50 protein-coding genes and 3 pseudogenes (1 of these 53 only partly in view) are annotated in these 56,567 nt (G+C 61.0%); 27 read left to right on the forward strand and 26 right to left on the reverse strand.

The features are described 5' to 3' along the window. Positions 1-117 precede the first annotated feature (117 nt). A complete protein-coding gene (gene aztD / locus ACRWQA_RS18165; RefSeq protein WP_263582498.1) occupies positions 118-1,341 on the forward strand; it encodes a zinc metallochaperone AztD in 1,224 nt (407 codons plus the stop codon). A gap of 51 nt (positions 1,342-1,392) precedes the next feature. Here aztD and ACRWQA_RS18170 read toward each other — a convergent pair whose 3' ends face one another. Together ACRWQA_RS18170 and ACRWQA_RS18175 are read right to left on the reverse strand one after the other, a co-directional pair. Then, on the reverse strand, positions 1,393-3,567 hold the full coding sequence (locus ACRWQA_RS18170) for a TonB-dependent siderophore receptor (protein ID WP_434227990.1): 2,175 nt from the start codon (positions 3,565-3,567) through the stop codon (positions 1,393-1,395). Between the two features lie 290 nt (positions 3,568-3,857). Beyond that, a complete protein-coding gene (locus ACRWQA_RS18175) occupies positions 3,858-4,085 on the reverse strand; it encodes a DUF899 family protein (protein WP_446326286.1) in 228 nt (75 codons plus the stop codon). Between the two features lie 288 nt (positions 4,086-4,373). On the opposite strand from ACRWQA_RS18175, the gene ACRWQA_RS18180 reads away from it, so the two are divergent. The 3 genes from ACRWQA_RS18180 (at position 4,374) to ACRWQA_RS18190 (ending at position 6,459) form a co-directional block, all read left to right on the forward strand. Then, entirely contained in the window at positions 4,374-5,399 is a 1,026-nt protein-coding gene (locus ACRWQA_RS18180) for a helix-turn-helix domain-containing protein (protein ID WP_446326210.1), read from the forward strand. 35 nt (positions 5,400-5,434) lie between these two features. Further along, positions 5,435-6,064 (forward strand): Vgb family protein, encoded by a 630-nt coding sequence (locus ACRWQA_RS18185; RefSeq protein WP_263582495.1) that lies wholly within the window; start codon positions 5,435-5,437, stop codon positions 6,062-6,064. A 191-nt stretch (positions 6,065-6,255) separates the two neighbouring features. After that, positions 6,256-6,459, forward strand: a complete 204-nt coding sequence (locus ACRWQA_RS18190) for a cold-shock protein (RefSeq protein ID WP_167112041.1) — start codon at positions 6,256-6,258, stop codon at positions 6,457-6,459. A gap of 127 nt (positions 6,460-6,586) precedes the next feature. Here the strand turns inward: ACRWQA_RS18190 and ACRWQA_RS18195 are convergent, their stop codons facing one another. Further along, positions 6,587-6,709, reverse strand: a complete 123-nt coding sequence (locus ACRWQA_RS18195; protein WP_434227986.1) for a hypothetical protein — start codon at positions 6,707-6,709, stop codon at positions 6,587-6,589. A gap of 497 nt (positions 6,710-7,206) precedes the next feature. Here ACRWQA_RS18195 and ACRWQA_RS18200 point away from each other — a divergent pair, with 497 nt between their 5' ends. Next, entirely contained in the window at positions 7,207-7,410 is a 204-nt protein-coding gene (locus ACRWQA_RS18200) for a cold-shock protein (RefSeq protein WP_167112047.1), read from the forward strand. 96 nt (positions 7,411-7,506) lie between these two features. On the opposite strand, the gene ACRWQA_RS18205 is transcribed toward ACRWQA_RS18200, so the two are convergent. After that, complete coding sequence (locus ACRWQA_RS18205) at positions 7,507-7,893, reverse strand: nuclear transport factor 2 family protein (protein WP_263582492.1); 387 nt, start codon at positions 7,891-7,893, stop codon at positions 7,507-7,509. Positions 7,894-8,112: 219 nt separating this feature from the next. Here ACRWQA_RS18205 and ACRWQA_RS18210 point away from each other — a divergent pair, with 219 nt between their 5' ends. The 3 genes from ACRWQA_RS18210 to ACRWQA_RS18220 all read left to right on the forward strand — a co-directional run bounded on the left by ACRWQA_RS18210 (position 8,113) and on the right by ACRWQA_RS18220 (position 9,975). Then, the gene (locus ACRWQA_RS18210) at positions 8,113-8,679 is read left to right on the forward strand and encodes a tetratricopeptide repeat protein (RefSeq protein WP_434227984.1); all 567 of its coding nucleotides are present in this window, start codon (positions 8,113-8,115) and stop codon (positions 8,677-8,679) included. A gap of 106 nt (positions 8,680-8,785) precedes the next feature. Then, entirely contained in the window at positions 8,786-9,271 is a 486-nt protein-coding gene (locus ACRWQA_RS18215; protein ID WP_434227982.1) for a hypothetical protein, read from the forward strand. 104 nt (positions 9,272-9,375) lie between these two features. Further along, positions 9,376-9,975 (forward strand): TetR/AcrR family transcriptional regulator, encoded by a 600-nt coding sequence (locus tag ACRWQA_RS18220; protein ID WP_434227980.1) that lies wholly within the window; start codon positions 9,376-9,378, stop codon positions 9,973-9,975. A gap of 59 nt (positions 9,976-10,034) precedes the next feature. On the opposite strand, the gene ACRWQA_RS18225 is transcribed toward ACRWQA_RS18220, so the two are convergent. The 4 genes from ACRWQA_RS18225 to ACRWQA_RS18240 form a co-directional block, all read right to left on the reverse strand. Next, positions 10,035-11,333, reverse strand: coding sequence for an ATP-binding protein (locus ACRWQA_RS18225; protein ID WP_434227978.1), 1,299 nt, complete (start codon positions 11,331-11,333; stop codon positions 10,035-10,037). 174 nt (positions 11,334-11,507) lie between these two features. Then, on the reverse strand, positions 11,508-12,662 hold the full coding sequence (locus ACRWQA_RS18230) for an alpha/beta hydrolase (RefSeq protein WP_263582487.1): 1,155 nt from the start codon (positions 12,660-12,662) through the stop codon (positions 11,508-11,510). Between the two features lie 71 nt (positions 12,663-12,733). Then, the gene (locus ACRWQA_RS18235; protein WP_263582486.1) at positions 12,734-13,420 is read right to left on the reverse strand and encodes a response regulator transcription factor; all 687 of its coding nucleotides are present in this window, start codon (positions 13,418-13,420) and stop codon (positions 12,734-12,736) included. After that, positions 13,420-14,268, reverse strand: coding sequence for a MipA/OmpV family protein (locus ACRWQA_RS18240; RefSeq protein ID WP_434227976.1), 849 nt, complete (start codon positions 14,266-14,268; stop codon positions 13,420-13,422). The genes ACRWQA_RS18235 and ACRWQA_RS18240 overlap by 1 nt, the downstream gene beginning before the upstream one ends. Positions 14,269-14,534: 266 nt before the next feature. Between ACRWQA_RS18240 and ACRWQA_RS18245 the strand changes: the two genes are divergently transcribed. From ACRWQA_RS18245 to ACRWQA_RS18255, 3 genes are read left to right on the forward strand one after another with little or no spacing between them, the layout of a single operon-like run. Beyond that, positions 14,535-15,926 carry an efflux transporter outer membrane subunit gene (locus tag ACRWQA_RS18245; RefSeq protein ID WP_446326211.1) on the forward strand — a complete coding sequence of 464 codons (1,392 nt, stop codon included), beginning with the start codon at positions 14,535-14,537 and terminating at the stop codon, positions 15,924-15,926. Further along, positions 15,919-17,061: an efflux RND transporter periplasmic adaptor subunit gene (locus ACRWQA_RS18250; protein WP_434227973.1), complete on the forward strand. Its 1,143-nt coding sequence runs from the start codon at positions 15,919-15,921 to the stop codon at positions 17,059-17,061. The genes ACRWQA_RS18245 and ACRWQA_RS18250 overlap by 8 nt, the downstream gene beginning before the upstream one ends. After that, on the forward strand, positions 17,058-20,144 hold the full coding sequence (locus ACRWQA_RS18255; RefSeq protein WP_434227970.1) for an efflux RND transporter permease subunit: 3,087 nt from the start codon (positions 17,058-17,060) through the stop codon (positions 20,142-20,144). Before ACRWQA_RS18250 ends, ACRWQA_RS18255 begins: the two co-directional genes overlap by 4 nt. A gap of 123 nt (positions 20,145-20,267) precedes the next feature. Here the strand turns inward: ACRWQA_RS18255 and ACRWQA_RS18260 are convergent, their stop codons facing one another. Beyond that, on the reverse strand, positions 20,268-22,109 hold the full coding sequence (locus ACRWQA_RS18260; RefSeq protein ID WP_434227968.1) for a DUF3413 domain-containing protein: 1,842 nt from the start codon (positions 22,107-22,109) through the stop codon (positions 20,268-20,270). 309 nt (positions 22,110-22,418) lie between these two features. Next, the gene (locus tag ACRWQA_RS18265; RefSeq protein ID WP_434227967.1) at positions 22,419-23,288 is read right to left on the reverse strand and encodes an SDR family oxidoreductase; all 870 of its coding nucleotides are present in this window, start codon (positions 23,286-23,288) and stop codon (positions 22,419-22,421) included. A 116-nt stretch (positions 23,289-23,404) separates the two neighbouring features. Here ACRWQA_RS18265 and ACRWQA_RS18270 point away from each other — a divergent pair, with 116 nt between their 5' ends. Then, entirely contained in the window at positions 23,405-24,286 is an 882-nt protein-coding gene (locus tag ACRWQA_RS18270; RefSeq protein WP_434227965.1) for a LysR family transcriptional regulator, read from the forward strand. Positions 24,287-24,300: 14 nt separating this feature from the next. Here the strand turns inward: ACRWQA_RS18270 and ACRWQA_RS18275 are convergent, their stop codons facing one another. The 3 genes from ACRWQA_RS18275 to ACRWQA_RS18285 all read right to left on the reverse strand — a co-directional run bounded on the left by ACRWQA_RS18275 (position 24,301) and on the right by ACRWQA_RS18285 (position 28,045). After that, the gene (locus tag ACRWQA_RS18275; RefSeq protein WP_434227963.1) at positions 24,301-25,332 is read right to left on the reverse strand and encodes an XdhC family protein; all 1,032 of its coding nucleotides are present in this window, start codon (positions 25,330-25,332) and stop codon (positions 24,301-24,303) included. 33 nt (positions 25,333-25,365) lie between these two features. Further along, positions 25,366-27,534 carry a xanthine dehydrogenase family protein molybdopterin-binding subunit gene (locus ACRWQA_RS18280; RefSeq protein WP_434227961.1) on the reverse strand — a complete coding sequence of 723 codons (2,169 nt, stop codon included), beginning with the start codon at positions 27,532-27,534 and terminating at the stop codon, positions 25,366-25,368. Between the two features lie 61 nt (positions 27,535-27,595). Further along, positions 27,596-28,045: a (2Fe-2S)-binding protein gene (locus ACRWQA_RS18285; RefSeq protein ID WP_263582476.1), complete on the reverse strand. Its 450-nt coding sequence runs from the start codon at positions 28,043-28,045 to the stop codon at positions 27,596-27,598. Between the two features lie 484 nt (positions 28,046-28,529). On the opposite strand from ACRWQA_RS18285, the gene ACRWQA_RS18290 reads away from it, so the two are divergent. From ACRWQA_RS18290 to ACRWQA_RS18320, 7 genes are all read left to right on the forward strand, one after another. Further along, positions 28,530-29,249, forward strand: coding sequence for a response regulator (locus tag ACRWQA_RS18290; RefSeq protein WP_434227959.1), 720 nt, complete (start codon positions 28,530-28,532; stop codon positions 29,247-29,249). Continuing rightward, entirely contained in the window at positions 29,246-30,754 is a 1,509-nt protein-coding gene (locus tag ACRWQA_RS18295; RefSeq protein ID WP_434227957.1) for an ATP-binding protein, read from the forward strand. Before ACRWQA_RS18290 ends, ACRWQA_RS18295 begins: the two co-directional genes overlap by 4 nt. A gap of 240 nt (positions 30,755-30,994) precedes the next feature. Further along, complete coding sequence (locus ACRWQA_RS18300; RefSeq protein ID WP_434227955.1) at positions 30,995-31,414, forward strand: DoxX family protein; 420 nt, start codon at positions 30,995-30,997, stop codon at positions 31,412-31,414. Between the two features lie 57 nt (positions 31,415-31,471). After that, positions 31,472-32,398: an AraC family transcriptional regulator gene (locus ACRWQA_RS18305; protein ID WP_434227953.1), complete on the forward strand. Its 927-nt coding sequence runs from the start codon at positions 31,472-31,474 to the stop codon at positions 32,396-32,398. 174 nt (positions 32,399-32,572) lie between these two features. After that, on the forward strand, positions 32,573-32,740 hold the full coding sequence (locus ACRWQA_RS18310; RefSeq protein ID WP_263582471.1) for a hypothetical protein: 168 nt from the start codon (positions 32,573-32,575) through the stop codon (positions 32,738-32,740). Positions 32,741-33,009: 269 nt separating this feature from the next. Further along, on the forward strand, positions 33,010-33,375 hold the full coding sequence (locus tag ACRWQA_RS18315; protein WP_434227951.1) for a hypothetical protein: 366 nt from the start codon (positions 33,010-33,012) through the stop codon (positions 33,373-33,375). Further along, the gene (locus ACRWQA_RS18320) at positions 33,376-33,564 is read left to right on the forward strand and encodes a DUF1289 domain-containing protein (RefSeq protein ID WP_434227950.1); all 189 of its coding nucleotides are present in this window, start codon (positions 33,376-33,378) and stop codon (positions 33,562-33,564) included. It begins immediately after the preceding gene. A gap of 102 nt (positions 33,565-33,666) precedes the next feature. Here ACRWQA_RS18320 and ACRWQA_RS18325 read toward each other — a convergent pair whose 3' ends face one another. Next, positions 33,667-34,401, reverse strand: a complete 735-nt coding sequence (locus tag ACRWQA_RS18325) for an SDR family oxidoreductase (RefSeq protein WP_434227947.1) — start codon at positions 34,399-34,401, stop codon at positions 33,667-33,669. A gap of 101 nt (positions 34,402-34,502) precedes the next feature. Between ACRWQA_RS18325 and ACRWQA_RS18330 the strand changes: the two genes are divergently transcribed. Then, positions 34,503-35,396 (forward strand): AraC family transcriptional regulator, encoded by an 894-nt coding sequence (locus ACRWQA_RS18330; RefSeq protein ID WP_434227945.1) that lies wholly within the window; start codon positions 34,503-34,505, stop codon positions 35,394-35,396. Between the two features lie 346 nt (positions 35,397-35,742). Beyond that, positions 35,743-36,984: an NAD(P)/FAD-dependent oxidoreductase gene (locus ACRWQA_RS18335; RefSeq protein ID WP_263582466.1), complete on the forward strand. Its 1,242-nt coding sequence runs from the start codon at positions 35,743-35,745 to the stop codon at positions 36,982-36,984. 101 nt (positions 36,985-37,085) lie between these two features. Here ACRWQA_RS18335 and ACRWQA_RS18340 read toward each other — a convergent pair whose 3' ends face one another. Continuing rightward, entirely contained in the window at positions 37,086-38,096 is a 1,011-nt protein-coding gene (locus ACRWQA_RS18340; protein WP_434227943.1) for a hypothetical protein, read from the reverse strand. Between the two features lie 69 nt (positions 38,097-38,165). Further along, a pseudogene (locus tag ACRWQA_RS18345) lies at positions 38,166-38,377 on the reverse strand (GMP synthase (glutamine-hydrolyzing)); the annotation flags it as partial. Positions 38,378-38,614: 237 nt separating this feature from the next. Here ACRWQA_RS18345 and cml point away from each other — a divergent pair. The 3 genes and pseudogenes from cml to ACRWQA_RS18360 all read left to right on the forward strand — a co-directional run bounded on the left by cml (position 38,615) and on the right by ACRWQA_RS18360 (position 40,902). Continuing rightward, a pseudogene (gene cml, locus ACRWQA_RS18350) lies at positions 38,615-39,867 on the forward strand (CmlA/FloR family chloramphenicol efflux MFS transporter). Between the two features lie 157 nt (positions 39,868-40,024). Continuing rightward, positions 40,025-40,198, forward strand: a pseudogene (locus ACRWQA_RS18355) (NAD(P)/FAD-dependent oxidoreductase); the annotation flags it as partial. A 404-nt stretch (positions 40,199-40,602) separates the two neighbouring features. After that, positions 40,603-40,902 carry a hypothetical protein gene (locus ACRWQA_RS18360; protein WP_434227941.1) on the forward strand — a complete coding sequence of 100 codons (300 nt, stop codon included), beginning with the start codon at positions 40,603-40,605 and terminating at the stop codon, positions 40,900-40,902. 78 nt (positions 40,903-40,980) lie between these two features. On the opposite strand, the gene ACRWQA_RS18365 is transcribed toward ACRWQA_RS18360, so the two are convergent. Further along, positions 40,981-42,936, reverse strand: a complete 1,956-nt coding sequence (locus ACRWQA_RS18365) for an acetyl-CoA hydrolase/transferase C-terminal domain-containing protein (RefSeq protein WP_434227939.1) — start codon at positions 42,934-42,936, stop codon at positions 40,981-40,983. A 143-nt stretch (positions 42,937-43,079) separates the two neighbouring features. On the opposite strand from ACRWQA_RS18365, the gene ACRWQA_RS18370 reads away from it, so the two are divergent. Further along, entirely contained in the window at positions 43,080-43,628 is a 549-nt protein-coding gene (locus tag ACRWQA_RS18370; RefSeq protein ID WP_434227937.1) for an HD domain-containing protein, read from the forward strand. A gap of 682 nt (positions 43,629-44,310) precedes the next feature. Here the strand turns inward: ACRWQA_RS18370 and ACRWQA_RS18375 are convergent. The 9 genes from ACRWQA_RS18375 to ACRWQA_RS18415 all read right to left on the reverse strand — a co-directional run bounded on the left by ACRWQA_RS18375 (position 44,311) and on the right by ACRWQA_RS18415 (position 55,220). Next, positions 44,311-44,928, reverse strand: a complete 618-nt coding sequence (locus ACRWQA_RS18375) for a hypothetical protein (RefSeq protein ID WP_434227935.1) — start codon at positions 44,926-44,928, stop codon at positions 44,311-44,313. Positions 44,929-45,103: 175 nt separating this feature from the next. Beyond that, the gene (locus ACRWQA_RS18380) at positions 45,104-46,297 is read right to left on the reverse strand and encodes an ATP synthase subunit B family protein (protein WP_434227933.1); all 1,194 of its coding nucleotides are present in this window, start codon (positions 46,295-46,297) and stop codon (positions 45,104-45,106) included. Between the two features lie 476 nt (positions 46,298-46,773). Then, positions 46,774-46,995 (reverse strand): hypothetical protein, encoded by a 222-nt coding sequence (locus tag ACRWQA_RS18385; RefSeq protein ID WP_434227932.1) that lies wholly within the window; start codon positions 46,993-46,995, stop codon positions 46,774-46,776. A gap of 58 nt (positions 46,996-47,053) precedes the next feature. Further along, positions 47,054-48,607, reverse strand: a complete 1,554-nt coding sequence (locus tag ACRWQA_RS18390; protein WP_434227930.1) for an anti-phage dCTP deaminase — start codon at positions 48,605-48,607, stop codon at positions 47,054-47,056. A 266-nt stretch (positions 48,608-48,873) separates the two neighbouring features. Further along, a complete protein-coding gene (gene guaA / locus ACRWQA_RS18395; RefSeq protein WP_434227928.1) occupies positions 48,874-50,448 on the reverse strand; it encodes a glutamine-hydrolyzing GMP synthase in 1,575 nt (524 codons plus the stop codon). Between the two features lie 95 nt (positions 50,449-50,543). Continuing rightward, a complete protein-coding gene (gene guaB / locus ACRWQA_RS18400; protein WP_434228066.1) occupies positions 50,544-52,013 on the reverse strand; it encodes an IMP dehydrogenase in 1,470 nt (489 codons plus the stop codon). 104 nt (positions 52,014-52,117) lie between these two features. Then, positions 52,118-53,146: an ABC transporter substrate-binding protein gene (locus ACRWQA_RS18405; protein WP_434227927.1), complete on the reverse strand. Its 1,029-nt coding sequence runs from the start codon at positions 53,144-53,146 to the stop codon at positions 52,118-52,120. Beyond that, entirely contained in the window at positions 53,143-54,555 is a 1,413-nt protein-coding gene (locus ACRWQA_RS18410) for a sensor histidine kinase (RefSeq protein WP_434227925.1), read from the reverse strand. The genes ACRWQA_RS18405 and ACRWQA_RS18410 overlap by 4 nt, the downstream gene beginning before the upstream one ends. After that, the gene (locus ACRWQA_RS18415; protein ID WP_434227923.1) at positions 54,552-55,220 is read right to left on the reverse strand and encodes a response regulator; all 669 of its coding nucleotides are present in this window, start codon (positions 55,218-55,220) and stop codon (positions 54,552-54,554) included. Before ACRWQA_RS18415 ends, ACRWQA_RS18410 begins: the two co-directional genes overlap by 4 nt. 143 nt (positions 55,221-55,363) lie before the next feature. Here ACRWQA_RS18415 and ACRWQA_RS18420 point away from each other — a divergent pair, with 143 nt between their 5' ends. Both ACRWQA_RS18420 and ACRWQA_RS18425 read left to right on the forward strand, forming a co-directional pair. Continuing rightward, positions 55,364-56,350, forward strand: a complete 987-nt coding sequence (locus ACRWQA_RS18420) for a Bug family tripartite tricarboxylate transporter substrate binding protein (protein ID WP_434227921.1) — start codon at positions 55,364-55,366, stop codon at positions 56,348-56,350. Then, positions 56,347-56,567 carry the 5' portion of a tripartite tricarboxylate transporter TctB family protein gene (locus ACRWQA_RS18425; protein WP_434227920.1) on the forward strand. Its footprint extends 229 nt past the window's final position, so the window shows 221 of its 450 coding nt (coding positions 1-221); the start codon lies at positions 56,347-56,349; its stop codon lies beyond the right edge, outside the window. The genes ACRWQA_RS18420 and ACRWQA_RS18425 overlap by 4 nt, the downstream gene beginning before the upstream one ends.

Below are 56,567 nucleotides of genomic sequence, written 5' to 3' on the forward strand. Positions count from 1 at the left end.
GCCTAACCAGGCCAATGAAGGGAATCACATTGTTCACCCAAATAGAATGTTATAACGTAACGATTTTGGCAATAAATGTCACGTCGCCCTTCGATCAGGAAACCACGGAGTTCAGGAATGAAAAGAGCATTCTCTCGGTTTACCCTCTCCCTGCTGGCCGCCGGGCTGGCAGCCAGCAGCGCCCATGCCAAGGAAGCCACGGCCTGGCGGCTGTTTCTCTCCGACCACAGCGAGCCGGTCGTGCATGTCATCGACGCCGTGGAGGGCGAACGGTTGGCATCGTTCGATATTCATGGCGCGGCGACGCTCTATCGCAGCCACAGCGGTGAGACGGTCTATGCGGTGCAGGGCTCATCCGATGTCGTGACGGCCCTGGCTACGGGCATCGCATTTCACGGCCATGGCGACCACGCCGACATCGAGATAGGGGAGCCCCAACTGACCGGAACCGAGATCGAGGGTGGCTATCCGGTGCACTTCGTCGAGCACCAGGGCCACTGGGCCGCGTTCTTCGACAACGAAGGCGTTGCCCGGATCTTCCGCGAGCGCGATGTGCTGTCCGGAAGCGTCGAGCTTCGCGAAGTGGACTCGGGCGCCCCCCACCACGGCGTCATCATCCCCTATGGCGACTACGACCTGGTTTCCGAGCCACACCCCGAGGACCCTACCAACCTGCCCATCGGCATTCGGGTGCAGGATCGCGACGGCACCCGGGTGGGCGAGCTGGCCGAGTGCCCCGACCTGCATGGTGAGGCGGCAACGGGCAATCTGATGGCTTTTGCCTGTGCAACGGGCCTGCTGATCGTCCGCTCCGGGGATGGCGCGCCGGCCATCGAGCACCTGCCCTATCCCGACGCTCTCCGCGGTGGCAAGACGACCACCCTGGTCGGCGGCCGCGGGCTGCAATACTTCCTGGGCAACTATTACGATAGCCCCGACCGGAGCGCCGTGGTGCTGATCGATCCGAGCGAAGAGGAAGCCTTCCGCCTGGTCGAGCTGCCCACTCGCCGCGTGCACTTCGCCGTCGACCCGATCCGGGCCCGCTATGCCTACGTGTTCACCGAGGATGGCCAGCTTCATCAGCTCGACGTACTCGCCGGCGAGATCCGCCAATCGCTGCGGCTTACCGACCCGTATTCCATGGACGGCCACTGGCGGGATCCTCGCCCACGTGTGGTGGTTGCCGGCGAGCACGTCTTCGTGACCGACCCGCTCGAGGGCAAGCTACACCAGGTGGAAGCCACGAGCTTCGAGAAAATCGGCGAGATGGAAGTCGAAGGTGTGCCCTTCAGCATCGTGGCCGTAGGCGGCACCGGCGCCACGCACGACCACGGCCACTGAGGACCGCGCGGAGCGAGCCGGCGATCGCCGGCCCGCCCTCCCAGCCCACACTCAGAACGTCATGCCGAAGGTAGCAAACACACTGCGCGGCGCGCCGGCAAAGGTGGGCACGAACGGGCCGCCGGAATCGTAGTAACGCTTGTCCCCCAGGTTCTGCACCATCATCTGCACCCGGTAGCGCTGCCCTTCCCCGAAGCGGTAGATCGCATTGGCATCCCAACGCGTATAGGAAGGCAGCTCGAAGCTGTTGGCGGTGTTGGCCTCGCGCTCACCCACGTAGATGGCGCCGAGGCCCACGCTGAGCCCCGAGGCACGGCCGGCGAAATCGTAGGTGGACCAGAAGCTGGCGGAGCGGCGCGGCGCATTGGCCACCAGGTTGCCGACCAACGCGGGATCGCTGTCCTCGGTGATCTCGGTCTTGAGCTGCGTATAGCTGGCCAGCAAACGCCACTGCGACGTGACGGCATAGGGTACATCTACCTCCCAGCCACGGCTGCGCTGCTCGCCGACCTGGATTACATAGTTGAAGTCGTCCGGGTCCGATACCACGCCGTTACGACGGCGAATGTCGAACAGCGCCAGCGTCGGCTCCAAGCGGCCATCGAGCAGGCTCAGCTTGGTGCCCACCTCGGCTTGCCGCCCTCGCGAGGGCGACGGCAGGTTGCCCTCGCGCAGCATGCCGTTGGAGGGCTCGGTGAGGAAGGATTGCGCCCAGCTGGCATACAGCGAGACCTCCTCGCTGGGCGTCCAGGTTAGGCCGACGCGGGGCGAGAACGCCTCGTCGGTACGCGTCAGGCGCCCCTCCACCGGCAGGTACTCGGCCCTGGCGCCGCTGCGCGAACGGTCGTAGCGGCCCCCCAGCAACAGCCGCCACTGGCTGCCGAGCTGCAGCTCGTCCTGCAGGTACAGCCCGACATTGTGACTGTCGTAATGCGAAGCGTCGTAGGGCTCAAGCGGGCCGCTGGGGGCCCTCCCATGCACCGGATCGTACAGGCTGATCGGCAGGTTGACCGGGAAGCCTCCGGGGCCGAGGAAGGCCTGGGCCTCGAAGTCCCACTCGTCGTAGTGGTAGTCGGCGCCCAGCAGCACGCGGTGCCCCACCGCCCCCGTATCGAAGCGCCGCGACACCTCCGCCATCACCGAGGCGTCGGTCTGCTCGTCAATGCTGCGCTGGCGGCGGCGGTTGACCTGGGGGTCGTTCGTGTCGGCCCCGCTGATCGGCTCGAAGCCGTAGGGGTACCACAGCGCATCGGTGCGCGCCCACGACGCCTGCATCCCGCTGCGCAGCTCCCAGCCACTGTCGAAGGCATGGTCCAGCACCACGGACGCCAGCGCGCTTTCGTTCTCCAGGCGTGCGTCCGGCTCGGCATAGTTGTTGTGAATCGGCACCTCGAGGAACAGTGGGCTGTTGCCGAAGCCGCGGTCGAATGACGAATCGCGCCGCCCGAGTTCCAGCTCGGCGGTGAGCGTGGTCTGCGGCGAAGGCTGCCACCTCACCACCGGCGAGATGAACTGGCTTTCGGCCTCCATGAAGTCACGGAAGCTGCCGCTATCCTGCCACGCCCCGGCGACCCGATAGCTGACGGTATCGCTAAGTGGCCCCGTGGTATCGAAGGTGCCGCGGTAGAAATCGTAGCGCCCGCCGGTCAGGTCGAAACGCGTTTGCGCTTCGTCCAGCGGCTTCTTCGTCACCAGATTGACCACCCCGCCGGGCTCGAAGCGGCCGTACAGCGCCGAGGCCGGCCCCTTGAGCACCTCGATCTGCTCGATGTTCACCAACTCGTCCACCGGCGCGAACACGCTTCGGCGAAAGCCGTTCTTGAGGTTCGCCGTGGTGGCGAAGCCGCGCAAACGGAAGCGGTCGTTGCTGCCACCCCAGCCGACCTGCGGCGTGACACCGGGCACGGTGCGCACGGCCTCGCCGAAGGTAGTGACGCCTCGATCCTCGATCAGCTCGCGGGTCACCGTCTGGATGGAGAAAGGCGTTTCCTTGACCAGGGTGTCGCTCTTGTTGGCCGTGGGCGCCACCACGTCGCGGTAGGCGCGCTCACGCGTGCCCATCACCGTGATCGCCTCCAGCTCGTATTCGGAGCCGCTCGTCAGCTCCTGGGCACCAGCGCCTGCCACCGGCAGGCCGATCAGAAGCACGAACGAGGCACGCAGGCACACGGGGCCGAAGCGCGCGGCAACGGCACCAGGCCGTAAGGAAGGTGTGGTTGAGTTCACCGTCGATCCTTGGAAGGAAGTGAGGTTAAGGCCGTGGCTTCGGATGGTCACGGCCTGCCTTGCCTATAACATGATATGTAATAACATCACAATTTTTGCTGAAATGATCAAGCCTGTTAATTGAAGAGATGCTTTCCAGCCACGTTATTTCACACGGCAGGAACTCGAACTCGACGAGCGCACGCCCACCGTGATCACCTGTTACGACAGCTCCAGCGCTTTCTCCACCATGTTACGCAATGCACTCGGAGCTGCCGTCCGCCTTCGTGGGGGTCGTCCTCCCCACGACCTCAGCGCTTGTCGTACTCGTCATGGCGGCGCCACCATATACCCGTCTCGTTGCGCCCCCCGGGGGCACGATCGAGCCACTGATACATGCCCCACAGGCCGTCAGTGTCCCCTTCGGGTATCGATCGCGAGGGTATCTCGGTGACAGACTGCTCGTTATCGCGTAACTGACTCGCCGGCTCGCGCCGGTAGTTGTACTCGATGTTCTCCTCGCGCTGCTGCTCGGTGATCGAGACATTGAAAGCCGCGCTCCTTCGCGGTCATGAGATACCTTTAGTGCCAGATAACCGGACGGTGGGAGTAACAAGTGTGGCGGGATTCCGATGGACTCACTGATCACGGCCGCAGCCCGTGCGCTTACGGTGGGTGACCCCCTCGGCGCCCTGAACCTGGTCGCCCTGCGTGACGACGCGCCTGCGCTCGCGCTCCGCGGGATCTCGATGGCGCAGCTCGGCGACTTCGCCAGCGCCAAGCGGCTCCTGCGCCGGGCGGCGCGCGCCTTCGGCACGAAGGACGTCATGGCCCGCGCGAGGTGCATCGTCGCCGAAGCCGAGATCGCCCTCGCCGCGCGAGACCTGAGCGGCTCCGCCAGAGCCCTCGGCACGGCACGGGCGACGCTCGAAGCGCACGGCGACCGGGTCAACGCCGCGCATGCACGCCATCTCGAGGCCCGCCGCCTGTTGCTCATGGGGCGCTTCGACGAGGCGGAGCGCACCATTGGCGAACTCGACCCGGCCCCCTTCCCGCCCGCTTTGAGAATTACCCACGAACTCGTAGTGATGGGTATCGCGACGCGCCGCCTGCACACCCAGGCGGCCCGCACGGCACTCGCCCGGGCCGAGCACGCCGCACGGCAGGCCGACATTCCTTCGCTGACGGCGGAAGTCGAGAGCGCTCGCCGGGTGTTGGATACCCCCGCGGCCCGCCTGGTGGCGCATGGCGAAGAACGGCTGCTGCTGCTCGAGGAGGTCGAAGCCCTGCTGGCGTCCAAGTCCCTCGTCGTGGACGCCTGCCGCCACAGCGTGCGTGAGGCAGGCGCGGAGGTTTCGCTGACCGGACGCCCGGTGCTGTTCGCCCTCGCTCGTCTGTTGGGCGAAGCGTGGCCGGGTGACGTGCCGAGGGAGACGCTCATCGCCCAGGCATTCCGCACGGCATATGCCGATGAATCGCATCGCGCGCGGCTGCGCGTCGAAATCGGTCGGCTCCGCTCGGCGCTTGTCTCCCTCGCCGAAGTGCGTGCAACACGGCGAGGCTACGCGCTGACTCCACGCCACGCTCCCGAAGTCGCGGTTCTGGCGCGACCGCTCGAAGAGAAGCACGCCGCGGTGCTCGCGCTGCTGGCGGAAGGCGAGCCATGGTCGAGCTCGGCCCTGGCACTGGCCCTCGATACCAGCCAGCGCACCGTCCAGCGCGCGCTCGATTCGCTGGCGGAAGAAGGCAAGGTGCAGGCATACGGCCAGGGAAGGGCACGCCGCTGGCTGACCCCGCCGCTGCCGGGATTCACGACAACCTTGTTACTCCCTGCTTTCTTGCCGGGCACTTAGGCTGACAACACCTACCGAGTAATGAGGACTACGCAATGAACCGTTCCACCGCTGAAATTCTTCGTGAATATGGCCCGTTCCCCGGCGTCGAAAACGTACACGGCGTCACGTTCGACGGCCGGCACGTCTGGTTCGCCACCGGCGATACGCTGAACGCCCTCGACCCGGCGAGCGGGGAAATCCCACGCAAGCTGGATATCGCCGCACAGGCAGGCACGGCCTTCGATGGCCGACACCTGTTCCAGATCGCCGATGAGCGGATCCAGCGAATCGACCCCGACAGCGGTCGTGTGCTGGCCACGATCCCGGCACCTCCCGGCGGCGGCCATTCCGGGCTCGCCTGGGCCGAAGGCGCGCTGTGGGTGGGTCAGTATCGGGAGAGGAAGATCCGCCAGGTCGACCCGGACACCGGGGAGGTCCTGCGCACCATCGAGACCAACCGCTTCGTCACAGGGGTTACCTGGGTGGATGGCGAGTTGTGGCACGGCACCTGGGAAGACGAGGCGAGCGACCTGCGGCGAATCGATCCCGACACGGGCGAAGTGCTGGAGTGCCTCGAGATGCCGCCGGGTGCGGGGGTGTCGGGGCTCGAAGCCGATGGCAACGGCCGATTCTTCTGCGGCGGCGGAGACAGCGGCAAGGTGAGGGCCGTGCGCCGCCCCTGAAAATAAAAAAGAAAGCCTTTGACCCACGGTGCCAAACCATGGCACCGTGGGTTCAGCTGGTAAGCAAGTGGCATAGTTTCAGTAGCGTTCGATTCTTTCGGCAGCCTGTAATTTATCCCTGTCCTACCCGCTACACATCTGGGTAACACCAGGAACATTGCAAGGCGCGATTGCGCGAAAGGATTCAGAACATGGCAACTGGTACCGTAAAGTGGTTCAACGACTCCAAAGGTTTCGGCTTCATTACTCCTGCCGATGGTGGCGATGATCTCTTTGCCCACTTCTCCGAGATTCAGTCGGAAGGCTTCAAGTCTCTGCAGGAAGGTCAAACCGTCTCTTTCGACGTGACCCAGGGCAAGAAAGGCCTTCAGGCTTCGAACATCAAACTCGCCTGACCTAACAGTCACGAGTTCTCGAACCTCCCCGGTTCGAAATCAGGGCCCGCTTAGGCGGGCCTTGTTGCGTTCTGGGGCTGGCGAGCGAAATCGGGAATACTGAAGCGCCGGCGATAGGCAATCGGCGTCAGGCCGGTGGCAGCGGCGAAGCGCGCTGGACATCGATCGGCACGCCGCTGGCCAGCTTCAGCGCTCCCACTGCCTCCCCCACGATCTCGATATGAAACGGGGCCGGGGCATTTGACGCCAAGGAACTCGCCAGCCGTATCGGCTGCGCCGAGCGCTACGTCTCCGAGTGGTTGAACGCCTAGGCCGCCGGCTATGTGGCTTACCACGCCGCCAGCGACACCTACGAACTCTCTCCAGAACAGGCCATGCTGTTCGCCGACGAAGGCCTCCATGCTTCGAATATCAAACTCGACTGACCTTATCGGTCACGAGTTCTCGAACCTAGCCGGCTCGACATCGAGGCCCGCCTAGGCGAGCCTTGTTGGGCAATGGATCTGGCATGGGCAAAATAATTTCAGCAAAACCAGGTAGTTCGAACCAATGAAAAAAATAAAAAAATAAAGCCTTTGACCCACGGTGCCCAAGCATGACACCGTGGGTTCAGCTGGTAGCAAGCAGTACGGTTTCAGTAGCATTCGAATTCTTTCGGCAGCCTGTGATTGAACCTTGTTTTACCCGCGGCACATCTGGGTAAAACCAGAAATATCGCAAGGCGCTAAATGCGCGAAAGGATTTATTATGACGACTGGAACAGTCAAGTGGTTCAATGATTCCAAAGGTTTCGGCTTCATCACTCCCGCCGATGGCGGTGACGATGTCTTTGCCCACTTCTCCGAAATTCAAGCTGAAGGTTTCAAATCCCTGCAGGAAGGTCAAAACGTCTCCTTCGACGTGACCCAGGGCAAGAAAGGCCTTCAGGCTTCGAACATCCAACTCGCCTGACCTAACGGTCACGAGTTTTCGAACCTCCTCCGGTTCGATAGCAAGGCCCGCCCAGGCGGGCCTTGTTGCGTTGTGGCATCAATGTACAACTCTTTATCAGTGCAGGATCGCCTCAACCAGGTGCGCCCTCCCTTCAGGGGCAGAGTAAGGCTCGGGCCAGTATTCGACCAAGCGGGTGATTCTTCCCTCCGCCACGGTAAAGAACGAGATGGCCGTTGCCGTCTGAACTCCATCGGTGATAGCAACCTCCGTTACTACCTCCCCCTCCTCCACGAGGATACGGTTCAGCGTGAACTGCCAGCGGCCATGCGCAGGATACTCGGCATTCATCTGTGCGAAGTGCTCGCCACCGCGGATGCATTCGTTGGACTGTGGCCATTCGAGAACGAAATCCGGCGCAAGCATCACCGTTACCGAGTAGAAATCATTCGAGGACATTAGCCGCCAGAATTCGCGTATTACTTCACCCGCTGTCCTGTTCATACTGCTTCCTCATCGTTCATCCCAAGCAATCACCAGGGTAACTCAGCCACCGCACAATCAGCACAGCGGCTACATCACATTATCTTTTCCAATACTTTGTAAGAGATCTCCGATATTTCTGTAAGCCATTTCTCAACCTCGTCTTTGGCAGTAGCCAACGGCGCGCAGCGGGCGATAATCGTTATCCGCACCATGGGCATGGGGACTAAGGGAGAAGTCATGAAACCTGCGAAGGCGCGCCGCGCCTCGATTACCACCCTCCTGCTCATCGCTTGCTCTCCGGCCAGCGGCGAACCACCGGCACATTATCTGGAGCGCGCTGGCGTCGCACTGATGGAAGCCTTGGGCGACCCGCAGCAGCTCGAAAACGTTCTGGCGATATACGACGATGGGCTGGAACTGCACCCCGACGACGCCGAGCTTCGTTACGGCCGCGCCCAGCTTCTCACCAGCCTCGGCCAGTACGAAGAAGCCAAGCAGGACCTGGATGAACTTCACGAAGGGGGACTGCACAAGGAGGGAATGTTGCTGCGCTGCATGGTGCATGAGCGCCTGGCGGGAGCCGCGGAGGATGCCCTGGCCTGCTACGCGGGGGCGGAAGCCGCCTTCGCCACGGCCAGCGAAGCGAGCGGCCAACCGGATGCCAACCACATCCTGGCGGCCCATCTGGCCGAATCGCCCGAGGCCGATGCGCTATTGCTGGAATGGCCGGACAGCGAGAACTCGATGCTGAAGGAAATACTGGAGATGGAGCGGGAGGATCTGATCCGACAGTTTTTACCGTGAGTTGAGTGTCGGCACCCGCTACCGCATGAGGGCCCCTCATCGTCTTGCGAGATATACACTGTATGTCTACGCTGTATATATGAGACGTGCAATGACGGGTTCTGGAATGATCACCACGCTATCCTTGGCAACGCTACTCCTCGTGGCGGTGACAATGGGGCTCTCACTCGCGCATGCCCTGGAATTTTCCGGAAAGCTACGGCTCGATGAGCCGACCTACCGGGCGGTGCAGACGATCTACTACCCAGGCTTCACGATCGGTGGGCTCATCGGTGAATTCGGGGGAATGCTTGCGCTTATCGTCCTGCTCATCCTGACGCCCACGAATGCCGAGCGATTCTGGTGGATTGCCGCGGCGCTCGGTTTCCTGCTCCTTGGCCATGCGGTCTACTGGATCGTCACTCATCCGGTAAATGCAGCATGGCTGAAGGACACGAGCCTCACCGGAGCCAGCCAGATGTTCTTCGGTTTATTTTCCTCCCCGGATGCCGATTGGCAGCACATGCGCAACCTTTGGGAGTATTCCCATGTCGCGCGGGCGATTCTCCACATGCTCGGCTTCCTTTCGATGGCGCTGGCCCTGATTCGCTAGGGGTAGCCACTGTGTCTCCCTCTGGTAGAGCAAAAAAGACGGCGCGGGGCGCGCCCAAGGGGAAGTCGCGCAACCTCACCCGCGACAAGGTAATCGACGCCGCCATGGCGCGGATCGACGAGGCCGGTGCCGATGCAATCACCATGCGCGGCCTGGCCGAGGATGTCGGCGTAACGCCGATGGCGCTCTACAACCATTTCAGCAGCAAGCGAGCCCTGCTCTCGGCCGTGGCAGAAAGCGTCATATCCGCCGCTGACTTCGACGGCCATCACGCCAGCTGGCGCAATCAAATTCATCACTGCTTTGGTGTGCTTCGCAGTCTCTGCCTCCGGCACCCCGGCCTGCTACGCCTGCTGGAATTCGAGGGCGCGGCACCTGCGTCGGTGTTCGCACCCATGGAGGTCACGTTGCGAGCGCTCGGTGAAGCTGGCCTGAGTGATGTCGACAGCGCGCGAACCTATTTCCTGCTGGTGAGCTTCACCCTCACGCAGGCTGCGTACCAGGCCCGGCGGGTTCCCGACCTGGAGCCTTCCGAACAGATCCGCGCCGAGCGCATCGCCGGCCGCGGCTACCCGACCGTCGAGCATCTGGCATGGCCGGAGACGTGGGATTTCGACGCGAGCTTCGAGTTCGGAGTTACACTGATCCTCAACGGCGTCGAGGCGACGGTAGCTGGCGCCGAAGAGCGGTATACCCCGTCCTAGCCGATGCGAAACGCTCGCAGGGTTGCCTTGGTGGCGTTGAGCGAACCTGCTGGGAGGCCTCACGCTCCCTTCCCATTTGACAGCCGGAACCGGAGTCCCGGTTCGGCCTGCTCGGCCGTGAGGCGCCAGCCGTGTGCCAGGGCGATCTCCTGGCAAATGGCCAGGCCGAGGCCTGCTCCGTGGTCACGCCGATGCGCGGCACGCCAGAAGCGTTCGAACAGCAGGGGCAGCTGCTCTGCATCGACGCCAGGGCCTCTGTCCCGCACGGTCACCGTATCGCCCTGAATCTCCACGCTGACGGAGCTTTGCGCGGGCGCATGCTGGATGGCGTTCTCCAGCAGGTTCTTCAGCAAGGTGAAGCAGGCCGCGCGGTCCGCTTTCCACTGCACGTCGCCAACGGCACGCACCGCCAAGTGAACGTCGGCGGTTTCCGCCATGCGTTGCAGGTAGGAAGCGGCATCGTGGGCGACCTCCTGCATCCCGACGGTAGTGAAGTGGTAGTTGTGCGCCTCGCTGGCTTCCGCCAGGAGCAGTAGCTGCTGCACCTGACGGGTCATGTACTCGACGTCGCTCAATAGCGAGTCGCGCTCACTCCTGCCCCCCTTCTTCAACTCGATCTGAGCGCGGATCAGTGCCAGTGGTGTCTTCAACTCATGTGCCGCGTTGCCGAGAAATTCCTGCTGCACGCGGTAGCCTCGTTCGAGGCGTTCCAGGGCTCGATTGAAGCTGTCCACGAGAGGAGCGATCTCCGTGGGCACCGCTTCCGTACTCAATCGGGCATCAATGGAGCGCGGCGAGATGGCCGCGGCGGACTCCGACACGTCTCGCAGCGGCTTGAGGGTGTAGCGCAGGGTGATATAAGCGCACAAGCCGAAGGCGATGAACAGGACACTGCCGAATACCGTGACGCCGGCGACCACCTGCGGCCAGGCAACGGTATAGACGACATCCATGAACCTCGCACTGACGGCGAATTGCAGATACCACCTTCGCCCATCGTGCACGAGGGGCTCCGTGGCGCCGAAAAAGGTGTTTCCCTCGTGCTCGAAGGTGAAGTTTCCGCGCGTCAACCGCATGAGCTCATGGGTGGCTGGCCAGAACTCCTCTCCGGCACTCGAGAAGACGACCGTGTCTCCAGCTTCATCCAGGATCCGATAGGCCGTCTCGCGCTGAGGGCCCTCATATAGCCAGGCGCGGTCGTCCATGCTCGAGTCGAACCCGACGGGTCTGCCACTGCTGTCGAATTCGATATTGTTCGCCATCCCCTCCGCGGCGTCGGCCAGATCCATCCGGGCCAGCATGTTGCTCTGGACCACCACTACTGCAGCGATCACGAGCAGCACGATGCTGAGCACCATCCCTGCTACATAAGCCAGCAGAACCTTCAGACTAATGCTATTCAGCGGCATCGGCCTTACGAAGCGCATGGCCCAGCTCCCTGAGGTTGTTGACGATCAAGCACATGACGGAATCCCATGAGGTCGGCTGATGCGTTATCGCCAGGAGTCTCCTCACGTTGAATAGAAGAAGGGTCAACTATCACCTGCCACCTCGCGGATACTGTCGAGGAGATCGAGGAAGTAGGGGTTCCAGGTCAGGCGGGCATGGTATTTTTCCGCCGCGATCTGTCCCCATGCCCCAAACCACAAGGTGTTGGAATCCTCGGGGAGGGGAATTCCGTCCTGTCCGTTTTCAAGAATGATATGGCTGCCCTTCTCACCGTAATAAGTGTTCTCGGGCGCAAATAGCACATTCATGTGGGAAAAGGTGCTGATGCGACGGTCGGGCAAATTGCTGGCAAGGGCGGTGATGCGTGGATCGTCAAGTTCCTGCGGGGCGTCGCCGTACCAGACGAAGCGTGACTGTTGGTTGGGAAAGCGGGTTTGAAAGGCATCGAGCGTCGCGCTGGGATCGAGAACGCTGTCATGCTGGCTCATGGTGATCAGGACAGGTTTGTCAAAACGCGCGGTTTTGAGATCTTTCTGCACGGCTCTGACCGAGCGGTAATAAAGCGCGGCCCCACGCGTAGGCAGGGACTGGTAAGTGGCGATATTGTCCTCGTCATCGATATCAACCCAATCCCACAAACGGGAAATGACCGGGGCGAGAAACAGATAGCCGTTATCGGGATAAAAGCCAGGGGAAAACAGCAACAGCCCGGCAACATTCTCGTCGCTTAGCGCATGGGAGGTGACCAGGTTTCCGCCGGTAGAGAAGCCGCCAAGCCAAAGCTCATCGACCTCGGCTGCCAGCAGGTTTGCGTGGTGGGCAACGGTTTTTTCCCAATCCTCGCTATCGGGCAGCATCAGATCGGCGGGGCGGGTGCCGTGGCCCGGCAGCAGAATGGAGCGAACCAGCCAGCCGTCATCCGCCATGGCAGTGGCTATGTCGGAAAAGTACCAAGGACTTGCGCCCAGTCCGTGAACGAAAAGAATGCCTCGCTTGGCCGGTTTATCGGGGCGAAGCTCGAACGGCGTGTTGAGCTGTATTTCCAGGTTGTGGTCGTCACTGAGAAAGGCACGGTTTTCGGCAATCCATGCGCGGGTGTCGCGCACATATTGATCGAAACTGTCCTGATCATAGGGTGGCAGGCTGTCGGAAGGTTGAAAATGCGGGGTATCCGGCGGCAAGGCGCAGGATGCCAGAAACACCAGTGTGGAAAGCAGTAAGCCAAGGCGGGGAAGCATAAACCCTCCATCAATGTGTGCTTGCCATCCAGCAGAGAGCCGCATAGGCCAGCAGGACTTTCAATCGCAAGCTATTCAGCGGCATCGGCTTCACGCAGCGCATAGCCCAGCCCCCTGACGTTGACGATTCGCTGGCGCGAACCGATGGCGAGCAGCTTACGGCGCAGACGGTGCAGGGCTACGTCCAGGGCGTTCGGTGTGACCGCCTCGCTCAGCCCCCAGGCCGCCGCTTCCAGCGCGCTGCGGCGCACTACCTCATCGTGCTTGTGCAAGAGCAGCTGCATGATGTGCAGCTCCGCCGGGGCGAGGATGACGCTTTCATTGCCGCTGTACAGCACGCCGGCTTCGGGTCGCAGGGTGAGGTCGCCATGGCTGGGGTCGAGCGAGTGGAACGCCACGGGGCGGCGCAGCAGCGCGCGAACACGCGCTACCATCTCGTCCATCGCGAACGGCTTGGGCAAGTAATCATCGGCACCGGCTTCGAGCCCCTGTACCCGATCATGCAACGCATCGCGGGCCGTCAACACCAGGCAAGGCACGCCGAGGCCGGCGCGGCGCATCTTCTGCAGCAGGATGAGGCCATCCCCGTCCGGCAACCCCCGGTCGAGAATCAATGCCTGGTAGGGCATCTGCTGGACGGCGGCCCATGCGGCATCGATGCGCTCGGCCACATCGGCGGCGATGCCGGCGGTTTCCAGCCCCTTGCACATCAGCCGGGCCAACCGGTCATGATCCTCGACCAGAAGTATGCGGCTCATCAGAAGCGGTAAACGTAGCCGAGAAACACACTATTGGTGGTCGAGCGATCCACCAGCGGGCTGTCCTTGATCTCATCCGCCAGACGCGTCACCTCGACGCCCATGAGCACCGAGTGGTGCTTATCGAACATGTAGGCACCACGCACCCCTGCTTCTACGTCGATAGCGGACTCCCCGGCATAGGCAGGCCGATCGATGCGAACCTCATCGTCACGAACGCCGAAATAGTAATCGATCGTCTTATCGTCCTGCCAGCTCGCCCCCACGTGCGGCGTAAGCAGGAAATGATCTCCGAAGTGCCAGGTTCTCTCCAGACCAACGTTGATGCGTTGGCCCTTGCTGTTGCCCGACACGTCGGCAAGCCATTCGGCGCCGACTTCAACGAAGTCGTTGTCCCATTCCACCTTGCCGCCCGCCCAGAAGCCATCCTTGCGCTCACTCATGCCATCGAGGATATCAGCGTCGCCTTCTTCATAGCCGCTGCCGTCGTACTGGACGACGATACCGAAGTCGAGCGCTTGAGAATCGCTGATATAGAGGCTCGGCAGCTTGAATTCGATCTGCGGGCCAAAGAGATGAATGTACCGGTTCTCAACCTCAAGCAACGGCAGGAGCTGGTTGTCACGATCGATACCGGTGTAGGGCTCCTGCTCGCTCATTGCGCCGAGCCCCAGCCCCCAGGTCGTGGAGGACGACTCGGCGTCGTTCGGCTCTTGGGCCAGGGCCGTCGCCGAGGTGCAGAGGCCAACGGCGAGCACGGAAACGGCCGCCATACGTGAAACAGAAGCTTGGGAGATCGAGACAAGCGGGGGTCGGGAGATCGAGATAAGCGGGTATATGACTGACATGATCGTTTCTCGCGTGTTGTTAAAAGAAGCCCACTTTCGCAGCCACCTACTTACGGAAAACTTACCGAAACACCCAATCGATCCAAATCACCAGTAAGTCTTCTGAAAGACGCATTGCGGGAAAGTCTCGCCCCATGAGACGAGGACACCGCATGTTCCCAGCCACCGATGTCATTCCTGTTGACTTCATGCCCCGCCGGCGACGGGTGGCGGATACGAAGGCGCTTCCCGGCCGTAAACCATCACCGCTTGCGGCCTGGTGCATCTTGGCAACCACCGCGCTGCTCGCCGGATGTGTATCGACTCAGCCCGAAACCATACCCGGCAGCGCCGCAGCGCCCGTTGCCGCGCAATGGCACGCCCCGTTGCCTCACGGTGGGCAGCTGGGGGACCTGAGCCGCTGGTGGGCTCAGTTCGACGACCCTTTGATGCTGCGCCTCATCGAGGCCGGTCAGCAGGTCAGCCCGACAGTGGCGCAGGCAGCCGCTCGCATCGCCGATGCCCAGGCCGCACGCGTGGCGCAGAGCGCCGCCCTGCTGCCCTCGCTGGATGCCAGCGCCAGCGCGAGCCGGGGACGAACGGATCTGGACACGCCGGTCGGCACCGAAACATCGGCAGGCTTGCAGCTCGGCTGGGAACTGGACCTGTTCGGCGCAGGCCGTGCCGGCGTCAACGCCGCGCAAGCCCGGCTCGAGTCCAGCCAGGCCGATTGGCACGACGCCCGGGTTTCGGTCGCTGCCGAAATCGCGACGACCTATGTCGAGCTACGCGCCTGCGAGGCCTTGGCCCAGCAGGCCGAAATCGATACCCAATCGCGAGTTCAGACGGCGCAGGTCACCCGCCTGACTGCGGACAAGGGCTTCCGCCCCCCGGCAGAGGCGGACCTGGCGAATGCCAGCGCGGCGCAAGGCAACGTAACGCTGATCGAGCAGCGGACGCAATGCGAACTCCTGGTCAAGGCATTGAGTGCCCTTGCGGCCCAAGACGAAGCGGCGCTGCGCCGAGAACTGGCCACCACAAACGGCCGGCTGCCACGGCCGGCCGAGCTCAGTGTCACGGCGATGCCGGCCGAGGTGCTGGCACAGCGCCCCGACATTCACGCGGCAGCGCGTGACGTGGTGGCGGCGAGCGCCGATTCGGATCAGGCGCGGGCGCAGCGCTGGCCCCGCATCGGGCTGGCCGGCAGCATCGGCACGACACGCATCTCCAGTGGGGGCATCAGCACCAATGGCAGCGTGTGGAGCATCGGCCCCGTCACGGTAACGCTGCCGCTGTTCGATGGCGGGACGCGACGCGCCAATGCGGAAGCGGCACGCGCTCGCTACGAGGCCGCCACCACCGTCTATGCCGCCCGCCTGCGTGAAGCGATCCGTGATGTCGAGGACGCGCTGGTCACGCTGGACAGCACGGCGAAACGCAGCGAGGACGCGGCCATCGCCGCTGACGGATTCGAACGCTCCTACCAGGCCACCGAAGCCAGCTACCGCATCGGCACCGCCAGCCTGTTCGAGCTCGAGGATGCACGCCGCAGCATGGTCGCCGCCCAGAGCGCCGTGATCGAACTGCAGCGTGAGCGAATCACTGCCTGGATCCGATTGTACCGCGCGCTAGGCGGCGGCTGGCCCGCTGACGAAAACAAGGATCACGATAATGAATAAATTACGTTCACTCGCGGCCGCCACGGTCGTTGCGGTGGGCTTCACCGTGACGGTCGCCTGGCTCCTGCAAACCTCCAGCAGCGCCTCGGACAGTGACACCCCAGCGGTCGCCCAACCCGCGCTGAGCGTGGCCGTCACGACACTACAACCCACCATGCTGCCCCTCACAATAGCCGCGAACGGGGACGTCATGGCTTGGCAGGAAGCCAGCATCGGCACCGAGGCAAACGGCCTGCGCCTGGCCAGCGTCGAGGTCAACGTGGGCGACGTCGTGCAGCGCGGCCAGGTACTCGCCACGTTCGCGTCCGATACGGTGAACGCCGAACTGGCACAGAGCCGCGCCGCCGTCGCCGAGGCCGAGGCGGCACTCGCCGAAGCCGAGGACAACGCGCAGCGCGCTCACGAGTTACGAGAAACAGGCGCGATGGCGACCCAACAGATTCTCCAGTACAGCACGTCGGCACGCACGGCGCGTGCACGCCTGGAAGCGACGCAAGCCGTCGAGCGCGTGCAACAACTCCGCCTGGCCCAGACCCAGGTGCACGCCCCCGACGATGGCGTGATTTCGTCCCGCAGTGCCACGGTCGGTGCAGTGCTTCCCACCGGTCAGGAACTGTTCCGACTGATCCGGGGTGGCCGGCTGGAATGGCGGGCCGAAGTCGCCGCTTCCGATCTGGAGAAGCTGCAGCCCGATCAGGTCGCCAAGGTCACCTTGCCGGGAGGAAGCGAGCTGGAGGGCCGTGTACGCACGATCGCTCCGCTCGTGGACGTATCCACCCGAAATGGCACGGTCTATGTCGATCTACCGGCAAGCAACATCGCTCGGGCGGGCATGTTCGCACGCGGTGAGTTCGAGCTCGGCACACGCCGGGCCATGACCCTGCCGCAGAGCGCGGTACTGCTGCGCGACGGATTCAGCTACGTGATGCGTCTCGGCCCGGACTCCCGGGTCGTACAGACCAAGGTGACGACTGGCCAGCGTGTGGGAGAGCACATCGAGATCGCTGGCGGCATCGGGGCGTCGGCACCAGTGGTCGCCTCCGGAGGCGCCTTCCTCGGCGATGGCGATCTGGTTCGTGTGGTCGAGGATCCATCATCGTTGGATGCCATGAACCGAGCAGAGGAAACACCATGAACCTCAACGTTTCCGCCTGGTCGATCCGCAACCCCACCCCGGTCGTGCTGCTGTTCATCGTGCTCACGCTCGCGGGCCTGATGGCCTTCAGGACGATGAAGATCCAGGAATTCCCCGACGTCGAGATACCCGCAGTCAGCGTAACGGTTTCGCTACCCGGCGCCTCGCCCGCGCAGCTCGAAACCGATGTGGTGCGCAGGATCGAGGATTCGATCGCGACGATGCAGGGTGTCGATCACATCACCAGCACCCTGACCGACGGCAACGCGATCGTCACGGTCGAGTTTCGCCTCGAGAAGCCACTGCAGGAGGCTCTCGACGACGTGCGCGACGCCGTCGCTCGCGTACGCGCCGATCTTCCGGCCGACCTGCGCGACCCGGTGATCGAGAAGGTGGAATTCTCCGGCAGCCCGATCCTGACCTATACGGTCGCCTCGTCGCGCATGGACGACGAGGCGCTATCGTGGTTCGTCGACGACAAGGTCAGCCGGACCCTGCTCGCGGTCCCCGGCGTTGGCGCCGTCTCGCGAGTCGGCGGCGTCACCCGCGAGGTGCATGTCGATCTCGATCCGGCGCGGCTGTTCGCGCTGGATGCGACGGCGGTGGACATCTCGCAACAGCTGAGCCAGGTGCAGCAGGAGGCGTCGGGCGGGCGTGTCGACCTTGGCGGTACCGAACACTTCGTACGCACGATCGCCACCGTGCAGACCGCCGAGCAGCTGGCCGATCTCGAAATCACCCTGGGCGACGGCCGAAGCATCAAGCTCGGCCGGGTGGCCGCCGTCTCCGACACGGTTGCCGAACCACGCTCGGCCGCGCTCCTGAATGGCGAACCGGTGGTCGGCTTCGAAATCGCGCGTGCGCGGGGTTTCGGCGAGATCGAGGTCGCCGAAGGGGTGCGCGCCGCGCTCGATGCGTTGAAGGCAGAGCATCCTGACATTACCGTCACCGAGGCGCTCAACCTCGTCGATCCCGTCGTTGAGAACTACCAGGGCTCGATGTGGCTGCTCTACGAGGGGGCAGCGCTGGCGGTGCTGGTGGTGTTCCTCTTCCTGCGCGATTGGCGGGCGACCTTCGTGGCGGCGGTCGCGTTGCCGCTGTCGGCGATCTCCACCTTCGCGGCGATGTACCTGATGGGTTTCACGATCAACATCGTGACTCTGCTATCGCTGTCACTGGTGATCGGCATTCTGGTCGACGATGCCATTGTCGAGGTCGAGAACATCGAGCGCCACCTGCTGATGGGCAAGAAGCCCTACCAGGCGGCGATGGAAGCCGCCGCCGAGATAGGCCTGGCGGTCGTCGCGACCACCTTCGCGTTGATCGCGGTGTTCCTGCCGACGGCGTTCATGAGCGGCATCGTCGGCAAATTCTTCGTGCAGTTCGGCTGGACGGCGGCGACCGCGGTGTTCTTCTCGCTGGTCGTCGCACGTCTTCTGACGCCGATGATGGCGGCCTACCTGCTGCGTGCGCCGAAATCGCATGCCAAGCGCGAGCCGCGCTGGATGAGTGTCTACCTGGCGGGCGCGCGCTGGTGCCTGCGCCATCGCCTGCTGGTGATCGTCGGCTCCTCGGCTTTCTTTGTCGGCGGACTGGCGCTCGCTACGACGCTTCCCGGTGCCTTCATTCCCGCGGATGACAACTCTCAAACCCAGGTGACCCTCACGCTGCCGCCCGGTAGCAAGCTGCACGACACGCTCTCGCTCGCCGAGCGGGCTCGGAGCATTCTCCAGCACTACGAGCACGTGAAAATGGTCTACACGGCGATCGGCGCGGGCAACTCAGGCGACGATCCGACCGAGTCGGTGAGCACTTCCGGCGCTGACGTCCGCACCGCCGTGCTGACGATAAACCTGACCCACCGCGACGACCGACCGGGCTTGAAAAGACAGGCGATCGAGGCGCAGTTCCGCGATGGACTTTCAGCGCTGCCCGGCGTGCGCGTGAGCGTTGGCGAGGGCGACTCGAGCGAGAACTATGTGCTGGTACTCGCCGGAGAAGACAGCCGGGTACTCGCGCAGCATGCGCAGCGGGTGGAGCGCGAATTGCGTACGATTCCCGGCATCGGCGCGGTCATCTCGAGCGCGGGCCTGGCAAGCCCCGAACTGGTCGTGCGGCCCGATTTCGCGAGCGCCGCAGACCTGGGTGTCACCACGGAGGCGATCGCCGAAACGCTACGCGTCGCCACGCTGGGCGACTACGACCAGGATCTCGCCAAGCTCAACCTGAGCGAGCGCCAGGTGCCCATCGTCGTCAGGCTCGCCGATGCCGCCCGCGAGGATCTTCAGACGCTCAAGCAGCTCCCGGTACCCGGTGCGCGAGGAGCGGTACCGCTTGAGAACGTCGCCACCCTCGAGATCGGCAGCGGCCCTTCGCAGATCACGCGATACGACCGCATGCGCAACATCAACTTCGAGGTCGAATTGAATGGCCGAGAGCTGGGTGAGGTGGAACAGGCGGTACTCGCGCTGCCCAGCCTTCAGATACTACCGCCGGGGGTGACACGGGCATCGAGCGGTGACGCCGAAGATATGGGCGAGCTCGCGTCCGGCTTCGGCCTGGCGATGCTGACCGGCGTGCTGTGCATCTACATGGTGCTGGTGCTGCTACTGAGGGACTTCGTGCAGCCGGCGACCATTCTGGCCGCGCTGGTGTTCTCGGTCCCGGGCGCCTTCCTGGCGCTGTTCGTCACGGGCTCGGCACTGTCGATGCCCTCGATGATCGGGCTGATCATGCTGATGGGCATTGCGACCAAGAACTCGATCCTGCTGATCGACTACATCATCATCGCCCGCCGCGATCATGGCCTGGAGCGCCGGGACGCGATCATCGACGCCTGCCGCAAGCGCGCCCGCCCGATCGTGATGACGACCATCGCCATGGGTGCCGGCATGCTGCCGATCGCGCTCGGCTGGGGCGCCGACCCCAGCTTCCGCGCACCGATGGCCATCGTCGTGATCGGCGGGCTGCTCACCTCAACTCTGCTGAGCCTGCTCGTGATTCCGGTGGTGTACAGCTACGTGGACGACACCGTGCAGTGGACCACCAGACGCTTTGGACGATTGACCCACACGCCTCATTGAAACCGCCGAGCCTTCAACGCCGCATCGGGGCTCGGGGTCGAAGACGTGGCAGATGGTTTAGGCATTGAGGTCATGGCTGATCCACTCCGTACGCTGAAGCCGGCAATGCACCTCCTTGGTGTCTTAGCGATAGAACCTCGACAGTGCCCTGAGTACCTCGTTCGACACCCGGGCCTGGAGCTCGATATCGTCGAGTTCGCTCATGCGGTAGTCATAGACTTCAAAGGCCCCTGTGGGGTGCACGGCCACCTGATAGTCGGGCATCAGGATGCCATAACCCATGTAGCTGCCTGAAAGCATCCAGTCGCGATGGGGTTCGACGTCCAACAGGCTTTGCCCCAGGGTGTAATGTTGAGGAGCCGATTCACAGTCGAGCAGTTCCTCGAGCAGCGTCGGTGCGATATCGGCGTGGTGCGTTCGCCGCTCCAGCGCACCGCCGGACCGTCCCGGCAAATGCATTACCAGCGGGACCTGGACCTGTTCCAGCGTATAGTTGCTGCCATGTCCCCAGTAGTTCTTGCCATGTTCGTTGAAGGACTCACCGTGGTCGGAAGTAATCACTACCGCCGTATCCTCAAGCCGCCCACGGCGCTCCAGGTCATCGAGTACGCGTCCCAATTGCTGGTCTACATAGCGCACCGCCGTGCGATAGCGGTTCCAGTAAGGTTCGGGATCAAAGTCAGGCCCCAGGCTCACGTGGTTGATATGCTCCCAGTAGGGCGTGAACCGCGGGAAGTCTGGCGGATGGCTGTAGCCGTGCACGGCGTCATAGAACAGGAAACCAAAGAACGGCCGCTCATCTGACTTTGCATCTTCTTTGTCCATCCAGGCTAGCCAGTCATCGGTGATCTGCTGGTCTCGCTTCCAGGGCTCGCCCTGTGCTGGCTCCAGCGAGACATCCTTGAGGCCGGCAAAAACGTTACGGTCAAAGGCAGGGCTCACCAGCGTCGCCGAAGAGAGAACCTGAAAGCGGTAATCGGCAGCCTCGAATCGCTCCATCAGCACCGGGGGCGTCTGGCTGGTAGTAAATGCATCCCAGTAGGTGACTGGCAGGCCATAGAAGAGGCTGAAGATGCCGGCCTTGGTGGAGTTGCCACCACTGATATGCTCACGCGCCCTGAACCAACCGGGTTGATTGGCGTACCGGTAAAGATTCGGCATCACTTCAGGAGTGAGCATGTCGTGACGCAGGGTATCCAGCACCACCAGCAGCAGGTTGTCGGAAGACACCGACGGCGAGCAGCGCAGCGGCGCGGAGGGGTAGACCAGGTCCTGCGCCTCGCCCTTCGTCGCCTCGAGATCCACCCGATCGCGCACCGCCTGGGGGTCGACCCATCCCTGCTTGACGAAGAAGCGCTTGGCGGTGGCCGGATAGAAGAGCGGCACATGACGCGTCATGCGGGTGATATCGCGGTCGTAGTGGGCATCCGCCCAGGCATGCCAACCGTGCACCCCCAGCAGGGCCAACAAGCTCACTACCAGCATTGCTCCCACAGGCCGTGAAGGTGGACGTAGCTTGAACAGCAGCCCGAGACCGCCCTGCACCGCCAACATGCCCAGCACGCCACCGACGGCCAGTGCCCAGGCGACCCATGAGAAGCTGAACACGTCTCCCCCGGCGTTGAGCAGCAGGTCGAGGATGAAGCCGCTCAGGTGGAAGCGATACTGAGCGTAGACGAAGGTATCAAGCAGCAGCAGCAGCTGCAGACCACTCGCCCATAGGGTGGTCACCAGCCATAGCCCGATGCCGCGCAAGAGCGTGGCCAGCAGGAACATCGGCAAAGCTCCCAGCCATACCAGCAGCGAGAGATGGCCGAGGAAAACCATCAGCAGGTAGCTCCACTGCTCGGCCCCCTCGGGCTGGATGTAGGCGACATAGCGCAGCGAGATCATCCAGGCAAGCAGCAGGTTGGCCAGGGTCCAGACGCCAAGCCAGCGCCACCGGTGCAGGAGTCGATACATCATGCGCGAATTCCCGAAAGACCAGAGGCCCTTCAGTCGACGTTGGGTGGAAAGAGTGTCCACTGTCGCAGCCGCACACTTACTGAGAACTTACGCAGTACTTCTCGTTCGTTCCGACCCCCCGGTAAGGCTTCTGAAAGACGCATTACCGGACTGAATCGCCACAGGCGGGTTGATCACCTCGACGCTACTGAGCCTGCTCGTCATCCCGGTGGTGTACAGCTGCCTGGACGATGCCGTGCAAAAGGGAGCGCAGTGGGCCGCCAGGCGCTTCACAGGTAGGCGGCCGGTGCAGTCGGCGTGACGCCGGCCTCAGGATGAGGCCACGGCGTCGGTGGCGAATTCGCGATAGGAACGAAGCGGGCGACCCAGGAGCGTTGTCAGCCGTTCGACGTCGCCGGCTTCGGGGACCATTCCCTCCGTGATGAAACGCTCGCTCATCAGGCGCATGTCGAAGGCCATCCAGCTTGGCATGAACTGCCGCAGGCTCTGCTCGAACGCGGCAGTGTCATCGCCTGGATAGGCGATCTTGCGACCCAGTACGTCGGTCCAGATTGCGGCGACATCCGGGCCGGTCAGCGTGTCTGGGCCGACCAGGTTGATCCGCTCGATCGGAAGCGGCACGGCCGACTGCTCGCGACGCAGGAGTTCGATGGCCGCAACCTCGCCAATGTCGCGAGTGTCGACCATCGCCAGGCCCTTGTTGCCGATCGGCATCGGATAGATGCCGTATCCGGTCACCACGTCCTTGATGGTGAGGTCGTTGCCCATGAAGTAGGCGGGACGCAAGATCGTGGCGTTGAGGCCCATCTGCTCGATCATGCGCTCCACGCCGTACTTGCCTGCAAAGTGCGGCACGTTCACGTAGCGGTCGCCGTGGATTACCGACAGGTAGACGATTCGCTTTATACCGGCCTCCCGGGCGACGTTGAGCGCGATTAGCGCCTGGGTGTACTCATCGGCCACCACCGCGTTGAGCAGGAAGAGCGTCGAAACGCCATCGTAGGCGCTGCGCAGCGAGTCCACGTCGAGCAGATCACCCTGGACGACACGGACGCTGGCCGGGAAGTTGGCCTTCGAGGTATCGCGAACGAGCGCGCGGACATCGGCACCGCGCTTGACGAGTTGTTCGACAACTTGGCGGCCGACAGTGCCGGTGGCGCCGGTAACGAGAATGGTCATGATGATTTCCTTGGGTTGGGTTGTTTACTGGTTGCCTACGAAATGAACAATAGAGAGTTTCATATTCAAAACAAAGACACTAAAATAGAGACAGTTCGTACCAAATGTGAGACACCATGGACCTAAACGCCCTGAATGATTTCCAACTGGTGGCCGTTCACAGCGGCTTTGGAAGAGCCAGTCGCGCCAGCGGCAGGTCCAAGGCAACCCTGTCGCGCCGCGTCGCCGATCTCGAAGAAGCGCTGGGCGTTCGGCTCATCGAACGAGGTGAGCGCAGCCTGGAACTGACTGAAGCCGGGCAATTGCTGCTGGCCAGAATCGAAGGGCCGATGCGCGAGGTTGCCGAAGCCGTAGCGGCGGCACGCGATGGGCTTGTGGCGCCCAGAGGCCGCCTGCGCATCGCGGCACCGTTGCTGTTCTCGCAAGTGGCGCTGGGACGGCTTGCCGCCGCGTTCCAGGCGGTCCATCCCGAAGTTCAGATCGAAGTCGTGTCCGAGGACCGTGTCGCCAACCTCATCGACGAGCACTTCGACGTTGCCATCCGCATCAATCCCCGCAAGGACAGCGTACTCGTCGGCAGGTGTTTCGCCCGGGACCGGTTGGTCCTCGTCGCTTCCCCCACTGTTCCAATGCCGAAGGGGCGCAGAGAGAAGCCTGTTCCAGTACCGGCCGTCGTGATGCCGACCTATCGCGACGGTGAGGTCTGGTCCGTCCGCGATAGCCAACTCATTGTCGAACCACAACCCGTGCTACGGCTGTCCTCGCTCCTGACGGTCCGCGATGCCGTTATCGCCGGCGCGGGGGCGGCCATGCTGCCGCAGTCCATCATCGGAAACCTTCTGGAAAAAGGCGAACTGGTGTCCTGGGGCATGGCCGGCGACGAGGTCGAACTATGGGTTCTGCACACGTCTCGACGCTTGCAGAGCCCCAAGGTCCGTGCCTTTGTGGAGTTCATCAGCAACTATTACCCCAATGGGTCATTCGTCGTTCAGGCGTAATCTCCATTACCCATTCAAGTCGTTTCGGCAAATGGGGCCGATTCAGCCTGTGGCTGCGCCAGGTCTTTACGCGTATCGATGTCGAGCACCGAACCGGCGACTACCTTGCGCTGATAGGCTTCGACGATCTCCGCGAGTATGGACACGGCAAGCGTCGATGCCTCGCGCATGGATGGGATCAGGCCGACGGGGCCATGGATGCGCCCGATCTGGCCCTCGGTGATGCCGGCCGCACGAAGCCTCTCGCAGCGCCGGGCATGAGTCGTCCTGCTGCCAACCGCGCCGATATAGAAGGCGGAGCCTTTCAGGGCCTGGGCAAGGAGCGCTGCCTCCCAATCGACGTCATGAAAGGCAAGGAGGAAAGCCGTCCAGGGGTCGTCGTCCAGAGTCGGCAGCGTCGAGGGGAGCGTCAGATGCGTGACGCTATCGATTCCCAGGCGCCAAGCCTCCTGGGCTTCGGCACCCTCGCGAAGCTGCAGCTCGGTGGGGATACCGCTTGCCATGGCAAGGCGGGCAAGCGCCAGACTGTCGGCCCCGCGCCCGGCGATGCGCAGGCGAAGCTTCGGCGTGTACCGGAAGGACAACGCGCCTGGAACTGATGGATACCCCTCCCCGAGAGCACCAGACTCCGCAAGAGTGAGCGTCACCGGCTGGCGCGCGGCGAGCCTATCACGGCACACCCGCAGTACTCCGGCTTCTGCATCGGGAAGGACGCAAACCTCGATGGCACCGCCGCAAGGCAGAGGCATGTCGATGAAGGGCGAGCCATTGCCGTATCTCAGGCGCGCGATCCGCCCCGAGCGAAGCGCCTGCCGAGCATGATTCACCACATCAGCATCGATGCATCCGCCCGAGAGATAACCGCAACTCTCGCCCGCTGCAGACACGGCCATCAGGGCACCCGGCGCACGCACGCCGCCGCCCTGCGTTGTCGTCACGACGACGAGTGCGACCTCACCCGCCCGGCGCCAGGCGAGCCACTGTCCAAGGACGTCCTGCGCGTGTTCCAGATACCTAGTTTGGAGATACATAGGTTGAAGATACATAGCGGGCGGGCCTCGACGGTCTGTCTTCGCCTGCTAGACCTGGACGTGATCGGTCAGCGGCAAATGGCGAATCCGTTGCTGCGTGGCGGCGTACAGCGCATTGGCCAGCGCAGGCGCAAGCGGGGGAATACCCGGCTCACCGACACCGCCCAACGGAGAGCCGATCTCGACGATGCTCACCGCCACCGACGGCGCCTCCCCGATGCGCAGCAGCGGATAGTCATGGAAGTTCGACTGTTCGGCGCGGCCGTCTCGAATCGTGACCTTCTGCCTCAGCGCCACGCCGAGCGCATCGATGACGGCACCCTGCATCTGCGCCTCCACCTGGTCGGGATTGATCGCACGTCCGCAGTCGATCGCCACATGGACTCGCTCCACATTGATGCCATCGTCGTCGACGCGAGCCTCGACCACCTGGGCGACGTAGGACCCGTAACTCTCGACCACGGCCAGGCCGCGAGCGATTCCCTCCGGCGCCGGCTCGTCCCATCGCGACATCTCGGCCACCCGGTCGAGAACGGCGAGCATCCTCTCCTCACCTTCGCTATGGCTGCGGCGAAACTCCAGCGGATCGCGGCCCGCTGCCGCGGCGCACTCGTCCATGAAGCTCTCGAAGAAGAAGCCGTTGAAGGAGTGGGCGATCGAACGCCAGGGGCAGAGCGGAATCGGCAGATCGACAACCGCGTGGTCGACGACGAAGTTCGGGATGACGTAGTGCATGTCCGACAGCCCACCGAGCGAGAACGGGTCGAAGTTAGCGAGGTTGCCCGTCGCCTGCGCCCGCTGCTCGGGATCGATACCGTATTCGCGGCCCATCTGCGGCCCGGCGACGCGGATGCGCATGCCGGTGATGTTGCCGGCTTCGTCCAGAACCGCCCGAAAGCGGCACCTCATCGTCTGGCGGTACTGGCCCTGCCGAACGTCGTCCTCACGCGCCCACAGCACCTTGACCGGCCGTCCACCGACGGCGCGGCTGGCCAGCGCTGCCTGAAGGGCGATCTCGCCATGGGTCTTGCGGCCGAAGCCTCCTCCCAGGTAGGTGGTGTTGATGAAGAACTTGTCGGCCTGCACCTGCAGCGCGTTCTCGAGCGTCATGCGGACGACGTCCTGGCCCTGGGTACCGATCCACAGCTCCGTCCGTTCCTCGGTGGACTCGGCGGTGCAATTGATCGGCTCCATGCTCATGTGGGTGAGAAGCGGCACCGAGTACTCGGCCTCGACGATCTGGCCTTCGGTCGTCAACGTCGCCTCGGCGTCGCCACGCAGCGTCGTGACCGGTACATCGGCTCGCTCCAGGCCCTCGCGAAACAGCCTGTAGATTTCATCCGTAGAGAGCGTGTCCGCCGGCGTCCGGGTGAAAGTGATCTCCAGGGCATCGGCTGCCTGCTTGGCCTGCCACCAGGAGTCGGCCACGACCACCGCGCCGCGCGGCACACGAACCACCGCCACCACGCCCGGCATTTCCGAAACGCTGCCCTCGTCGAACGAATCGACGGCGGCGGAATAGACCGGGGCGAGTCGCACGGCGCCATACAGCATGCCTTCGCGCTCGACGTCCACCGCGTAGACGGCCTTTCCCGTCACCTTCTCCGGTGTATCGAGGCGTGGCACCCTGCTTCCGCTCAGCGTTCGCTGGTCGTCGGGACGCAGGGTCGGCTCCTCCGGCACAGGCAGCGTCGAGGCATCTTCCACCAGCTCACCGAAAGGGATCCTCTGGCCGCTGTCGGAATGCACGATGAAGCCATTCTCGGCATGAAGCGCCGCAGGCGCTACATCGAGGCGCTCGGCCGCCGCCTGGGTCAGCATTTCCCGCGCCTGGGCGGCCGCGAGGCGCAACGGGTCGTGCCAGAAGCGGATACCGAACGAACCCACGGAGCGCATCTGGCCGATGAATGGAATCCGGTAGTCGGGCGTCGGCTGGTTCGGCATGCCCACCACGATGCTCGACCAGTCGGCACCCAGCTCATCGGCCAGAATCTGGGCCTGCCCCGTGTGAGTCCCCTGCCCCATTTCGCTGGTGGGGAGCAGGAAGGTCACCTGACCGCTCGTGTCGATGCGGATATAGGCTTGCAACGTGTGGGAAGCTTCCTGCTGCTGCGCCCATGCCGACGGCAGCCGAAGGGGAACGACGAGGGCGACGCCGGCTGCGGCAGCGCCTGCCAGGAAGGATCGACGGGTAAGGGAGAAATCTTGTAGTTTCATCGTTCTACCTACGCCTCGGGTAACCGTGATGGACGAATAAGGGTGAAGGAAGCGGATCTCGTCAGGCCTCGGCGGCCTGGTGAATAGCCGCCCGGATGCGCACGTAGGTGCCGCAGCGACACAGATTGCCGCGCATCGCCTCATCGATCTCCTCGTCGGAGGGGCTCGGATTGCGCGCCAGCAGTGCAGCTGCGCTCATGATCTGCCCCGACTGGCAGTAGCCGCACTGCGGTACGTCCAGCTCCACCCAGGCCTGCTGGACGGGATGCGAGCCATCCTCGGATAGCCCCTCGATGGTCGTGACGGACCTGCCTTCGGCGGCGGATAACGGGAAGACGCAGGCACGCACCGGCTCGTCATCGACATGCAGCGTGCAAGCACCGCACTGCGCGACGCCGCAGCCGTACTTGGTACCGGTGAGCTTCAGTTGCTCGCGGATCACCCAGAGCAATGGCGTAGACGGCTCGGCGGTGACCTCGACCTCGCGCCCGTTGAGCGTGAATGCTGTCATGAGTGCTTCTCCTCGGCTGGCCACGATTACGTGACGGGATGCCCTTTCGGTATTTCACTGTTAACTATTCGGCCTGGAGAGTTCTTGCCACCCACTACGTAAAACTTGCCTGATTCTGCCGGGCTGACGAGTGTTCTAAATCGAAGCGGCGTCAATCTGTTACTTGTCACAATTCGGTACCAGCGCGGCACACTTGCGCGACAAATTCATTGTATTAGTGATACTCCGCATCGCGTCTCATCCGGAACGCTTCAAGACAGCCGTGATCGGCGTGCTCCCGATACTCCATGCCGCGACTGGCCCTGCGGCGCAGAGTGGGGCGACGAGAGTCCCATCAACGATCAAGTTGACGCTGGGGTTAGCGAAGACCAATCTACGGGGATCACTCCCGGGGTGGCTTCGCAACTCTAAGATGAGCTAGCCAAGAGCACAGGCCAGAGTCTCGACTGAGGAGAGTGCCAGCTTTACGGCGGAGGTCAGGGTAATGCAAGACGCCACACATGTAGTCGTCGTAGACGATCACAACGATATTCGGGACCTGGTTCGGGAGTATCTCGAACACCATGGCTACAAGGTCAGCGTCGCGGAAGGTGGCGCGACCCTGCGACGAGTCCTAGAACGGCAGACGGTCGATCTGATCATCCTCGATATCATGATGCCCGGCGAAGACGGCATCTCGTTGTGCAGGCAGGTTCGGGCTACTGGAGATATCCCCATTATCTTTCTGACAGCGATGGCCGAAGACACGGATCGTATCGTCGGCCTCGAACTCGGTGCGGACGATTATTTGGTAAAACCCTTCAACCCGCGCGAACTTCTTGCTCGGATTAGAGCCGTGCTTCGTCGCGCCTCGAGTTCCGCTCCGGCACGCACACCTCTCGATCGCAGGATAGTCCGCATCGGCCACTGGCGGGTCGATCTGGGTCGCCAGGAAATCTTCGGTGACGACGGCGTGGGCATTCCGCTCAGCACCGCGGAATTTCGCCTTCTCAAGGTCTTCATCGAGCGGCCTGGCTTGATACTCAGCCGGGAACAGCTCCTTGATCTGACGGTAGGGAGGACAGCCGATATCTTCGACCGCAGCATTGACAACCAGGTCAGCCGCCTGCGGAAGAAGATCGAGGATAACCCCAAGAATCCATCAATCATCAAGACGCACTGGGGTGGCGGCTACAGCCTATGTGCCGAGGTCGCATTCGAATGACTCGTGTTTGGCGCAGGAGCCTGGCCATACGATTCATCGGGCTGATGCTCGCGGCGTTGATCGTCTCACAGGCAATCACTTTTCTCATTTCCTCGGATGAATACACCAAGAAATTCGACGCCGGGGTGAAAGCCGAATTCATCAGCCGAGCCTCATCGGTGACCCGCCTGATGGAATCTCTACCCCCGCCATTGAGAGAGCAAGCGCTGCGTGCGAGTGAAGGCAGCTATTTGCGATACTGGTTGACCGACAGCGAGCCCATGGACCCGAATGCCTGGAGGTTGCAGGCCCTTTCCCAGCTTTCCCGGCCGCTGGACAGTTCCGTCGATCGCAATGGAACCTTCGGATGGGCCGGGTCTTCCCGCCCGAAATTGCCGAGCGCCGACGATGTGGCCACGGCAAATGCAGATGACCCTTGGTGGACGCCGACGGATTATTTATGGATGCTGTCGCAGCCAGCAAAGACGCTCCGCTTTTCAGGCAGCCTGGGGTTTGGGTACACGACGCAACTTGATGACGGGCGCTGGTTGAGCGCTGCCTTTTACCAGCACGACAAAGGAAGCTTGTGGACGTCAGGCCCACTGATGTCGCTTGGGCTTACCGCTCTCATGCTCGCCCTGATCGGCGTTTTTATCGCGAGGCGCATCGCGCAGCCACTACGAAACCTGGCAACTTCCGCCGAAGCCTTGGGCCGAGGACAAAATTTGCCGCCCCTGGTGGAAGAAGGGCCGGAAGAGATCAAGCGAACGGCTCAATCCTTCAACAAGATGCAAAGCCGCCTGCATCGTTTCGTCGAGGATCGTACGAAGATGCTGGCAGCGATTAGCCATGACTTGCGGACGCCGCTGACTTCGCTTCGGCTAAGAGCCGAGTTCGTCAGCGACAAAGATATCCAGCGCAAAATGATAGAGACGATCGACGAGCTCCAGTCGATGACGGAAGCCGCCATTTCATTCGCACGTGGAGAATCCATCAAGGAGGAGACGCGCGCCATCGACCTGGAAGCGCTTGTCGGGAGCATCTGTGACGACCAATCCGACCTGGGGCATCCGGTCACGCATGTCGAAGGCGTGAAGATGAAGTACCGTTGTCGACCCGATAGCCTCCGCCGCGCGATAAGAAACCTGGTCGAGAACGCAGTGCGTTATGGGGGAGAGGCGAAAGTGTCGCTCCGTTGCACCGCCTCGACTGTCGATATCGTCGTGGAAGACCGGGGGCCCGGGATCCCGGAGGACATGAAAGAGAGAGTGTTTGCGCCCTTTGTCCGGCTCGAGACGTCGCGAAACAGGCAGACCGGCGGTATCGGGCTTGGCCTCTCTATAGTGCGCGCGGTCGCGCGGCAGCATGGGGGAGATATTTCGTTTTCCAACGGCGAAGCCGGTATGCAAGCCATCATCTCGCTGCCCAGAGAAGGCAGTGTAGACGCGGCGCCAGCGCGAAAGGAGCGCATCTGGAGGTTCAAGAAAGCGTCACGCCCCGCGCAGAATACCCACATTACGAAATAACTCGCTTACCGAAATAGCTCGGCGCCCTCATGGCCACCAAATGTTCACAACATTAGGCGAATTCAGACTGCCACGGCAGCACCGATACTGCTTACTTCGATTTCCTCTCACTGGGACATTTTGCGACAAACTATTGAGTCTCTGGCATACCGTGGGGACAACCACGCCCTACTCTCCTCGTTGTCGCCGTAGGCTTCCGATAGCCCGGCTCCATAATCACCAGAACAGACCGAGGAAAACATGCTAACACTACCGATGCAGCGCCTACAGCGCCTCGATATACTCTCCCCGCACCTTCTCAGCGTACTGCGAATCTTTGCGGCCGGGTCTTTTCTGACTCATGGAACGATGAAGCTTTTTGGCTGGCCCGCAGCTTTCGAGTATCCCCTCAACCCTATGCTTTATACCGCCGGCTTCCTGGAAGTAGTAGGTGGTTTTTTCCTGCTAATCGGACTCTTCTCGCGTCCGACCGCCTTCCTGCTTTCCGGTTTAATGGCGTTCGCCTACTTTATCGCGCACAGCCCGAACGGCTTCTTCCCTGTTCTCAACCACGGGGAAGCGGCAATGCTATACTGCTTCATCTTCCTCTATATCAGCGCCGCCGGCCCAGGCCTTTGGAGCGTGGACGCATTGCAACAGCCAAAAAATCAGGTGGAGTAAAGCCCTGCCTGCACCCGCCCCTCATGCTACGTTCAAGTCGAAATGCGGAGGAAGCATATGGATTCGCTCAAACAGGCTGTTCTGGCTTATACCAGCCGCCACGCCAATAGCCACGGTATGGCGATCACCCCGGTGCCGGGGTTACGCATGATGTGCCTCGAGGCACCGTCAGGCGAGCTGCATTCGGTTTACAAGCCGCTGATATGCCTGGTGCTGCAGGGGGCGAAGCGCTTGATCGTAGGGAATGAGGAGCGGGTTTTCTCTACCGGCCAGTCCGTCCTCGTGAGTGCCGACATGCCGGTCATCGGGCGGGTCGTGCAAGCGAGTCGCTACGAGCCCTATCTGGCGATCGCGGTCGAACTGGAGATGGCGACCCTGCGCGAACTCACCGCCCATATCGGCAGCCCTCGCCCACGGCGCCCCTCCGAGATGCCTACGTTGTTCGCCGTAGACACCGAAGCCGCTCTGCTCGATTGCGCATCGCGGCTGATGCACCTGCTGGACCGCCCCGAAGCGGCGCCGCTGCTGAGTCCGGGGATCATGCGGGAGCTGCACTATTGGCTCCTCTCGGGGCCCCACAGTAGCGCCTTGCGAACCCTGGCAGACCCGGACAGCCACGCGAGCCGCCTCGCCGCCGCCATTGCGATCCTCAGGGCCGAGTACCGCTCGCGCGTATCCGTGGAGCGGCTAGCCGCGGAAGCCGGCATGAGCCTCTCCTCGTTTCACAAGCACTTCAAGCACATGACCTCGCTGACGCCCGGTCAATACCAGAAGCGGCTGCGCCTGGTCGAAGCGCGCCGGCTGATGCTCGACGAAGGCGCCTCGGCGACCAGCGCCGCCTTCGAGGTGGGCTACGAAAGCGTCTCGCAGTTCACCCGCGACTACGGCCGCCTGTTCCAGGCGCCGCCGAAGCGTGATGTGCTGCGCGGTCGAAAGCCTACGGAGCATCGGCCATCGCCGCTGGCGGTCCCAATAATGGCGTGATCCGCGACCGCCCAAAGCACTATCGCCCCGCTCCATTCAAAGAACGTCTTCGATGCGGATGGGCAGCTTGCGAATGCGTTTGCCGTGCCGCTGCGCGTAACCCGATAGCCTGTCGGGAACTAGTTGCCGACAGGTGGCCATTCACAATGGCGGATGTACTCGAGGAAGGCCCGCATGGCCGCGCGTCGGGACACCGCCCTTGCCTCCCGCCGCCGTATCTTCGATATGGCGGCGGCAGACCGGCTCCCCGTTCTCGGCTTCCACTTTCCCTTCCCGGGCATTGGCCGAATGCTCAAGACGGACACCGGCTATGCCTGGGTCCCGGCCAATTGGCAGTTTTGATCCGGTGCGCCCGGTCACGAGGCCAGCACCTCGAAGGGCTGGATCTCCTTCGAACGCCAACCACATCCTGGCGGCACGCCTGGCCGAATCGCCCGAGGCCGAGGCGCTGTTGCTGGAGTGGCAGGCTAGTGAGGGAGCCCGGTAGAACCCGATGTTGGGAGAGGTCCTGGAGATGGAGCGTGAAGCGTTGATCCGCCAGTTTTTGCCGTAAGCTGCACGGTATATGGTGTCGAACGCTATCGTGGCAGGCTGAAAAGTATGGAGAGTGAATGATTGCCAAGAAAGAACGCGGCAAGATGGAGCGACGGCTGACCGCTGCGCTGACCCACGCCTGCGAGCAGGCCAAGCCCCTGCTGCCCGGCTTTTGCTGGCTGACCCATGAGGTCGATTACCAGCGCTTTCCCGAAAGCCTGGTGGTCACCTGGGTGTTCGATACCCATCCCAACCTGGCGAATGCACTCAAGGGCGATGCCCGCCGCCACATGGAAGTACTGACCGCCGAAGCATTGACCGAGGCCGGCCTCGATGCCGGCGACGCCTCGCGGCATCTCGATTTCGACAGCGAGGAAGCGTGCCAGCGGGAGCACGGCGGCGACTGGCAGCGCAGGCTACGCGCCAAGGCAACGAGGCATTGAATGGCGAAGAAGATCGAAAGCCCCTGTGTCTCGGTTTGCCAACTGAAAGGCGATCTGTGTATCGGCTGCGGCCGCACCGTGGAAGAGATAGGCCAGTGGAAAGCGATGAAGCGGCCGGAAAAGATGAAAACGGTGAAGCGCGCCGAGGAGCGCTTGAAGAAAATCGAAGCGCGACAAGCAGGCGCTTGAGTCGGCGATAGTCGCCGGTAACGATTAGGGCCCGCGTTGCGGGCCCTAAGTCGTCTGGTCTCAGTGTATTGCTTGATCGCCTACGCTGTTACGTCAGCGCTGTTACACCAGAGCCATGGCGTCAGCGCCAGCCGGGAAGCGCAGTTGGTCCGAGGTGTCGTTGGCGGCTCGCCAGATACCTTCGGCCACGTCAGCCGGCTGGGTCACCTCAGAGACATCGGCGAAGCCGGTGAACACGCGGTGAGCGAATGCCTCGTAAGCCGGAGGGATCAGCCCTTGCATGCGCTGCTGGCCGTTGGCGGCAAAGCGCGTCGAAGGACCATACCCGGGCTCCACCAGCTTGGCTCGCACGTCGAAGGCCTTGAGTTCGTGTTCCAGGGAGGCCGTGAATCCTTCGATGGCCGCCTTGCTGGCCGTATAGGTTGCCACCAGCGGGAACGAGGCCAGCGTCGTGCTCGAGGTGACGTTCACGATGGTGCCCGCCCGGCGGGCACGGAATTGTGGGATGACCGCCCGGCACATGGCCATGACACCAAAGGTATTGGTTTCGAAGATCTCGCGCACGGTAGCCATGGGTGTGGCTTCGAATGCACCGAACAAGCCGATTCCCGCATTGTTCACCAACACGTCGATGGGCCCGGCGGCCTCCACGGCATGCGTAATGCTGTCTGGCTGAGTGACGTCCAGCGCCAGAACGCGGAGGTTTTCATCGGCGGGGAACAGCTCCTCCCGCGGCGTGCGCATCGTGGCGATGACCTTCCAGCCCTGAGCGAGGAAGTAGCGAGCGGTTTCCAGTCCGTAGCCGGAGGAGCAGCCAGTAATCAGTACCGTCTTCATTTTTGATCTCCAAGGGGTTGAGTTGACTCGGAGAGAACAATAGATGAGCATCTTTGGATGATCGATAATGCATCGTCCGACTTTATTTAGCGAGAGTCCTGATGAGCGACCCGCTTTCCGAAGTAGTTCAGCTCCTGCATCCTCGCGCCGTCTTTGCCAATATCATCAGCGGCAAAGGAAGCTGGGCCGTGCACTATTCCGAATACGGGCACCCCAGTTTTTGTATCGTGCTGGAAGGGAGTGCCCTGCTGAGCGTCGACGGGCACGAGCAAGTCATCATCAGTGCCGGCGACTTCGTCCTGTTACCCACGACGCCAGCCTTCACGATCTCCAGCTTCACGCCAGCGCCGCCGGTCCATATGGACCCCCATCGAGTTGCGGGTAACACTGCCGAGCTACGCTACGGTGAGCAGGAAGGCCAGCCGGACATGCGCTCACTGGGAGGATCGTTCTTGTTCGACTGCGCCAATCCGGGACTGCTGGTTTCCCTGCTGCCGATCGTCGTGCATGTACAGGGTTCGAAGCGTCTGTCGCAGCTAGTACAGTTGGTGGGCGAGGAAGCCAGCGACCAGAAGCCAGGCAGCGAGTTCATGCTCTCCCGGTTGGTAGAGCTGTTGCTTGTCGAAGCGATGCGCTCGGCCGCGACCGGAAGCGCCCCGCCGGGGCTATTGCGAGGGCTGGGCGATGAGCGGCTGGCACGCGCCCTCAAGCAGATGCACGAACACATCGAGCGCTCCTGGACCATTGTTCAGCTTGCCAAGATCGCCGCCCTTTCCCGTTCTGCGTTTTTTGAGCGCTTCACGCGACTGGTCGGGATGGCGCCGATGGAGTATCTGCTTGCTTGGCGCATGGAGATCGCCAAGGAACTGCTTCGTAACGGCGACCTGGCGGTCTCAGAGGTGGCCGAACGCGTTGGGTACGGCTCCAGCAGTGCCTTCAGCGTTGCCTTCAGCCGGCACGTTGGACAGCCGCCGAGCCAGTTCGCGCAGAGGTGAAACAGCGAGTTACCGATCGGTAGTTCTTTCTGCAAGCCAAGCCTTGATCACCATGATAATTACCGAGCGGTGGGCAGTCGGGGGCGATTGAGTGGACCATGGCGGCCCTCAGTGCAGCGCCTACACTGTCCGGTAATGGCGCGAGCAGGCCCAAGGATCAGCTACAAACAAAGATTCTATTCACCCTCCTTATCACGGGTAAATATTCTGCCTAAAGGCGAAATTATGGCGCCTTAATCTTAATTTTCAGCAGGTAGCCGATTTTCTGGGAAGTGCTGATAAACTCCGCGCATGACAGGCTCTGCCCCGCGGCGGAGCTTTCTGTGTACAACGGCAGGAGTCCTTCATGGCCCGCAATATCATCGTTCTTGGTGCCGGCATGGTCGGCGTATCTGTGGCCTGGCATCTGGTGCGTCGCGGTCATGACGTCACGCTGGTCGACCGCCGCGAGCCGGGTCTCGAGACCTCCTTCGGCAATGCCGGCATCATCCAGCGCGAGGCGGTTCGCCCCTACGCCTTCCCCCGCGATATCGGTACCCTGCTGCGAGTGGTGCCCAACCGCCAGGTGGACATCCGCTACCGCCCCACCGGCATGCTGAGCGCGGCGGGCCCGCTGCTGGACTACTGGCTGAACTCGAGCGGTAAGCGCTACGAGCGCATCGTAAACGAGTGGGCGTCGCTGATCATGCGCTGCCAGGATGCCCACGCGCCGATGATCGAGGCCGCTGGCGCCGAGGCGCTGGTGCGCAAGGGCGGCTGGCTGGAGCTTTACCGCACCCGCAAGGAGTTCGAAGAGCGCCAGGAAACGGCCAGGGAGAACCACGAGCGCTTCGGGGTCGAGTATGAAGTGCTGGACGCCGAGGCGCTCTACGCCAAGGAGCCGCACCTGGGCAAGGGGCTGATCGGGGCGATCCACTGGACGCAGCCCTGGATGGTCTCGGACCCGGGCGGCCTGGTGCAGGCCTACGCCCGCAGCTTTGCCGAACAGGGTGGCCGGGTGATGCAGGCCAGCGTCGAGGACGTGACCCAGGGTGAGGGCGGCTGGCGAGTCAAGACCAGCGAGGGAGCCCTGGAGGCAGAGGAGGTGGTAGTGGCCCTGGGGCCCTGGGCCGGAGAACTGCTGGGGAGGCTGGGCATGAAAGTGCCGCTGTTCGTGAAGCGCGGCTACCACATGCACTATTCCGCCGAAGGGGAAGCCAAGCTCAACCACTGGGTGATGGACGCCGAAAAGGGCTTCCTGCTCGAACCGATGCGCGCCGGGATTCGCCTGACCACCGGCGCCGAGCTTGCCGACCTGGAATCGCCACCCCAGTACAAGCAGCTGGCCGCCGCCGAGAAGGTAGCACGTAAGCTGTTCCCGCTGGGCAAGCGTCGCGACAGCCAGCCCTGGAAAGGCGCACGCCCCTGCCTGCCCGACATGAAACCGGTGATCGGCCCGGCCCCCGACAAGGCGGGGCTGTGGCTCGCCTTCGGCCACGGCCATCAGGGCTTTACTCTGGGCCCGGCCACCGGCGAACTGCTCGCGCAAATGATGGATGGCGAAGAGCCCGCGGTGGATATGGCCCCGTTCCGCGTCGACCGATTCTGAAGGTGAGGCTATAACGAAAGCGGGCGCCCTTGAGGCGCCCGCTTTATGCAGCTTCAGTACTGATTGGACTGGTGTTCGATAGCCGAGGCACTCCGGGGGCGTCAGGTATCGATCTGCGGTGAAGTGGCAGGTCCCTGCGCTGATGATTCTGCCATTTCCACCTCTGCAGAGGAAAGCTGTTTCGAGGGATTGGTTAGCAAATAAATATGAGCGGCAATGCTGATAGGCCACAGGCTAAGACCGATGGTTTTGGCCAGCAGAAATAGCCACCCACTACTATAAAACTCGTTTATTGCCAGCCAGACCGTACCGCCTCCGATGACGACTGTCAGGCCTATACCCCAGCATATAATTGCCATCGTAGCATCGGTGAAACTATTCAATCGCTTGGCGACTAGCTTGAGAAGCCAGATGCATCCCAGCACTGCCAGTAGCAGTAGGAAAAAACCACCGATCTTTAATGTTGAATCGGCTGCCCCATAGTGCCCCATCACTGATGGGTTGTTGAGACGCCAAAACATGATGCCGATAATTGCGACGCCCATCACATTGAGCACCAAGTGGGCTAACAGATAGCGGCGCAAGAAGGACAGACAATCCAGCTGTTTTTCCAAAGGTATGTCCGGGCGCTGTCGCAAGAGCGCATGTGACGGGTCGACATCGCGAAGAGAGCGTAACGTGAAACCCATGAACAGCGCCACGATGCCTATTATTGCCAGCATCACTATCGATAGTAGTGGGTACCAAAGGGGCTCCTCCATACCACGCGATGCCGCCCAACTGAACGCTGAGGCCAGAGCCCCTAATGAGTAAATGCCGATCCCGGCGAGGCCACCAAAAGCCCGGCCGAAGGCGTTAATACCCACGATAATGTACAGAACGATCAATGCGAGATCCATCGAGACGTGCGGCGTGAAATAGCTTATCCAAAAGAAAGCTTCAGGATAAAAATCTGGCATCATGCTCCATAAGAACTGGTCTTGGCTCATAAGAAACGCAGCACCCAGCTGTAGGCTTAATAGCAAGTAGGCAGCCAGCCAGTAGCGGTGACGATCCATGCGCGGTTCGCTCATGGAACGGAGCCAATACAGTTCTTTCAAGATGTGAAACATACCTTTCCTTAGGAATTTCGTTAACGGTTAGCGGGGTACTTACCTGGGGACTAAATCACTTCGTGAAGATCACTTCCCCTCGATCGTCGCGGGCGGCTTGCTGCAGACGTCGTACATGACGCAGGTGGAAACGATTTCCAAGCAGCTCTAGTGCAGGTACGCCCACCTTGCGGTCATGAAGTCGACGGTTTTCACAGCGCACAGGCGATGACCCATTCGTAGCGGCAACCGTCGCCGATCACACCGACGGACTTCAGCGTTGGGAGCACTGCAAAGGCTCGATAGATCGCGACACTGGCCAACTCTTTCTCAGGGCTGGTAGTATCCATGCCGATGTTAGGCCAATTCACAGAGGCACGCACGCATGGGCGCTAAGAAGTCAGACCGCTAAGCCGCAACAACCTTGTTTCCTCGTTGTTGCGGCAGCCTGCTTGGCCCATCTCATCCATTACATGTAGGCCGCCGCCAAATACCTCGATTTGCGCGGAGATTTCATCGTGCCTGCTCAAAATCCTCGTCTGTGGACGTACAGCCTGCCGGCGGCCCTGCTGCTGCTGGCTCCCTTCAATATTCTCGCGTCCCTCGGCATGGACATTTACCTGCCGATCGTTCCCGCTATGCCGGGCATTCTCGCAACCACGCCCGAGGTGGTTCAGCTAACCCTAACTCTCTACATGATTATGCTTGGCGTGGGGCAGATCCTCTTCGGGCCACTTTCAGACCGCTTCGGCCGGCGCCCGATTCTGTTTGGTGGCGCACTGATCTTTGCTGCGGCTTCCTTCGCCCTCGCGGCCACGACCTCGGCCTGGCTTTTCGTTCTGCTACGGCTGGTGCAAGCAACCGGGGCGGCTGCCATGCTGGTAGCGGTCTTCGCCACGGTGCGCGACGTCTATGCCGAGAGGCCTGAAAGTGCGGTTATCTATAGCCTGCTGAGCGCCACGCTCGCCTTCGTGCCCGCGCTTGGCCCTATTGCGGGAGCCTTGATCGCGAGCGCTCTCGGCTGGCGTGCCATCTTCCTGGCGCTCGGAATTCCGGCACTCATCATGCTCGCCTTCGTACTACCCAAGTGGCATGAGACACGGAAAGTGAGGACACAAACCAGCAGAGCCGGCTTCGGAACAGTGCTGAGAAGTCCTTACTTCTGGACCTATACACTGGCCTTCGGCACGGCGATGGGTTCGTTCTTCGTGTTTTTTTCCACTGCTCCACGTGTCTTGATCGACATGGCGGGCTTCTCCGAACTGGGCTTTAGCTTCGCCTTTGGCACGGTTGCCCTCGCCATGATCGCCACGACGCGTTTCGCCAAGGCCTTCGTTGCACACTGGGGTATTCCAGGCAGCGCGTTGCGCGGCATGCTGACGCTGTTTCTCAGTGCCGGCTTGCTGGGGTTGGGCGAGATACTCCTGCCGCCCTCTTTTTGGTCCTTCGTCTTGCCAATGTGGCTAGCTGCAGTCGGTATCGTGTTCACTACTTCCGTTACTGCCAATGGTGCACTTCAGGAATTCAGTGAAGTGGCGGGCACAGCCGTCGCCCTGCACTTCTGCGTTCAGAGCCTCATCGTCGGTGTGATAGGAACGGGCGTCGTGATAGGGCTGAGTGGCGACACTGCTTGGCCCCTCACCGCCTATACGGCAGGCATGGCGGCGTTCACCTTGGCTTCACTCTTCTGGCTGCATAGTCGTAGCCAGCAGCGGTAGAAAAAAGCGCTGCTCCAAAAAACGATCCGCCCCAGTGGGGCGGATCGCTCATGGCAGGACTGTGGGGGTCGTAAGGATTGACACAGGGATGGGGGCCGGAGCGTCCACTATTCAGCACACGCTGTCAGCGTGCTCTGGATAATCTACTCCCACGCGCGATCGTGCGGGGACCTTGCTGCTGACGTCTTACGTCACGCGAGAGACGCCGTAGGGCAGGCCGAGATCCAGACCGACATGAAACCGGTGATCGGCCCGGCCCCCGATAAGGCGGGGCTGTGGCTCGCCTTCGGCCACGGCCATCAGGGCTTTACCCTGGGCCCGGCCACCGGCGAGCTGCTCGCCCAGATGATGGATGGCGAAGAACCCGCGGTGGATATGGCCCCGTTCCGCGTCGACCGATTCTGAAGGTGAGGCTATAACGAAAGCGGGTGCCCTTAGGGGTATCCGCTTTTTTGATGCCTACCTACAACTCCCCTGCCCACCTGGCACCCCCATTTGCCACAGCGAAGAACTCGGCAAGCTGGTACGCCAACGGTGCACCGGGCCAGGCCAGTTGCGCCCGAGATAGACCAGCAATCATCTGGCAAGGCCAGCCACCATGAAAGGTCGGAAAACAACCGATTGGTGAATGTGGGCCAGCGCACCGACACAGGTCGCAGGCCAGTTTAGTGTGGCTCTAACTCAGAGTCCCGATGGCTTCATGGCGGGGCTCAGCGTGGATACCCGTTATCCACAGGAGCAATCTCCAAGGGCAATCTCCATGAACAAGCACCAAATCTAAGACCTAAATTTCGAGGAGTACCAGACAAATGTCGAACAACCCGATGAACATGATGTTCGCATGGATGAAGATCGCATCGTCCTACCACCAGATGCTGATTTCTTCCGGTGAGGTGATCGCCCGCCGCACCATGATGATGGCCAGCGGCACCATGAGCGTGCCCGATGCCATGAGCATGATGATGGAAAAAGCGACGATTTACGCCACGGCGACCGAGCGAGCGGCAGTGGCGATGGCAAGCGGCGCCGATCCCGCAAAGATCGCCGCGGCAGCGCTGAAGCCATACAGCACGAAGACCCATTCGAACGTGCGCAAGCTGCGCGGCTGAACGGAGCCAATCCTCCAGCGGCAATCGCTAGCAGAAGGCCAGAAACGCAAAACCGCCACCCCGAATGATCCCGCCCCACTAGCCCGATCGCAGCGCCTGCAGCACCAGCCGCCGCTCCAGGTGCTCATTCCAGCCGGTGGGTCGATCCAGCTCGAGCCGGGCCAGCAGCGACCGTTCAGCGTCGCTGGCCTGGCCTGTGCCCACTGCACCCAGCAGGGCTTTCAGCTTGCCGCGCCGGGTGGCAGTGCGCGCCTTGAGCTGCTTGAGGGCCTTGCCCAGGGTCAGCTCGTCGTCGGTGAAGTCGGTGCCGAACGGAAAACGGGGAAAGACCTGCTCGCCCCCCATCCGCTCAAAGTTCTGCGCCAATCGCTGCGGGGTATTGTCCTGCCAGTGTGCGGGCATCTCGAAGTCGGCGGCCACTTTGCCGGCGTCCTTGGCCTGCGCCAGCAGCTCGGGCTGAAAACGCGCATCGGCAATGGCGATCAACGCCAGGTAAACCTGCTCATCAGTCCGACCGAGCAAATCGGCAATACCGTATTCGGTCACCACGATATCGCGCAGATGGCGGGGTATGGTGCAGTGGCCGTAGCTGAACAGAATGTTGGACCGGGTTTCGCCGTCGCTCTCGCGGGTGCTGCGCATGGTAATGACCGAGCGAGCCCCGCTCAGCTCGTGGGCCATGGCGACAAAATTGTACTGCCCGCCCACACCACTGATCACCCGGCCATCTTCCAGGCCATCCGAGACCACCGCCCCATCGAGCGTGCACAGCATGGCAGAATTGATAAACCGCGCGTGCTGGCGCTGGGCCACCTTGAGCCGTTGATCTCCGAAGCGGTGATCGTAGAGATCATTGATGTAGCCGACGCTGGTCATATTGATGCGCTCGCGCTCGGCGTCGGACAGCGCGTGCAGCTTGTCGTAGAAACGCCGTGGCCCCAGATAAAAACCGCCATGCATCACCACACCCTTGGCCGCGCTGGGGTGGTCGCTGCTCTCGGGGTCGATCTCGCCGCGGTTGATCGCTTCCTGAAAGTCGGCATCGACAAAGACCTGGCGCTTGAGCACCCCGCCTTCCATCAGGTAGACAAAGCCATCCACCATCATCTCGCTGCAGCCATAAAGCCCCTGGCTGAAGGGCTGGGTGTCGCCCCACTGCTCGGCCACCGGAAACCGCTGGGCCACCTGCAGGTCCCGGTAAATCGCTTGCCAGTGGGCATTGTCCTGCTGGCGCAACAGGGTGCTGTGCACCAGCGCCGCCCCCAGGGAGCCGATGCCGATTTGCAGCGTGCCGGCATCCTTCAGCAAACAGCTGGCGTAGAAACCGATCAGGTGATCTGCCGGCGAGATGGGAGTCTGGGGCGCGCTGAACAGCGGGTAGTCGGTAGCCGGTTTTTCCAGCAGCAGGTCGAACTCGCTACGCGCCACAGCCGCGTCATTGCCCATATAAGGCAGGTGCCGATTGGTTTCCGCGACACAAACGGTGGCATAGGGCTGCGCACGCAGCCGGGGCAACAGATCCAGGGTCAGGTCCGGGTTGCAGCTCAGGCTCATCGTCTCGCCCCACTCATCGGGCGCTACCAACTGACCGATCACATTGATGCCCTGGGCCATTAAATCACGCAGCGCATGGGTGTAGTTGGTGCAGATATAGCGGCGCTGCTGGTCGGCATTGTTCTTCAGGTTGCCGGCCTGGAAAAAGAATTCCGACACCGTGACATTGTCCGGCAGGCGGTTGGCCTGGGCATCCCGGGCATAGGCCAGCTCGGGGATATCGCCGTACAGGCGCTCGACAAAAGGCTCCAGGAAACGACGCTCCAGGGAGGAGCTGCCCGCCGGCGCCAGCAAGGAGAGAGCGGTGACGATATGCAGCTTGATCGTCGGGTCGCGCTGGGCACGGGCATACAGGGCGTTCACGAAACGCAGGGGTTTGCCCAACCCCAGCGGCAGCCCCAACACGATGTTCTTGCCCACGCGATCGATGACCTGATCCACGCACGCTTCAGCGTCCTGATAACTCACCGGCTCGGCCATAGACTGAACCCTCCTTGGCTTCGATACGCTTCAAGCTAACACAGGGTGACACGACTCCCCTTCCCACCAGGCGCGCGAGGCATCCGAGACCGAGGGTTATCTGGCATCATGATGGAAAAGATGAAGCTGAGGGAGTGACCTGAATGGACGACATAGCCGAACGGGCGGCGCTGTTCAGCAGGGCTGCACATCAAGCCGTTGGGCAGCGACGCAAGTACAGCGGCGAGCCCTACTGGCACCACCCGGCGGCCGTCGCGGAGATGGTGTCGGCAGTCGAGACGGCGACACCGGAGATGATCGCCGCCGCCCTGCTGCATGACGTGCTTGAAGATACCGGCGTTACGCCGATGGACATCGAGGAGTGCTTCGGCGAGCGGGTCGCCATCCTGGTCCAGGAGCTGACGGATCAATTCATCGATCCGGAAATCGGCAACCGTGCCCACCGCAAGGCGCTGGAGCGTAACAGGCTGGCTCAGGTTTCCCCAGAAGCGCAGACCATCAAGTACGCCGACCTGGTCGACAACACCAACAGCATCGTCGCGCGGGACCGTGGCTTCGCCCGGGTCTATCTGGCCGAGAAGCGCCGACTTCTGGAAGTGATGGAAGGGGGCGACCAGGCACTGAGGCGCAAGGCATGGACCGTATTGGTTGAAAGTGAGGCGAAGGTTCGTGGAGCAGAATCGAAGCGCTAGCTAGATCAGCTAGCGGCCATACGCGGCACCGCATAAGAAAAGGTTGTTGTTGGAAGTAGCTTTAGCTCGCGACCGCGGTCCACGCTCGGTACCCTGGGCGCCGCTTCTCACCAGCCTCGGCCGATTCGGGGAAGCCAAGCGCGACCTGGATGAACTGCAGGAAGAAGGATTACACAAGGGGGGAATGCTGCTGCGCTTCATGCTGCAAGAGCGCTTGGAAGGAGCCACGATACCTTGGGTGCTATGCGGAGGTGGAGGCCGCCTATGTCATGGCCAGCGAGCTAGACGCCCCCCAACTCCAACCACATCTTGGCAGCTTGCCTGGCCGAATCGCCCGAGGCCGATGCGCTATTGCTGGTATGGCAGATGAGCGACGACCCGATGAAAAAACCGATACTGGGGGAGATGCTGGGGAAATAATTCGACATTCTTCACACTGAATACTAATGGCCATTTCTAACACGAAGCCTATTAATTTAGCCTCAGCATGAAAGGATAAATCCTATACTGGCTTCAAGTAAGGGTCCCGGAGCGACGACAAGAGACCCAGAAAAACGGCAGAAAACTCTGCCTAACTAGTAGGAAGTCCATCGGGGCATGTATCAGGTGAATACCGTCACTGTACAACCAGCGCTCTAGAAATAGCGGATTGCATTCATTACGCAACAAAACCATTAAAAAATCAACTCGACAATAGCTCTTGTTTATAAAGAGAAAGAAAATATTTAAGCTCCTTTATTTTTTCAATCTTAGAAGGCATCAGGGACAATATAAAGAAAACAAAAACCCCTGCAGCCAGAATAGAAAGAACCAAACCAAAAACATTTTCCTCTCCAACAAAATCAATCACATAAGAGTATGAGGCAATAAATAGAGCTCCTAAGAAAGCAAGAAATCCTTTCGTGTAAACTCCCACTGAGCTCTCCATTTCAAGTCTAGCTGCAATTATATCAAACATAGAAACAATATCTTCTTCAATTATATTTTCTTCAATGATTCTTCTTCGAAACATCAGATACCTGACGTCCTGATGATTCACCTCTTCAGGTGGAGCCAACGCAACATCCTCATTAGTATAAACATTCCTTAGATATTCTTTTCTTGCGTAATCAGAAAACTTTATCAAAGATAACTCAAGGACAGCAAGAGCAATAAAAATAAAATTAGATATGTAATGTGGGTAACTAAACTGCGCATAAACACTCAGAACAACGAAAAATAAAAATAAAAGAAAATTCAAAACTAGAAAATACTTAAAATACTTTCCGAGACTACCAAGCACATCAGCAATCAGTTTCATTCGGGTACACTCGACCATGTACGCTTTCCAAACGACTCCCCACTTCTTCATCCCCACCCCCATTATTTCATAAGCCAATAATAACTCAAGCTAGAGGCTCAACCTATAAAGCACCGAGAGAACACTTCAAATGAATACCGACGCTGAACAGCCAATGAAACATATTAAAAATTGGCTACAGCTCCTTTACACCACTTATTCTGCCCCTTGCCACTGACAACTCTCTACCAACCTCTTCAATACAGTTTTTCAAGTCAGACAAACTCTCTTTAACCAAAACTCCTATAAAATCGTCGCGTGAAATCTGCAACTGAATAGCAACAGCTTCCAACCACTTTATTACTGGATTTGATGCCGCCAGAAACTGCTCCTCACGAGCAGCTAAGGCCTGCAAATATTCATCTAACCTACCCCGTCTCTCACGCTCATAAGCCACATCTATTGACTCGATTTCCTGTGCGACCTCATTACTTTTTCTTGCAGCAAGAACAACCTCTTCGGCACATTCCTTGACCTCCTTAAGCTTTTCCCCAAGCCAATCACCAATATAACTACCGAGCAACTCACCTTGAAGTCTTTCCAGGATCACTCGAGGTTCAATATCATGTATAACTATATCTCTTTCAAGTCGTGCAAGAAAGCCAAGCCTATCTTTTTCTGAACCCCTGCTAAATAGAAAGAATATAGCAAGAATAATTAGTGATAAATTAAACGCCACCCTAATTGCTATAGGATCATAACCACTTGAGTAAAAACCGACAGCAACTACAACGAGATTGCCTACAAAAAGCTCTATAATAACAATCAGCAGCACACTATAAACCGCTATCTGAAACCAAGAATCCTCTAGTGCAAAATTATCTGGCGACGGCATTTCACTTATATGATTCTTAAAAAAACTCAATATTGAAGACAATCCAAATAGGACAAAAATCGACACAAAAAACCAAAAATTCAGCAACCTCTGAAAGGCGTAATAATTATTGTCTTCCAAAGGCTCAGAAGAAAAACTAAAATATATTGGAATCAGCGAAAAAGCCAGCACAACCAAAAGAAAGCCAATTCCCCCTGCTCCCTTCTTATACAGCCTATAATCATAATTTCGCTTACCCTTCAAAACGCCTCGGTATGAAGCCAACATGGTCAATGCAAAAAGCGCCACTACAATATTTCCAAAATAATAATAAAAAGAATCCTTAAAGACCTTAATTTCTTGAACGCTTAAAAGGCTATCGAAAGTATTCCATAACAAATAAACAAGACCAGCAAGAACAGCCCATAACGTCACCCCAGCTTTCGAAGATGCACTCGACTGCCTCTCATAAAGCAGTCTAATATACTCAAGCAATTCTTTACGCTTGCTTTCCATGGCCGCCCCGCATATCTATTTAAAATCAACAAATATCACAATTGGTATGAACAGTATAAAAAAAAACCTCTCAATGAGAGGCCCGGTATTTATAGATAACTTTTGATCGTTGCGGACGGCTTGAGCTTGCTGCAGACGTCATACATTATTCGATATAGGTTAGAGACAATGTTGGGAAATTTTGAAATTGATATGAGAGAGTTTAATTGGGCAGTTACTACTATAATCCGAACATATTAGGAGAGGAATTGAACTACCGAACAGTAATTTTTAAACCAAGCCAGGCCTGTTTGCCGCTCTGTCGCGCTCACAGCAATTTGCATGAGAAGGGCACGAAAAAGGTGGCACGAATACCCCGCGCGGAGAAGGCGCTTTACTGATAGATATCTTGGAAAGTTGGGCGCTAAAAATAGTCACTTCATATAAACTACATCTTGAACAACAACATCAATATTCATTCAAAAAACCATTACCACTTAAAACAACTTAGTTTTATTTAAAATTTTCTCAACCAATTTTCTCTCATATTCGTAGTGTTCCTTATCCTTTCTCATGGCGGGATCAAACAAAAAAATCTTTGCCCTCTGTTGTTGAAATCCATTCCCTCCATTATTTAGCGAAGCTCCACAGTCTGATATGAAACGGGAATTTTCCGAGATATTTTCCCCAAAAAGGTCAAGCTGCATTTCTTTATCCATGTGCCGACTCCACGAAATTATCAAGCTAAATCCAATATGATTCGAGATTATCTCCATCCTACTCTAGGCTACGCACCACTAGACCTTCAAGAGTTGGTATTGCTTCAATGGATGGCGCAGTGACAGGAAAGGCTGATGAAAGCTGCAATTTCCCATCTTTGTTCTTTCGTCCAGCCATCCCAGGAGAAAAAAAACTTAGATAACGGGCAGGCGCAACCCCATCGAATGGTATAATTCTAACTTTTTTACTATCACTCTCTTGCTCTGTGAGCGCATCATCATGTAGCTTTGTTGCCAAGCTTTTACGGTAAGGCTCTAAAAAGTAGACTTCAGATATTCCAGCCGCAACTAGATGACGGGCACATGAATGGCAAGGGTAGGTAGTGACAAATAGTTTTCCCCCTTTAATCTGTGCTCCGTTTGAGGAACCGGCGTTTAGAAGCGCATGCATTTCAGCATGCACTGCTCTTGAAAATTCAATTAAAGTTTTTAACTGACTATCTTTTCTAATTACCTCAAACGCCTCTTGTCTCTTTTCTTCTACAACCAATTTTTTTTCAATCAATCTTTCAACTACAGCATTCGCAATTTTTGTTTTTTCACTATCATTAAAACAATGGCCGCCCTCAACATTCCAACATCGTTTGTCATCATCTGCAGACGAGCTAGCGTCTTTAGTTTCATAAAGCCCTCCAAATGGCTTAGGAACATCATTCCAGCCCGTTGCAAGGAGTTCTCCATCTCGATTAGTTATCGCCGCCCCTACTTGCCTAGACAAGCACGCAGAGTTTCTTGCGGCAGAATATGCCAAATACATAGCCCTTTCTGCCACAGTTGGTGTAATTATTTTCGTTCCCAACATTAGATCTAAAAATCGCCTTGCTCGTTTTTCTCTTTGTGAGTCCGTCCCCGCATCAATACGCATAAAGAAATCTGACAAAGGAAACGTTTCCCCTACACTCTGTCCGTAATGCACTTCCTCACCAGAGTCTCTATCGATCAAATCATGAATCACATCCTGTCCAGATTTGATTTTTTCCAACTTCTGGATACGCATCTCAACCGGAGAATACACACCAACAACATGCAGCATATCACCGTAAATTGAACGGAGAAGCCTTAGCTCATCAATATGCTTTATAGAATCGATAATGTGGCACGTTTTAACTGTAACGGTGGGTTCTATAGCACTTTTCTCATCTCCACCATCTTGCTGACTTACTTCCTGTAACGCTGCACGCTTAATCGTAATTTTTTTTACAGCAAGTTTTGCCAAAATATTATTGGTAGTCCTTTCCCTCAAGGAGTTCCCAGCCTCAATCAGCCGCTTAATGGACTTCTCAGACTCTGGAATTTTTTCCTCTCTTCTTATCTCTTCGCTTAACCTAATAACATTAACATATGTGTAGTTATAATCTGAGCCAGCAAGTAGCTTTTCAAAAGTTTCAGCCACCTCATGAAGAGGTGTACCCAAAGGACCGCAAAGAGCAATTACAATTTCTGGAGTTGAGGTTTTTGCTATTCTTTCTTGTTCGTCAAATATACGACGTTTCATCGAATGAGTTTCGCTCTCAGACTCAGAAATTATTGTTTTATTACTCTTTGAATCCATAAAACACCGAACGAGTTAAATACAAGAGACACCGTTGATAACTATAATTCGCATCAACTAAAGCAACCAAAGTAATGAGATGGTCATGACACGCTACCGCCCCGGGATTACATCATTTCCCCGAGACAGTCAAGCGTTAGTTTTACAGTCTTTCATTTACCACTGTTTGAAGTAAAGCCGACAAGGTAACAAAATGCAATTCAGAAGGCCTACCCTTTGGTAGACCCTTGATCCCGGCCAGCTCAGCCGTGCCGCCTAGGCTACCCTCACTCCCACTCAATCGTCGCAGGCGGCTTGCTGCTGACGTCGTAGGTCACGCGGGAGACGCCGCGAATCTCGTTGATGATGCGGTTGGAAACCTTTTCAAGCAATTCATACGGCAGGTGGGCCCAGCGTGCGGTCATGAAGTCGATGGTTTCCACCGCGCGCAGGGCGATGACCCATTCGTAGCGGCGGCCGTCGCCGACCACGCCGACGGATTTGACCGGCAGGAACACGGCGAAGGCCTGGCTGGTCTTGTGGTACCAGTCGGCGTTGTGCAGTTCTTCGATGAAGATGGCGTCGGCTTCGCGCAGGATGTCGGCGTACTCCTTCTTCACTTCGCCGAGGATGCGCACGCCCAGGCCCGGCCCCGGGAAGGGGTGGCGGTACACCATGTCGTAGGGCAGGCCAAGTTCCAGGCCGAGCTTGCGCACTTCGTCCTTGAACAGTTCGCGCAGCGGTTCGACCAGCTGCAGCTTCATGGTCTCGGGCAGGCCGCCGACGTTGTGGTGCGACTTGATCACGTGGGCCTTGCCGGTCTTGCTGGCGGCGGATTCGATCACGTCGGGGTAGATGGTGCCCTGGGCCAGGAAGTCGACGCCTTCGATCTTGCTGGCTTCCTCATCGAACACGTCGATGAAGGTATTGCCGATGATCTTGCGCTTGGCTTCCGGGTCGTTCTCGCCTTCCAGCTTGCCGAGGAACAGCGCTTCGGCGTCCACGCGGATCACCTTCACGCCCATGTGGCGGGCGAAGGTTTCCATCACCTGGTCGCCTTCGTTCTTGCGCAGCAGGCCGTTGTCGACAAACACGCAGGTGAGCTGGTCGCCGATGGCCTTGTGCAGCAGCGCCGCGACTACCGAGGAGTCCACGCCGCCGGAGAGGCCGAGCAGCACGTGGCGGTCGCCGACCTGGTCGCGCACGCGGGCGATCTGGTCTTCGATGATGCGTGCCGGGGTCCACAGCTTCTCGGCGCCGCAGATGCCGACGACGAAGTGCTCGAGGATGCGCATGCCTTGCAGGGTGTGGGTCACCTCGGGGTGGAACTGCACGGCGTAGAAGCGCTTCTCCGCCCAGCTCATGGCGGCCACGGGGCAGCTCGGGGTGGAGGCGGTGACGGTGAAGGCTTCCGGCGCGCGGGCGACCTTGTCGCCGTGGCTCATCCACACGTCGAGCAGCGCCTTGCCGTCGTGGTCCACGTGATCCTTGATGTCGCGGAACAGCTCGTCGTTGCCGTCGACCTTGACCTGGGCGTAGCCGAACTCCTGCTTGTTGGAGCCTTCCACTTCGCCGCCGAGCTGCACCGCCATGGTCTGCATGCCGTAGCAGATGCCCAGCACCGGCAGGCCCATCTCGAATACGCACTGGGGCGCGCGGGGCGAGCCGGCCGCTACGGTGGATTCCGGGCCGCCGGAGAGAATGATGCCGTTGGGCTGGTACTCGCGGATCTCCTCCTCGGTGATGTCGAAGGCGCGCACTTCGGAGTACACGCCGATCTCGCGCACGCGGCGGGCGATCAGTTGGGTGTACTGGGAGCCGAAGTCGAGGATGAGGATCTTGTGGGCGTGAATGTCGGTCATCTGGGCGTCTCTACTGGCAACGTATGGCGGCGGGCCGGATGCAAAAGCGTGCGGCGGGATGATACCCGCCGCGTTTGTTTCTTACGAGCTGGCGGTTAACCGGCCCGATAATTTGGCGCTTCTTTGGTTATCTGCACATCATGCACGTGCGATTCGGCGAAGCCGGCGCCGGTGATCTGCACGAACTCCGGCTTGGTGCGCATCTCCTGGATGTTGGTGCAGCCGGTGTAGCCCATGGAGGCGCGCAGGCCGCCCATCAGCTGGTGCACGATGGCGCTCATCACGCCCTTGTAGGGCACGCGGCCTTCGATGCCTTCCGGTACCAGCTTCTCGGCGCCTTCGCTCTTGTCCTGGAAGTAACGGTCGGCGCTGCCCTGGCTCTGGGCCATGGCACCCATCGAACCCATGCCGCGGTAGGCCTTGTAGGTACGGCCCTGGAACAGCTCGACCTCGCCCGGGGCTTCCTCGGTGCCGGCCAGGAGGCCGCCTACCATTACCGCGCTGGCACCGGCTGCGATGGCCTTGGCCAGGTCGCCGGAGTAGCGCACGCCGCCGTCGGCGATCAGCGGGATGTCGAATTCCTTGAGCGCCTCGGCGACGTTGGAAACCGCGGTGATCTGCGGTACGCCGACGCCTGCCACCACGCGGGTGGTGCAGATGGAGCCGGGGCCGATGCCGACCTTGACGCCGTCGGCGCCGGCTTCGGCCAGCGCACGCGCGGCGGCGGCGGTGGCGATGTTGCCGCCGATCACCTGGATCTGCGGGAAGTGCTCCTTGACCCAGGCCACGCGGTCGATCACGCCCTTGGAGTGGCCGTGGGCGGTATCGACGATGATCACGTCCACCCCGGCCTCGGCCAGCGCGGCCACGCGGTCCGGCGTTTCCGGCCCGGTGCCCACCGCGGCGCCGACCAGCAGGCGGCCGTCGGCATCCTTGGCGGCGCTGGGGAAGGTGCGTGCCTTCTCGATGTCCTTGAAGGTGACCAGGCCGCGCAGGTGGAAGTCGTTATCCACCACCAGCATCTTCTCGACCCGGTGTTCCTGCATCTTGCTCTTGATCAGGTCGAGTTCGGTGCCCTCAGCCACGGTGACCAGGCGTTCGCGCGGGGTCATGATGTCCGCCACGCGGTCGCCGTGGTTGGGCTGGAAGCGCATGTCGCGCTCGGTCACGATCCCCACCAGGGTCTCGCCCTCCACCACCGGGAAGCCGGAGAAGCCGTACTCCTGGGCCATGGAGAGCAGGTCCTCGAGCTTGGCCTTGGGCCCGACGGTCACCGGGTCCTTGACGATCACGCTCTCGTGCTTCTTGACCTTGCGCACCTCGGCCGCCTGGGCGGAGATGGCCATGTTCTTGTGGATGATGCCGATGCCGCCTTCCTGGGCCATGGCGATGGCCAGGCGGGCTTCGGTCACGGTATCCATGGCGGCGGAAACGAGGGGGATGTTGAGGTAGAGGTCGCGAGTCAGGCGGGTCCGCAGGCTGACGTCCTTGGGCAGGACTTCCGAGTAGCCGGGTACGAGTAATACGTCGTCGAACGTAAGAGCTTCTTGGGCCATACGTAGCATAGTCGGCAACACCCAGTGCTGGTGGGGGGAGTGGGAAAAGTAATCGACCATTATAGCGTCCCGGCCAAGGCACGGGCAATGCGAAGGCCGGTCGGATCGGTTTGTCAACGGCGCCTGAATTCGCGTCGCCAACGCTGCATGAAGGCATCGCGCCGCTGCGGGTCGACGAACGCCAGCAGCGAGGCATCGAGCGGTATGGGATAGAGCCGGTCGCCGACCTGGTCGCGCAGGCGCTGCGCGGTATAGGGGCCGATCACGTCGGGGCGCACGCTGAACAGCGGCGTCTCGCCAGCGATCACCCGCTGGCCTTCGCGGCTGAGCAGGAAATCGAGGAACTGCCGGGCCGCGGCGGGGTGCGGCGCATCGCGATGAATGAACGCCATGCGCATCATCACCAGCGAGTAGTCCTGGGGCACCTGGACGATCACTTCGGGATGCTCCTGGGCCCACACCATGGCGTAGGAGCCCAGCAGGTTGTAGCCCAGCCAGTAGCGGCCTTCGCTAATGCCTTCGAGCATGTCGCGCGTGTTGGCTTCGAGCACCGCCTCGACGTTGCCCATGGCGGCGACCAGGTCCCAGAAACGGGTGGTATAGCGGGCATCCTGCTGGAACAGCGTGTAGCCCACACCGCTGTGCGACGGCGAGTAGGTGGTCACCCGCCCGCGCAGCAGCTCCCACTGCTCGGTCAGCAGCGTGTGCAGGTCGGCATGGGTGGCCGGCGGCATCATGTGGCGCGACAGGTCGAGACGGTAGGCCATGACGATCGGCTCGAAGGTGAAGCCGAACACCTCGTCGCGCCACTTGGCCCATTCCGGCCAGGCCCGCGCCTCGGCCGAATCCAGGCGGCTCGCGTAGCCTTCGTTGACGCGTGCCATCTGCCACGGCATGGCCGAGCTGATCACCACGTCCGGTGCCGGGGCGGCTCCGGCGACGCGCTCATCGACCTCCAGCGTGGAGCGGTCGCGGAAGTCCAGGTCGATGTCGGGATGCGCCAGCTCGAAGGCTGCCAGCAGCGGTGCGACCACTTCCTCGTCGAGTGCCGCCTCGACCACGAGGGGATTCGCCGCCCGGCCCGGTGCCGCCGCCAGCAGGAGAATGGCGAACGCGAAGGCGTGGAAGTACCGGGGCATCATGGCCTGTTCTCCAGGGGGAAGGAAATACTGATGCTCAGCCCGCACGGCGTGTGCGGCGCCACCTTCAGGCGGGCGTCGTGGCGCCGGGCAATGGAATCGACGATCGCCAGCCCCAGCCCCGAGCCTTCGGTGTCCTGGCGTCCGCCACGCTCGAAGGGCTGGTGCAGGCGCTCCAGAATCTCAGGGGGCACGCCGGGGCCGTCGTCCTCGATGTAGAGCTCCACCTTTCCAGCGTGCCCCACGCCTCCAGCGTGCTCCACCAGGCCCAGGGTAATCACGCTACCAGGCGGCGTGTAGCGCAGGGCATTGTCGATCAGGTTGCCGAGCAGTTCCCGCAGCGCCCAGGGCTCGCCGTGAACGTAGAGCGGGGTATCGGGCAGCTCGGCCAACCCCAGGTCGTGATCCCGAGCGACGTCGCGCCCGGCCCAGTCGAATACGGTCTCGCGTAGCAGCGCCGCCAGGTCGAGCCGGTGCATCTCGCGGCCATCGGCGACGTGACGCAGTCGCGCCAGGCTGAGTAGCTGGCTCGCCAGACGGCTGGTGCGTTCGGCTCCCTGATGGACCGCCGCCAGCGCCCGGTGCCACTCCTCGGGCCGGTTGCTCTTCAAGGCCAGCTCGCTGGTGCTCTGCAGCCCCGACAGCGGTGTCTTGAGCTGGTGGCTGGCATCGGCGGTGAAGCGCAGCAGCGCATCGCGGCTCTCGCGCTGGCGGGCGAACAGGGTATCGAGCGTTTCGGCCAGCTCGCGCAGCTCTTCCGGCACCCGCGCATCGAACGGTCGCATGTCGTCGGCCTCACGCTGGCGCAGCAGCTGGCGCAGGCGACGCATGGGCTTCAACGCCACCCGCATCGCCAGCAGCATCAGCAGCCCCGCCACCAGCACCATGACCAGGAAGCGGCTCACCGCGCCCTCGAACAGCTCGCCGGTCAAGGCCTGGCGCCCGGCCAGGGTATGGCCGACCCAGATCTGCACCGGGTCCTGGGTTTCCCAACCCGCGGAGTCGAACTCCCAGCCATGCAGGCGCCACTCGGCGCCGCTGTGCTCGGCGTTCGTCCACACCGGCCCTTCGGCCACCTCGGCACGTCGCTCGGCCGGAATGGGGATATCCAGATTGGCCGAGACCCGCCGCCCCTCGGCGTCGAGCACGGCGTAGAAGACCCGCTCCTGATGACGGGTGGCGATGATCTGCAGCGCCGCGGCGGGAATTTCCACCACCGGCTGCCCTTCCTGCCACTGCACGGCCTCGGCGATAGTCAGCGCCGCCGATTCGAGCTGGCTGTCGTAGGCGCGCTCGGCGGCACGCTGCGAGCTGAAATAGGCCTCGACCAGAAGCAGCGCGCCCAGTGCAGTGACGGTGACCGAAAGCCAGACCGCGAGGCGCGACTTGAGGGTGCCGTCGACCTCGATCACTCGCGCTCTTCCTCGAGCCGATAGCCCAGGCCGCGAAAGGTCCGGATGCGCAGCCCGCTGTCCTTCAGACGCTTGCGCAGGCGGCTGATGTAGACCTCCAGGGCGTTGGAGCCCACCTCGCCGAAACCGAACAGCCGGTTCTCGAGCATCTCGCGCGGAGTGATGCTGCCGGCATGCAGCAGCAGGTCTTCCAGCAGGCACAGCTCGCGACGCGGCAGCTCGAGGGGCTCGTCATGCAGCGTGGCGACGCCCAGGGCCGGATCGAAGCACAGCGCGCCCAGGCGCAGGCGGTTGTCGCTGCGCTGCTGGCTGCGCCGCAGCAGGGCGCGCACCCGCGCCTCGAGTTCGGCGAGCGAGAACGGCTTGGCCAGATAGTCGTCGGCGCCCAGGTCGAGCCCGCGCACCCGGTCGTCGATGCCATCGCGGGCGGTGAGGATCAGCACCGGGGTGGTGTCGCCGCGCTCGCGCAGTTCGCCGAGCAGCGTCAGTCCGTCGCCGTCGGGCAGCCCCAGGTCGAGCAGGATCAGGTCGAAGCTGTCGTGACGCAGTGCCGCACTGGCCTCGGCATGGCGCGCGAAGCCCTCGACGGTGTTGCCCAGTGGCGTCAGGGCCTGGTGCAGCGAGCGGGCGATGAGAGGATCATCCTCGACGACGAGCAGGCGCATACGACCAAAGTCTCATGAGGCGGTGAGGAGATGACAGGTTGGTGAAAGGTTGCGCGCCTAGCATGGCCGTTCTGTCATCCACAGCGATGGCAGGCGGGGAAATCCCTCTCCGCGCTCCCAGAACAAGAGAACAGGAGTTCGCCATGAAGATCAACAAGGCTTTCCGTCACTGCTCCGGGCTGGCCCTGCTGGGCGGCATGCTGGTCGCCGGCGGCACGCAGGCGCAATCCAATTCCACCGAGTGCATCGCACCGGCCAAGCCGGGCGGTGGCTACGACCTGACCTGTCGCCTGGCGGCCAACGGCCTGCAGGAAACCGGGTTGATCGACCAGCCGATGGTCGTCACCTACATGCCAGGTGGCATTGGCGCCGTGGCCTACAACCATGTCAACGGCGTGCGCAAGAATGATCCTAACCTGATCGTGGCGGCCAGCACCGGCGCGGCGGTCAACCTGGCGCTGGGCAAGTTCGGCCAGTACGACGCCACCGAAGTCCGCTGGCTGGGCGCCCTGGGCGTCGACTACGGCGCCATCGTGGTCAATGCCGATGCGCCCTGGCAGGACCTCGACGAGCTGATGGACGATCTGCGCGACAGCCCCGGCGAGATCGCTTTCGGGGCCGGCGGCACGATCGGCAGCCAGGACTGGATGAAGGCGGCGCTGACCGCGAAATCCGCCGACATTGCGCCTCAGGACCTGCGTTACGTTGCCTTCGAAGGGGGCGGCGAGGCACTGGCAGCCCTGCTCGGCGACCATATCCAGGTCTTCACCGGCGACCTCTCCGAGCTCAAGTCGCAGCTCGAGAGCGGCAAGATCCGCGTGCTGGCGGCGCTCTCCGAGGAGCGCATGGACGGCCCCTACGCCGATATTCCCACCGCCGCCGAGCAGGGCTACGACGTGCAGTGGCCGATCTGGCGCGGCTATTACATGGGCCCCGAAACCGACGACGAAGCCTACGCCACCTGGGTCGAGCGGCTCACCGAGCTGTCCGAATCCCCGCAGTTCGCCGAGCTGCGCGAGGCCCGCGGGCTGTTCCCGATGTCGCGCTTCGGGCCCGACTTCGATAGCTACGTCCAGGAGCAGGTCGCGCAGTTCAAGTCACTGGCGGAAGAAGTGGGTCTGAGCCAATGAAGCTTGCCGCCGACCGAGTACTGGGCCTGTGCCTGATCGGTCTGGCGGCGTTCGTCGCCGTCCAGGCCGCCAGGCTTCACGTGCCCTTCAGTTACGATCCGGTGGGGCCCAAGGCCTTTCCGCTGATCCTGTCGATCCTGCTCGGCGTGCTGTCGCTGGTGCTGGTACTCAAGCCCGGGAGCAACGGCCACTGGCCCGACCGCTCCCTGGCCGTGAA

This window comes from Billgrantia sp. C5P2, assembly GCF_051062895.2.

Excerpts from the sequence above, each read along its gene's own strand:
- aztD (WP_263582498.1), top strand. The coding sequence starts at position 118 with ATGAAAAGAGCATTCTCTCGGTTTACCCTCTCCCTGCTGGCCGCCGGG.
- ACRWQA_RS18180 (WP_446326210.1), top strand. The coding sequence starts at position 4,374 with ATGGCCCGCGCGAGGTGCATCGTCGCCGAAGCCGAGATCGCCCTCGCC.
- ACRWQA_RS18185 (WP_263582495.1), top strand. The coding sequence starts at position 5,435 with ATGAACCGTTCCACCGCTGAAATTCTTCGTGAATATGGCCCGTTCCCC.
- ACRWQA_RS18190 (WP_167112041.1), top strand. The coding sequence starts at position 6,256 with ATGGCAACTGGTACCGTAAAGTGGTTCAACGACTCCAAAGGTTTCGGC.
- ACRWQA_RS18200 (WP_167112047.1), top strand. The coding sequence starts at position 7,207 with ATGACGACTGGAACAGTCAAGTGGTTCAATGATTCCAAAGGTTTCGGC.
- ACRWQA_RS18205 (WP_263582492.1), bottom strand. The coding sequence starts at position 7,893 with ATGAACAGGACAGCGGGTGAAGTAATACGCGAATTCTGGCGGCTAATG.
- ACRWQA_RS18210 (WP_434227984.1), top strand. The coding sequence starts at position 8,113 with ATGAAACCTGCGAAGGCGCGCCGCGCCTCGATTACCACCCTCCTGCTC.
- ACRWQA_RS18215 (WP_434227982.1), top strand. The coding sequence starts at position 8,786 with ATGATCACCACGCTATCCTTGGCAACGCTACTCCTCGTGGCGGTGACA.
- ACRWQA_RS18220 (WP_434227980.1), top strand. The coding sequence starts at position 9,376 with ATGGCGCGGATCGACGAGGCCGGTGCCGATGCAATCACCATGCGCGGC.
- ACRWQA_RS18225 (WP_434227978.1), bottom strand. The coding sequence starts at position 11,333 with ATGGTGCTCAGCATCGTGCTGCTCGTGATCGCTGCAGTAGTGGTGGTC.
- ACRWQA_RS18230 (WP_263582487.1), bottom strand. The coding sequence starts at position 12,662 with ATGCTTCCCCGCCTTGGCTTACTGCTTTCCACACTGGTGTTTCTGGCA.
- ACRWQA_RS18235 (WP_263582486.1), bottom strand. The coding sequence starts at position 13,420 with ATGAGCCGCATACTTCTGGTCGAGGATCATGACCGGTTGGCCCGGCTG.
- ACRWQA_RS18240 (WP_434227976.1), bottom strand. The coding sequence starts at position 14,268 with ATGTCAGTCATATACCCGCTTATCTCGATCTCCCGACCCCCGCTTGTC.
- ACRWQA_RS18250 (WP_434227973.1), top strand. The coding sequence starts at position 15,919 with ATGAATAAATTACGTTCACTCGCGGCCGCCACGGTCGTTGCGGTGGGC.
- ACRWQA_RS18255 (WP_434227970.1), top strand. The coding sequence starts at position 17,058 with ATGAACCTCAACGTTTCCGCCTGGTCGATCCGCAACCCCACCCCGGTC.
- ACRWQA_RS18260 (WP_434227968.1), bottom strand. The coding sequence starts at position 22,109 with ATGATGTATCGACTCCTGCACCGGTGGCGCTGGCTTGGCGTCTGGACC.
- ACRWQA_RS18265 (WP_434227967.1), bottom strand. The coding sequence starts at position 23,288 with ATGACCATTCTCGTTACCGGCGCCACCGGCACTGTCGGCCGCCAAGTT.
- ACRWQA_RS18270 (WP_434227965.1), top strand. The coding sequence starts at position 23,405 with ATGGACCTAAACGCCCTGAATGATTTCCAACTGGTGGCCGTTCACAGC.
- ACRWQA_RS18275 (WP_434227963.1), bottom strand. The coding sequence starts at position 25,332 with ATGTATCTTCAACCTATGTATCTCCAAACTAGGTATCTGGAACACGCG.
- ACRWQA_RS18280 (WP_434227961.1), bottom strand. The coding sequence starts at position 27,534 with ATGAAACTACAAGATTTCTCCCTTACCCGTCGATCCTTCCTGGCAGGC.
- ACRWQA_RS18285 (WP_263582476.1), bottom strand. The coding sequence starts at position 28,045 with ATGACAGCATTCACGCTCAACGGGCGCGAGGTCGAGGTCACCGCCGAG.
- ACRWQA_RS18290 (WP_434227959.1), top strand. The coding sequence starts at position 28,530 with ATGCAAGACGCCACACATGTAGTCGTCGTAGACGATCACAACGATATT.
- ACRWQA_RS18295 (WP_434227957.1), top strand. The coding sequence starts at position 29,246 with ATGACTCGTGTTTGGCGCAGGAGCCTGGCCATACGATTCATCGGGCTG.
- ACRWQA_RS18300 (WP_434227955.1), top strand. The coding sequence starts at position 30,995 with ATGCTAACACTACCGATGCAGCGCCTACAGCGCCTCGATATACTCTCC.
- ACRWQA_RS18305 (WP_434227953.1), top strand. The coding sequence starts at position 31,472 with ATGGATTCGCTCAAACAGGCTGTTCTGGCTTATACCAGCCGCCACGCC.
- ACRWQA_RS18310 (WP_263582471.1), top strand. The coding sequence starts at position 32,573 with ATGGCCGCGCGTCGGGACACCGCCCTTGCCTCCCGCCGCCGTATCTTC.
- ACRWQA_RS18315 (WP_434227951.1), top strand. The coding sequence starts at position 33,010 with ATGATTGCCAAGAAAGAACGCGGCAAGATGGAGCGACGGCTGACCGCT.
- ACRWQA_RS18320 (WP_434227950.1), top strand. The coding sequence starts at position 33,376 with ATGGCGAAGAAGATCGAAAGCCCCTGTGTCTCGGTTTGCCAACTGAAA.
- ACRWQA_RS18325 (WP_434227947.1), bottom strand. The coding sequence starts at position 34,401 with ATGAAGACGGTACTGATTACTGGCTGCTCCTCCGGCTACGGACTGGAA.
- ACRWQA_RS18330 (WP_434227945.1), top strand. The coding sequence starts at position 34,503 with ATGAGCGACCCGCTTTCCGAAGTAGTTCAGCTCCTGCATCCTCGCGCC.
- ACRWQA_RS18335 (WP_263582466.1), top strand. The coding sequence starts at position 35,743 with ATGGCCCGCAATATCATCGTTCTTGGTGCCGGCATGGTCGGCGTATCT.
- ACRWQA_RS18340 (WP_434227943.1), bottom strand. The coding sequence starts at position 38,096 with ATGTTTCACATCTTGAAAGAACTGTATTGGCTCCGTTCCATGAGCGAA.
- ACRWQA_RS18360 (WP_434227941.1), top strand. The coding sequence starts at position 40,603 with ATGTCGAACAACCCGATGAACATGATGTTCGCATGGATGAAGATCGCA.
- ACRWQA_RS18365 (WP_434227939.1), bottom strand. The coding sequence starts at position 42,936 with ATGGCCGAGCCGGTGAGTTATCAGGACGCTGAAGCGTGCGTGGATCAG.
- ACRWQA_RS18370 (WP_434227937.1), top strand. The coding sequence starts at position 43,080 with ATGGACGACATAGCCGAACGGGCGGCGCTGTTCAGCAGGGCTGCACAT.
- ACRWQA_RS18375 (WP_434227935.1), bottom strand. The coding sequence starts at position 44,928 with ATGAAACTGATTGCTGATGTGCTTGGTAGTCTCGGAAAGTATTTTAAG.
- ACRWQA_RS18380 (WP_434227933.1), bottom strand. The coding sequence starts at position 46,297 with ATGGAAAGCAAGCGTAAAGAATTGCTTGAGTATATTAGACTGCTTTAT.
- ACRWQA_RS18385 (WP_434227932.1), bottom strand. The coding sequence starts at position 46,995 with ATGGATAAAGAAATGCAGCTTGACCTTTTTGGGGAAAATATCTCGGAA.
- ACRWQA_RS18390 (WP_434227930.1), bottom strand. The coding sequence starts at position 48,607 with ATGGATTCAAAGAGTAATAAAACAATAATTTCTGAGTCTGAGAGCGAA.
- guaA (WP_434227928.1), bottom strand. The coding sequence starts at position 50,448 with ATGACCGACATTCACGCCCACAAGATCCTCATCCTCGACTTCGGCTCC.
- guaB (WP_434228066.1), bottom strand. The coding sequence starts at position 52,013 with ATGCTACGTATGGCCCAAGAAGCTCTTACGTTCGACGACGTATTACTC.
- ACRWQA_RS18405 (WP_434227927.1), bottom strand. The coding sequence starts at position 53,146 with ATGATGCCCCGGTACTTCCACGCCTTCGCGTTCGCCATTCTCCTGCTG.
- ACRWQA_RS18415 (WP_434227923.1), bottom strand. The coding sequence starts at position 55,220 with ATGCGCCTGCTCGTCGTCGAGGATGATCCTCTCATCGCCCGCTCGCTG.
- ACRWQA_RS18420 (WP_434227921.1), top strand. The coding sequence starts at position 55,364 with ATGAAGATCAACAAGGCTTTCCGTCACTGCTCCGGGCTGGCCCTGCTG.